Origin of the sequence: Mesorhizobium sp. B2-6-4 (assembly GCF_006441495.1) — a bacterium.
Taxonomy (GTDB): domain Bacteria; phylum Pseudomonadota; class Alphaproteobacteria; order Rhizobiales; family Rhizobiaceae; genus Mesorhizobium.
Window position 1 is genome coordinate 392,613 of record NZ_VFUE01000002.1, and the last position, 51,638, is coordinate 444,250.

The window sequence follows — 51,638 nt, forward strand, 5'->3', positions numbered from 1 at the left end:
GCGATGCCGGGACGAGCTTTTGCCCAGCCGTCGAGGTCGCCGAAGGCGAAGCTGGCATGGTAGTGCGGCGAGCGGATTACCAGCACCGCCAGCGCATCGGCCGGGAACGAATCGCCGCCGAATTTCTCACCGCCGGTCACCTTCGGCACGCCGTCGAGCCGGATCGGGGAGGAGCCAATGGCGTGACCGGACCGAGGCAGACGGAAATCCAGGCTTGCAGCCTGGGCGGAGGCATCCATCACAGCAGCGACGATCTTCCGGTACCCGGTGCAACGGCAGAGGACACCACCAAGCGCGTCCTGCACTTCGATCTCGCTCGGCCTGGCTTTCTTGTCCAGCAGGGCCGTCGCCGCCACCAGCAGGCCCGGCGTGCAGATGCCGCACTGCGCCGCACCATGCGCCAGGAAGGAGGCCTGTAGTGCCGACAGCCGGCCATTGGCGAGCCCTTCGACCGTCGTTACCGACGCTCCGGCGGCCGACGCCGCAGGCATCAGGCAGGCGCAGACCGGATCGCCATCGACCAGCACCGTGCAGGCGCCGCAGTCGCCGGCGTCGCAGCCGACCTTGGTCCCGGTCAGCAGCAATTCATCGCGCAGCACCGCAGACAGCCGGCGCAGCGGCGGCACGTTGACCGAGACGGCGGCGCCGTTGACCGCGAAGGTGATCTCCGCGCGTGCCAGGCCAACTGCATCACTGCCGGATAGGGCCCCGCCGGGTCGAGCCTGGCTGATGTGAGGCTGAGCTTTGTTCATGCCGCCACCCTGTCACCGCTCATCGGCCCCGCCGCCGCAAGCACGGCGCGGACAACGATTTCGCGCGCCGCGTCCTGCCGGTATTCGGCGCTGCCGCGCACGTCGCCGATCGGCGACAGCTCTTCCATCGGCGCGGCGAGGACCGCTGTGGCCAGCCCATGATCCGCCGCCAGTCCGCGCAGGGCCGCCTCGACCCCGCCGAGCCGCTTTGCAACAGCCGAGCAGGAACCGACGGCGACCGCCGCTTGCTCGACGATGCCGTCCTGCACGACCAGGCGTGCCCCCACCATGGCGATCGAGATGACGAGATAGCGCCGCGCGCCGAGCTTGACGAAAGCCGACATACCCGCGCAGGCCGCTTTCGGCACGCGGATGGCGGTTACCATCTCGCCGGGCCGCAGGTCCGTGCGGCGATTGCCGAGGATGAATTCCCGGAGCGGCAGGTGGCGCACCGCTTGCGCCGAGCGCAGTTCTATCTCGGCGTCGAGCACCAGCAGCGCCGGCACGCCATCCGCGGCCGGCGAAGCGTTGCAGAGATTGCCGGCGATCGAGGCGACATTCTGGATCTGAACGGACCCGACCTCCCGCGCGGCCGCTTTCAGCGCATCGAAGGCCGGCGGCAAGGGATGGCGAACGATATCGGTCCAGCTGGTGCGCGCCCCGATCTGCCAGTGCGTTTCCGTTTCCGCAATGCCGCGCAGCGCGGCCAGCCCGTTGATGTCGAGCACATTGTCGCGGAAAGGCTTGTTGCCTTGCGCCGGGTAGAAGTCGGTGCCGCCGGCAAGGATGCGCCACGAAGCTTCGCCAAGCAGGGCGAGCGCCTCGTCGACCGTGGTGGGTTTCGCGTAACGGATCACGCTTTGCCTTCCCAGAAAAAGGGCCTTTCCGAGGGAACTTGCCGGCGTCCGGGCCCGGCTTAAATTCATTCGTATGCAAATGATATCAAGTCGGCGGAAATTGTCAAAGCCGGAGTTTGCGCAGCACCCGCACGGCTGCCGCCGCCACGCATTTGTTCTCCGCAAAATCTAGGTGCTGGGGCGCCCTTTGCGCGTTCGGGGTTGCGCCCGGCGCTCTAATGGTTGACGCGGCCCGCCATCTGGTCAAGTTTCTCCCTCCGGTCGCGCCAGCGGCTTTCTTTCGCCGGGATCCCCTTGGGAGCCCGCGCCCGATACCGACAGGAAGGAACCCCATGGCCGAAGAAGCGCTTGTCGTCATCGACCTGCAGAACGACTTTTGCCCTGGCGGCGCGTTGGCTGTGACCGGCGGCGACGAGATCGTGCCGCTGGTCAACGACCTGATCCGGCGAACCGATCATGTCGTGCTGACGCAGGACTGGCATCCAGCCGGCCATTCGAGCTTTGCCTCAAGCCATCCAGGCGCCCAGCCTTTTGAAACCATCGAGATGCCCTACGGCCAGCAGACATTGTGGCCTGACCATTGTATCCAGGGCAGCCTCGGCTCGGATTTTCACTCGGGTCTTGCCTGGACCAAGGCCGAGCTCGTCATCCGCAAGGGATTTCGGCCTGATATCGACAGCTATTCGGCCTTCTTCGAGAACGACCACACGACGCCGACCGGCCTTGCCGGCTATCTCAGGGAGCGCGGCATCGACAGTCTGACCCTGGTCGGCCTGGCGACCGATTTCTGCGTCGCCTTCTCGGCGCTCGACGCGGTCAAGCAGGGGTTCAGGACCACTGTCAGGCTCGATGCCTGCCGCGGGATCGACCTCAACGGTTCGGTCGAGACGATGCTGGCGAGGATGCGCCAAGCAGGCGTGACGCTCGAAGACCACGCGGCGGACTAATCGCATCGTGGGGGAAAAGAGGGGGTTCATACCGGTAGCGACGGCTTTGATGGCAAGCGCCGTGGTGGCTGTCGCGATGCTGTTGCCGGGAACGGCCTTCGCCGCGGAAGAGCACGGCCTGCCAGGCCGGACGATGTCGCTGTGGTGGGCACTGCCCTTTGCCGGGCTGTTGCTGTCGATCGCCACGGGACCGCTGCTTTTCAACCATGTCTGGGAGCATCATTACGGCAAGATTGCTGCATTTTGGGCGGCTCTCGTGGTGGTGCCGCTCGCATCGGCCTTCGGCACGACGGTGGCGACGGAAGCGGTGCTGCATGCGCTGCTCACCGAATACATGTCGTTCATCATTCTCCTGTTCGCGCTGTTCACCATTTCGGGCGGCATTCTCGTGGCCGGCAACATCCACGGCACGCCATTGGTCAATGCCGGGCTGCTGCTCATCGGCGCCCTGCTCGCTTCCGTCATCGGCACTACCGGCGCCTCGATGATCCTTATCCGGCCGCTCATCCGCGCCAATGACAACCGGCCGTTCAACGCCCATGTCATCATCTTCTTCATCTTCCTGGTGTCCAACATCGGCGGTTCGCTGACGCCGCTCGGCGACCCGCCGCTGTTCGTCGGCTTCCTGCGCGGCGTCGATTTCTTCTGGACCACCGCCAACCTCTGGCGCGAGACCCTGTTCGTCAGCGTCGTCGTGCTCGCCGTCTTCCTGGCGATCGACACCACGCTGCATCGCCGCGAAATGGGCGCGCCAAAGATCAAGGACCCGACGCCGGACACGAAAGTGCGCATCCGCGGCCTGCCCAACCTGCCGCTGCTGGCCGGCGTGATCGGCGCGATCCTGCTTTCGGCCACATGGAAGCCCGGCATCGGTCTTTCCATTCAGGGGGTGGACCTCGAGTTGCAGAACCTTGTGCGCGATGTCGTCATCCTGGCGCTTGCCTTCGTTTCGCTGGCCGTCTCGCGCAAGGAGTATCGGCAGGCGAACGGTTTCAACTGGGGGCCGATCGCGGAAGTGGCGAAACTGTTCGCCGGCATCTTCGTCTGCATCGTGCCCGTCGTCGCCATCCTGAGGGCCGGCCACGAAGGCGCGCTGGCGCCGCTGGTCGCGCTCGTCACGTCAGCGCAAGGCATGCCCAACGATCTCGCCTATTTCTGGCTGACCGGAGCGCTGTCGTCCTTCCTGGATAACGCTCCGACCTACCTGGTGTTCTTCGAGCTGGCCGGCGGCGCTCCCCGGCATCTGATGACGGAGCTCGCTTCGACCTTGGCGGCGATCTCGGCGGGTGCGGTGTTCATGGGCGCCAACACCTATATCGGCAACGCGCCGAACTTCATGGTCTACGCCATTGCCCGGCACCGCGGCGTGAACATGCCGGGTTTTTTCGGCTACATGGCATGGTCGGGCGCGGTGCTGATCCCGACGTTTTTGATCGCCGGGTTTTTGTTCTTTGGATAAGCCCACGATGGCGCCAAGCGGTTGACGCGGAACGGCTACTAGGGAGATAGTGCTCAGCCTACGCCGACATAGCGCCTGACCGCCGACGGGTCGGCGCGCAACGCCTCGACATCGACCGTCTCGCGGTTGCGGCCGTTCTCGATGAAGGCGACGCGGTCGGCTACCGACAGCACGGCGTCGACCCGCTGCTCCACCAGGATGGTGGAAACGCCCAGTTCGCGCAGCTTCGCCACCGTTTCGCGGATTTTTGCGATCATCGACGGCATCAGCCCTTCGGTCGGCTCGTCGAGCAGTAGCACCTGCGGTTCCAGGCAGAGCGCGCGTGCCATGGCCAGCATCTGCTGCTCGCCGCCCGACAAGGTGCCCGAGCGCTGCCTGAGCCGCTGGCGCAGCAGCGGGAACAGGTTGAGCACGTTTTCGCGCACGGCCTTCCCCTTGCCGCGCGCCATCAGCCCGATCTCGATGTTCTCCGCCACCGTCATTTCGGCGAACAGCCGCCTGCCTTGCGGCACATAGGCAATGCCGGCTTTGGGCACCTCGTGGGCGGCCAGGCCGGTCAATTCCTGGCCTGCGAGGCTGATCGAACCGGCACTCGCCCGGACCAGTCCCATGATGGCTTTCAGCGTCGTCGTCTTGCCGGCGCCGTTGCGGCCGAACAGGCACAGCACCTCGCCCTTGTTCAGCACCAGGTCGAGCCCATAGAGCACCTGGATCTCGCCATAGAAGCAGTCCAGTCCCGCGATCCGCAACGCTTGCGTCTTGCTCGTCTCGGTCATGGGGCGGTCCCCAGATAGGCTTCCTGCACCGCCGCATTTTCGCGGATCGCCTCCGGCGTGCCCTCTGCCAGGATCTTGCCGGCGTTGAAAACGGTGATGCGGTCGGCAAGCTGCATGACGACAGGCATGTTGTGCTCGATCAGGAGCACGGTGGCGTCGCTGGCGATCTCGCGCACCAGGGCGATGAAATTGTCGATCTCGCTGTCGGCGAGCCCCTGCGTCGGCTCGTCGAGGATCAGCAGGCGCGGCTTCAGCGCCAGGCCCATCGCCACCTCCAGCAGGCGCTGGTGGCCATAGGACAATTGACCGGCCGGCATATGGGCGCGGTCGGCCAGCCCAGTGCGTGCGAGCGCCGACATGACAGCGGCCTGTATCGCGCTCTTGGAGTGGCCATGCCGTAGCGTCAGTTGCACTGGCAGCGCGGCGTTGGCGTAAACGGACAGGTTGGCATAGATGCTGGTGATCTGGAACGTGTAGGCAATGCCTTGGCGGACCCTGACATAGGCCGGCAGGCCGGTGATGTCGGAGCCGTCGAAAACGATCGATCCGGACGAGGGCGGGATTCGGCCGCTGATCAGGCTGACGAAAGTGGTCTTCCCGGCACCGTTGGGGCCGATGACGGCGCGGATTTCGCCCGGCACCAAGGTGAAATCGACGCTGTCGACGGCGCGCAGGCCGCCGAAATTGCGCGACAGGCCTTTGGTGGTCAGAAGCGGCGTCATGGCAGCCATCCGAGCCAGCGCTGCCGGATGCCGCCCAGAATGCCTTTCGGGAAGAACAGCACCAGCAGGATCAACGCGACGCCGACGATCAACAGGTAGGCGGAGGTGAAGCCGCTGGTGACGTCGATGACATAGTACATGAACAGCGTGCCGATCAGCGGTCCGAGCGTGGTGGCGGCGCCGCCGAGCAGCACCCACAGCAGCGGCAGGATCGAGTACTGTACCGAGGCGAAGCTCGAGCCGACATAGCCGAACAGCAGCGCATAGGCAGCGCCCGACGCCGCGCAGATGGCGCCGGAGACGACCACGGCGGCGAGCTTGTTGGAGAAGGTGTCGTACCCCAGCATTTTCGTCCGTTCCTCGTTCTCGCGGATGGCGACCAGCACGCGGCCGCATCGGGAGCGGACGACGGCCAGCGTGACCAGAAGCACGAGCGAGAACAGCGCCAGCGCGCTCATGTAGCGCACCGTCGGATTGGTGAGATCGAGCGATGTCGCGCCGAAATTCAGGACGCGTGCCGGCTGCGGCACCACCATGCCCTGGTCGCCGCCGGTCCACGCGGCAAAATAGAGGATGAGGAGATAAAAGACCTGCGCGAACATCATGGTGACGATCATGAAGGCGACGCCCGTGGTACGCAGCGCCAAGAGCCCGATCACCAGTGCCAGCACCGCCCCGCACGCGATGCCGCTCAACAAAGCCGCCGGTACGCTCCAACCAAGCTGGATGACGGCGAGGCCGGCGCCGTAGAGGCCGGCGGCAAAGAACATGGCATGCCCGAGACTGAGCAGTCCGACATAGCCGAACAGCATGTTGTAGCCCATGGCGAAGACCGCCAGCACCATGATACGAGCGACGAGGCCGTGATGATAATCCGGCAGCACGAAGCTCAGGACAAAAAGCAGCGCAATGACGCCGAGATGCAAGCCATAGGCTTTTGCCGGCGAGGTCTCGCTCATCGCGTCGTCGTCCCGAACAGGCCCTGCGGCCGGAACACCAGCACCATGGCGACCAGCAGCGTGGCGATGATCTTGGCCAGCGTCGGCGAGAAGAACATCGAGATGATACCGTCGGACAGGCCGATCAGCACGGCGGCGATGACGGTTCCGCGCAGCGAACCGAGGCCGCCGATGATGACGACGATGAAGGAAAGCAGCAGCGGGTCCTGCCCCATCAGATAATGCGCCTGGCTGATCGGCACGATCAGCACCGCCGCAATGGCCGCGAGCATGGCGCCGAGCGCGAAGACGCCGCCATAGACACGATCGACAGGGATGCCGAAGGCCTGTGCCGTCTCGCTGTCATACTGCGTGGCACGCATGACGAGGCCGACCCTGGTGCGCGTCAGCACCAGCCATGTCACGACGAGCAGAAGGACGGATGCCGCGATGATCGACAGCTTGTAGCCCGAATAGCCGAACCACGGCAGAAGGATGCGATAGCTGAAGGGCGGCTCTACCGGGCGCGCTTCCGGACCATAGAAGGTCAGCGCCAGCTGCTGGATAATGTAGAGCATGCCGATGGTGGCGACGATGGTGGCTTCCGGATTGTAGTTCAGCCGGCGCAGCACCAGCCGCTCGGCCACCAGTGCAAGGGCGCCGACGACCAGCGGTGCGATGATAAGTGCCGCCAGGAACCCGAGCGCCGGATGGCCTCCGATCGCAGTCGTGATCGCCCAGGCGAGCACGGCGCCCAGCATGAAGAACTCGCCATGCGCGACGTTGACCACGCGCATCACGCCGAACACCAGCGACAGGCCGAGCGCGGTCAGCGCCAGCACGGCGGATGTGACGAGCCCTTCGAGGGCGGCAAGGAGGAGGTGGGGTCCGAAATGCATGGGTTAGGCACTCACCGATAGCGCAATCGCGCCCCTTGAGAGGGGTGAGAAGCGGTCCGCGCAGCGGACGGAAAGCCAATTGCTTGGCTTTCCGAACGACGAACGCCCGGAGCGACAGCGAAGGGCCGGGTCCGGCAGGACAGAGGGGGGTGGCTTGGCGCTCACGCTTGCTGTTGAGCCGGCCTATAACGCCTGCGTCGTATAATCCCCCTCGGCCTCGTAAAGCCCGTCCTCGATCTTGGTCTTGTGCACCACCTTGAGCTTGCCGCCGTCGACCTTGGAGATGTTCTGGATGCCGAAGCACTGGTGGATCTTGCCGTTGAAGGTTTTTGGCCCCTGCGGATGCTCCGGACCTTCGGCGAATTCGGTCAGCGCCTCGGTCGCCTCGACCAGCTTGGCGCGGTCTTCCGGGCCCTTGTAGCCGGCGTCTTCCATCGCTTTCTTGACGACGTAGAGCGTCTCCCAGCAGCCGAACATGTGCGCGGCGGTGGAGACATCCTTGGGGTCGCCGACGGCCGCGCCATTGTCGTCGATGCCGACGGCGGCGCGATAGGTCTTCTGCGCCTCGGAATCGTCCGCCTGGGCATAACGCGGCGAGCCTTCCCAGAAATGACTGCCGTCCAGGAATTCGAGCCCGGGGCTGTTGATGTCGACGGCTTCGAGCGAATCGATGAAGCCGAACAGCTGCGGCCGGTTGGAGCCGTAGAACTCGCCAAGCTCCTTGACGAAGGTGAGCACCGCCGGGCCGACCATGACGTGGTAGATCACCTCGGTCTCGGCAGGGATCTGCGGGAAGTATTTGGTGAAGGAGCTCTCCGTCGGCGGAATGGCGATTTGCGCGATGACCTCTGCGCCCTGCGCCTTCAACGCCGGCGGGAGGTAGTCGCGGTGGTCGTAGCCGAAAGCAAAATCGGGGAAGATCTGTGTCACCTTCTTGCCGGCATTGGCCGCGATCCACGGCGCCATCGACTGGATCTGGCTCTTTACGTCGGTGATGCCGGGCTGGAAGACATAGCGGTTGAGCTTGGTCGAGGCGACATGGTGGCCTTCGCTGACGACGAAATAGGGCATCTTGGCTTCGCCGGCGGCGGGTGCCGAGCCGATGACGACATGCGAGAACAAGGTGCCGAAGACGATGTCGGTCTTGTGCTGGGTGGCGAACTTGCCGACCACCTCGGCACCGCGGCCGGGATCGGTGCCGTCATCCTCGATGATGACCTCGACCGGCCGGCCATTGATGCCGCCGGCCGCGTTGATCGCCTTGACCGCCGCGGCCGTGGTCTTCTCGTACCAGCGGCCATAGGCGGCGCCGATGCCGGTTCGGTGCGACTGGAAGCCAATCTTGATCGGGGCGGAGCTTTGCGCCTGGGAGTAGCGGACGAAACCGGGCGCGACCGCCAGGCCGGCGCCGGCGGCCAGACCCTTCAGCGCGGTGCGGCGGGTGAGACCGGCCTTGGAGAGATCGAAAAACCCATTCTTGTCAGTCACGGCAGTTCCCCTGTTTTTGAGTTTTGACCAATGGCTGGAACGTAGCAGACCGCGTCCTGCGGACGGCCGAAATTGCATGTGTACAAACTAAATCACCAAAGTCCGGACACGGCAATGCCGTTTCCCCAGGGGGATCCCGGTTTATTTCCACCGCGTCTAGCCAACGGTCGGCGTGGCGAGCAGCCAGAGGCCGAAGACGGTGTAGGCGATCATCAGCAAGGTGAGCGGAAACTGGCTGAGCGCGGCGCGGGCGGGAACCGGATGCAGGCGTGCGGCGAAGCCGTGGGCGACGAGCACGGCAAGCAGATGACCGAGAATGATGGCACCGGCCTGGATGTTCCACAGCCACCATGCCGAGCCCGCGCCGGCGATGATGCCGGCTTCGATCTGCATGTCGGCGGTGCCGAAAAGGTTCCAGCCGAGCGCAAACGGATCGGACAGTGCCGCAAGCGCATACTGGCCGTCGACCAGCAGCGCCGTCAGGTAATGCGCGATGTGGTAGGCGAGCGCGATCGGCACGATCGACCAGACCAGCAGCCCCGTCGCCTCGCCAAGCCTGTGGCCGTCGCCGGCGAGCTTCTGGCCGACGACCACGGCAAGCAGGAAGACCGCCGCAAGCAGCATGAATGTCAGGACGAGGCCAAAACTGCCGCTGCCGATCACCGCCGTGCGGCCGGGGAATTCAAGCGGATTGATGCCGAACAGGCCCAGCCAGAAGAAGGTCTTCGACAGGCCGTCATAGGAAACCGAGGACAGGGCGAGCAGCAGGAAGGCCACGCCGCTTGCCGGCAAAGGCGCGGCGGTCAGCAGCTTGGCGCCCGGCCAGCATAGCGCAAGCCGGCCGCGCTCGTCGCGCACGAGCGGCGCGAAGCGTGCCACCATTGAGAAGAAGACGGTAAGGAACTCGCCGCTGCGGGCCCACGCCCCATAACCGAACGACAGCATCGCCAGCAAGGTGAACAACCAGTAGAGGCCGGCGGCCCGGGCCAGCCGTGTCGGATCGTCGGGCGCCGGATCGATGAGCTCGAACCAGGCAAAAGCGAAGAACAGGATAACAGCCAGCCAGTATCCGAGCCATGATGGAAGGCGCCTTGCCGCTTCATCGCCTCTGCCGACCAGGCGAGACAGGAGACGCACCGGCCCGTACCAGGGATTGAGCCAGGACCAGAGGTCGCCGAGGAAACCTTGCAGCAGCGTGAAGCCGGCCCACAGCAGTGTCCAGATCACCAGAGGCAGCGGGTTGGAGAGCGGATCGCGGCTGCCGAGAAAACCCGCGGCAATGAGACATGCAAAGCCGGCAAAGGATATCAGGCTGGCAGCGGTGCGGGCATCATCACCCAGTGTGAACAGTGGCAGGCGCCGCCGCCAGAAACGATCGAGCCGATGCGCCGGCAGCAGCGCCAGCACGAGGAAGCTTGCGGCCACGGCGAAAGCGCCGCCGATCAGGTAATAGCCGGTCGGCAGGAGCAGGACGTGGCCGCGGTCCGAGGCGTGGGCGAAGGCTGGGGTGGGTGAGAGGAGCAATAGAGCGATAGGCAAAAATGCTAATGACCGACGACGGCACTCTACGGCGCCCCCCTCTGTCCTGCCGGACATCTCCCCCTCAAGGGGGGAGATTGGCGGTTTCTCTGTCGGCGCTTCCCTTGCAACGCCGGAGGTTCGCGAAGACGAAGATGACAGCATGATCTCCCCCCTTGAGGGGGAGATGTCCGGCAGGACAGAGGGGGGCGCCAAGGAACTCAGCCTATCCGACTTTGCCGTCTCGTATGGCGATGCCGGAAGCACCGGTCGTGCCCTCACACCTTGACCAACTGCTCCACCCGGTCCTTTTCACCGAAGATGCGCAGATACCGCTCGATCTCCTTGAGGTCACCCGTCGCCTTGGCTGGATTATCCGAGAGCTTCACGGCCGGCCGGCCGTTGGCCTCGGTGACCTTGCAGACCAGCGATATGGCGTCGAGGCTGTCGGTCGCCGTAGGCGCACAGCCCTCGAAATCATTGGTCAGGTTCGTGCCCCAGCCGAAGGACATGCGCACCTTGCCCTTGAAGTGGCGGTAGGTCTCCTCGATGGTCTCGACCTCGAGCCCGTCGGAGAAGATCAGCAACTTCTGCCTGGGGTCCTTGCCCTTCTCGCGCCACCAGGACAGGATCTTCTCGCCGCCCTCGATCGGCGGCGCGCTGTCGGGGCGAAAGCCGGTCCAGTCGGCCACCCAATCCGGCGCGTCGCGCAGGAAGGAAGCCGTCCCGAAGGCGTCGGGCAGCACGATCAGCAAATTGCCGCCATAGTAGCGCTGCCAATCCTGCAGCACCTTGTAGGGCGCCTGTTTCAATTCCTTTTCCGAATTGGCCAGCGCTCCGAACACCATCGGCAGTTCATGCGCATTGGTGCCCAGCGCCTCGAGGTCGTTGTCCATGGCCAGAAGCACGTTGGAGGTGCCGGTGAAAGCCTCGCCGATGCCTTCCTTCAGCGCTTCCACGCACCAGCGCTGCCACAGGAAGGAATGGCGCCGGCGCGTTCCGAAGTCGGAAATACGGATGCCGGGCAGCGCCTTCAGCCGTTCGGTCTTGGCCCACATCTTGGCCTTGGCGCGGGCGTAGAGCACGTCGAGCGTGAAAGGCCCGAACGACCGCAAGGCGGCGCGCGAGCGCAATTCGTTGATGATGGCGAGCGCGGGAATCTCCCACAGCGTGGTGTACATCCACGGGCCGCTGAAGGAGAGCTCATACTGCCCGCCGCGCCTGGAAAGCTCGTACTCGGGCAACCGGAAATTTTCCAGCCAGGCCAGGAATTCCGGCTCGAAGATCTGCTTGCGGCCATAGAAATTGTTGCCCCCCAGCCAGATCATCTCCTTCTTGGAGAAGCGCAAGGTGCGGGCGTGGTCAAGCTGTTCGCGCAACTCGCCCTCGTCGATCTCCTCGGCCAGCCGCACCGAAGTGGTGCGGTTGATCAGCGAAAAGGTGGCGTCGACCTTGGGGTACATGCCCCAGATCATCTGGAGCATCAGAAGCTTGTAGAAATCCGTGTCCAGCAGGCTGCGCACGATCGGGTCGAGCTTCCAGGTATGGTTGTAGACGCGCCGCGCAATATCGGTCCTGGCCATGTCTCGTTACCGCCTTCGCTGCCTGCCGCCCATGATCGCGACAGGCCTCATAGCATCGAATTGGCAAAAGCGCTGCCCGGTTTCAGGCTGGCCCGACAAAAAGAAAGACCTGCGGCAGCCAACCCGTCCGAACGCAATTGATTTTTCCAAAGCGCTACCGGACACTCCGGAGAGACAGACAGGAGAAAACCGACATGGGTTATGACAGCGGCAAGCTCGACGCGTTGCGCCGCAAATATGGCGAGAGCCATGGCGGCGAGATGTTCGACCCGAAGTTCCGCAAGGTCGCCGACAAGATATTCTCCAAGTCGGGCACGCGGCTGGCGCCCTATTCCGGTATCCCCACCTTCCTCGCCGCGCCCTATCGCGAAATATCGGCCGACAACCCGGATTTCGGCGATTTGCAGGTGGCGATAACAGGCGTGCCGATGGATCTCGGCGTCACCAACCGGCCGGGCTCCCGCTTCGGGCCGCGGGCGCTGCGCGCCATCGAGCGCATCGGCCCCTACAATCACGTGCTGGAATGCGCTCCCACGCATGAGCTCAGGGTCGCCGACATCGGCGACGTGCCGTTCCAGAGCCGCTACCGACTCGAGACCTGCCATGAGGACATCGAGCGCCGCACCAACCAGATCGTCGATGCCGGCGTCATTCCATTGTCGGTCGGCGGCGACCATTCGATCAGCCATCCGATCCTGAAGGCCGTCGGCAAGAAGGCCCCGGTCGGCCTCATCCACATCGACGCCCATTGCGATACAAGCGGCTTGTTCGACATGACCAAGTTTCACCATGGTGGCCCGTTCCGCAACGCGGTGCTCGATGGCGTGCTCGACCCGACGCGCACCATCCAGATCGGCATCCGTGGCTCGGCCGAATATCTGTGGGAGTTCACCTACGAATCCGGCATGACCGTGATCCATGCCGAGGAGGTGACCGGCCTCGGTATCCCCGCCATCATCGAGAAGGCGCGCAGAATAGTCGGCGACGGACCGACCTATGTCTCCTTCGACATCGACAGCGTCGATCCGGCCTTCGCGCCGGGCACCGGCACGCCGGAAGTCGGCGGCCTGACGACTCGGGAAGTGCTCGAACTGCTGCGTGGCCTCAAAGGCCTCAACATCGTCGGCGGCGACGTGGTCGAGGTGGCGCCGCAATATGACGCGACCACCAACACCGCGCATGCCGGCGCCCAGGTGCTGTTCGAAATACTGAGCCTGATGGTGTTCAGCCCGGCGCTCAAAAACAGCTGACGCCGACAATGACGGAAAGGCCACCGGACAACCCGGCGGCCCTCTGCATCAGTGTTCGAACACCAGCGGCGGCGCGAGGCGATCCCGCCGTAGCCAGCGCGCCAGAAGCAGCGCCGCCACCACCGCCAGTCCGCTGGACAGCCCGATCCAGATGCCGACGCCATGGAAGCCGAACGGGAAGGCGAGCAGCACGCCCAGCGGCAGGCCGACGCCCCAGTAGCCGATGGCGGCATAGATCATCGGCACCTTGGTGTCGTGCAGGCCGCGCAGCATGCCGGCGGCAACCGCTTGCGCGCCGTCGAAGACCTGGAACAGGGCCGCGAAGACCAGGAACGATACGGCAAGCGTGATCACCCTGGCATTGGCTGGATTGGTCAGATCGATGAAGGCGCTGATCAAGAGATGCGGCCACAGGATCATTACCAGGCCCATCAGGGCCATGAACGAGACGCCGATGACGAAGGCGGTCCAGCCGGCGCGCGAGACGCCTTCCGGATTGCCGGCGCCATGCGCAAGCCCGACGCGCACCGTCACCGCCTGGTTGAGGCCGAGCGGCACCATGAAGGAGATCGACGCGATCTGGATGGCGATGGCGTGCGCGGCAAGCGAATCCGCGTCGATCAGGCCCATCAGCAGCGCCGCGGCGTTGAAGATCGTCACCTCGAAAGCCAGGATGCCGGCGATCGGCAGGCCGAGCCGCAGCAGGCCCTTGAAGCGCGGCCAGTCGGACCGCCACAAGCGGCCGAACAGATGATAGCGCCTGAATTTCTTCTCCCACATCACCACGGCGGCCATGCCGACGAACATCAGCGTTGAGGACAGCGAGGTGGCAAGGCCCGAGCCTGATATGCCCATGGCCGGGACGCCGAGATTGCCGAACATGAACACCCAGTTGAAGAGCGCGTTGCAGGCGACGGCGACGAAGACGATGATTAGCGCCCAGCCCGGCCGCTCCAGCGCCGAGATGAAGGAACGCAGCACGATATAGCCGTAGAAGGGCAGCACCGCCCATTCCAGCCAGCGCAGATAGATGCCGGCGCTGTGCGCCAGAGCGGGCTCCTGGCCCATGGCGAGCAGCACGTTCTCGCCGTGCCAGAGAAAGATCCAGATCGGAATGCAGATGAGGATCGCCAGCCACAGGCCCTGGCGCACGGTGCGGCGCAGGTCGCGCACCGAATGGCGGCGGCGGCCGAGCTCGGTCGCCATCATCGGCGAGGTCGCCAGCATCAGGCCGAGGCCGAAGATCAGCGGCATGAAATAGAGATTGGCGCCAAGCGCGCCGCTGGCCAGCGTGTCCGCCCCCAGCCTGCCCATCATCATGACGTCGGTGGCCGTCATGGCGGTCTGGCCGAGATTGGTCAGCACCATCGGCCAGGCGAGCGCCAGCGTCGCCCTGATTTCCTGACGCCAAAGATTTTCCGGCGCGCGAGCGCCGGCTTCGATCGCAGACATTGTTCCGCTCTTTCAAGGTCGCGGCGCGTCGGCAAAAAGCCGGAAGCCGCGTGTCAAACGGCAAAACCTTCAGTTTCGCGGCGTTTGCGCCGTCTCTTGAACGAAATGCGACATGAAGGCAAGGGAGGAGGCACTGGAAGAGATTGAGCCAGCGGCATGTCAGGGAGATGCCTGCGTCTCGTTCCCTTGCCGGCCAGGGGCTGCTACGGATCATCAAGAGACATGAGCAGCCGGCGAATTGCCGGGAGGGAAGGATGCAGTTCAGGCGCAGGAAAAATCCGGCCGCGATCCCGCGCACGGCGCCGGCCTTCGAACATATCGTCACCGAGGCGAGCGACAGTTTCCTGTGGCGGCTGGACGACTATCCCTGGGAGCGCAATGTCTGGAATTTCCATCCTGAGTACGAAATCCACCTGTTGCGAAAATCTTCCGGCGTCGTGCTGGTCGGCGACCACATCGGCGAGTTCGGGCCGGGTTATCTGACCATCGTCGGCGGCGGGCTGCCGCATGATTGGGTGACGGCGGTGCAGCCGGGCGAACTGATCGAAGGCCGCGACATCGTCCTCCAGTTCGATGCCGAGAGGCTGCGCGGCTCGGCTGGCCTGTTGCCCGAACTGCGCGAACTGGAGCCGTTTCTGGAGCGGTCGCTGCGCGGCATGGTTTTTCATGGCCGCACGGCACTGGAAGGCGCCGAGTTGATGGAACGGATGGGGGAGGTCAGCGGGCTAACCAGGTTCTGCCTGTTCCTGAATCTCGTCGATCTCCTCGCCAGGACCGACGAATACGAGCTGTTGTCCTCGCCGGATTTCTCCCCGGTTCTGGATGCCGCCTCGCTCGACATCATCCAGCGCACGCTGACCTATCTGTTCCAGCATTTCGCCGAGGATCTGAAGCTGCCTGATGTGGCGGCGCTCGCGGGAATGACCGAGAGCACATTCTCGCGCTTCTTCCAGAAGAACACCGGCAATTCCTTCAGTGACCACCTTGCCAAGCTGAGGCTCTGGCAGGCCTGCAAGCTGCTGGCCGATACCGATATTCCGATCACCGACATCTGTTTCCAGGTCGGCTACATGAACATCTCCAATTTCAACCGCGCCTTCATGCGCAAGCACAAGATGACGCCGTCATCCTATCGCAAGCTGTCGCGGCAGCGGCTGGCGATGCGCGCGTAAGCACGCCCTAAAAACCACCGCCCCCGAGTCCGATCGATACTCATGTGAGATTGGCCGCAACGGGATGCCGGTTTTTGCGCCGCACAATGCATAAAAGTACAGGTCTTCTGCAACGGGGCTTCTAGCGCGAGCCGTTGCAACTCCGCATTTTGGCGATGGGTGGCAAGTCGCTCGGGCGATGGTGAGGATCGCGCAAGCCGAGGACGTCCGCTTCCTGCGACGTGTTCCTGGAGGAGAAAATAATGAAACCAATTCGGCTCGCTGCCAGCCTTGGTGCAGCTTTCATGCTTTCCGCTGCCGTTTCCACCATCGCTTTGGCGCAGGCGCCGGTCTGCTCGGCGCCGGTCAAGGTGCTGGCGCAGCCACGTGACGGCCTGACGCTTCTGGAGGACTCCAAGGCCGAGTTCGAGAAGCTTGCCGGCGCCGGCTTCCAGATCGATTACCTCAACGAGAACGACCGCCGCGCAAAATCGCGCGCCGATGCGTCCACGGTCGGCAACTACAACGTCTACTATGTCGACGAAGCCAATGTCGCGCTGTTCGCGTCCTCGAAATGGATCGTGCCGCTGAGCGATTATTATCCGGCCGACTACGACTATGCCGATTTCGATCCGGGCCGCCAGAAGGTCGCCACCTATGATGGCAAGGTCTGGTTCGCGCCGCTGACCGGCGGCGGCGACCTGATGGTCTATCGCAAGGACGTGCTGGAGGCAGCCGGCATCCAGCCGCCGAAGACGCTCGACGAGCTGATCGCCGACGTGCCGAAGCTGACCAATCCGGACAAGGGCATGTATGGCATCGCGCTGCGCGGCGCGCGCGGTTCGGGCGCCAATGTCTGGCGCTGGATGCCGTTCTTCAAGGCCTATGGCGGCCAGTGGTTCGACGGCGACAAGCCGGTCTTCAATTCCGACGCCGCGGTCAAGGCGACCGAGACCTACCTGAAACTGTTCAAGGATTCGGCGCCCGGCACGCAGACCGGCAGCTGGGATGAATCGACCGGCGCCTTCCTGTCGGGCCAGGTCGCGATCCTGGTCGAATCGACGCCGCTGTCGGGCATGGCGGTCGACCCGAAGACCTCGCAGGTCGTCGGCAACATAGGTTTCCTGCCGCCCCCGTCGCCACTGCCGGGCGGCGGTTACGGCCATGGCCTCGCCATCGCAGCGAAGGCCAATGCCGACGACGCCTCGAAGAAATGCGCCGGCCTGTTCATCGCCTGGGCAACATCGAAGGAAAACGAGAAGCGCCGGCTCGACGCCCACCAGTTCGGCGAGCTGAACCGCACCAGCATTCTGGCCAGCAAGGAATTCGCCGATATTTACGGCGCCGATCTCGGCCAGGCACTGGCCGAAACCGGCAAGGTCACGGCGGTCAATTTCTGGCAGGACCCGCGTTGGCCCGATCTCGGCGACCGCTGGGGTATCATCCTCGAGGAATTGGTCACCGGTACCCGCACCGACATCAAGGGCGGCCTCAACGAACTCGAGGCCTATGCCAACGAGCTGGTGAAGAAATAAGCCATCCTCCCCCTGCGGCGCGCGGTCCACGGCATTCGGTGGAGCGCCGGAACCTGTGCGCCGCAGGTCTTGGTTTCATCATTGCGGTTTGAGCCAGCCTTCGCGCGAAAGGTCAGTCATGCTCAATCGTTCGAGACGCAGCAGAGGTTAGACAGATGCCGCGACGCTCATCCCTGCCGGTCACCTTCGTCGTGCCGACACTCGCCATCCTTCTGGTGCTGTCGATGGTGCCGACGCTCTACGCGGTCGTCATCGCCCTGCAGAACCGTGAACTCAGCTCGACAGCCTATTCCTATGTCTGGTTCTCGAACTTCGCCGACCTGTTCGCCGACCGCCGCTTTCTCAACGCCGTCTGGGTGTCGGTGAAATGGGAATTCGTCACGGTTATCGCGACGATGACGGTCGCCATCGGACTGGGCGTCCTGATGTTCGAGGTCGCCTCGCCGCGCCTTCGCAACGTCTATTGCCTGCTGTTCATCATCCCGGTCCTGCTGCCGCGCGTCTCGGCGGCCTTCGTCTGGAAGTTCGCCTACCATCCGCTCTACGGCATCGCCACTTACCCCTACCGGCTGCTGACCGGTGGGCTGATCTTCGATCCGCTGTCCAAGCCGTCGACGGCGCTGTTCGCCGTCGCTTCGGTCGACGTCTGGCAATGGGGCCTGTTCTTCGCCGTCATCGTGCTGAAGCTCCTGGAAACGCTGCCGCCGCAGCCGATCGAGGCGGCCCGGCTCGACCATGCCAAACGCTGGCAGATCCACGCCTATGTGACCTTGCCGATGCTGAAGGCGCCGCTGGTCAGCCTGACGTTCGTCAAGATGATCGAATCGCTGCGCTCCTTCGACCTGATCTATGTGATGACCCGCGGCGGCCCGGGCGTGGCGACCGAAACGCTCGACATGTACGCCTTCTCGCAAGGCTTCATCGAGTCCGGCAAGGTCTCCTACGCCTCGGCGATGGCGGTGCTGATGATGATCGCCACCGTCATCACCTTCACCATGCTCTGGAAGCGGGCGCAGGCATGAGACCATATCGCATGAGACCCGGCCGCCTGATCGGCAAGACCGTGCTGGCGTTTGCAGGCTTCATGGCCGTGTTTCCTTTGCTGTGGACAGCGCTCAATTCGCTGAAGAACAATGTCGACATCATCACCCGCGTCCCGCGCCTGGTGTTCACGCCGACGCTGGCTAACATCAGCTATATCGTCGGCCGCGACAGCGTCATGACCGGCCTCTACAATTCGGTCGTCGCCTGCGGCTGCGCGGTACTGATCGGCGTGGTGCTCGGCCTGCCGGCGGCTTACGCGGTGGCGCGCTACCCGAACCGCTGGGCCGGCGACATCCAGTTCTTCGTTTTGTCGCTTCGCTTCCTGCCGCCGGTGGCGGTCGCCATCCCGCTGATGGTGATCTGGCTTCAGCTGGGGCTTTACGACACGCTCGCCGCGCTGATCGTCACCTATTGCCTGCTCACCATCTCGGTGATCATGTGGCTCGCCATTCCCGCCTTCCAGGCCGTGCCGAAGGAGGTCGAGGAAGCCGCCTTCGTCGATGGCTACGGCGCCTATTCGGTGTTCTGGAGGGTCGCGCTGCCGGTCGCGGCGCGCTCGCTGATCGGCGCGGTGGCTTTCAGTTTCGTGCTGGTCTGGAACGAGTTCCTGATCGCGCTGATGCTGTCGAGCTCCAATGCCAAGACCTTGCCGATCGTCGCCTCGGAACTCTCCCAGCAAGGCATGAATGTGCCGTGGGGAATCCTGAACGCCTCGGTCGTGCTTTTGTCGCTGCCGCCGCTGTTGTTTCTCGGCGTGCTCAGCGGCTTCCTGAATTCCGTTTTCCGGCAAAAAAAGACTTGAAGCGAGGACGACACGATGCGGGCACTGGTGCTTGAGAAAAAGGGCGAGCTGGCCCTGCGCGAGATCGCGTTGCCGCTCGACGTAGGGCCGGACGACGTCAGGATCGCCATCCATACGGTCGGCGTCTGCGGCAGCGACGTGCACTACTACACCCATGGCGCCATCGGCAGCTATGTCGTGCGCGCGCCGATGGTGCTCGGCCACGAAGCGTCCGGAACGATCGTCGAGATCGGCGCCAATGTCCGGACGCTGAAGGTCGGCGATCGCGTCTGCATGGAACCGGGCGTACCGAACCTGTCGTCGCGGGCGACAAAACTCGGCATCTACAATGTCGACCCGGACGTCACCTTCTGGGCGACGCCGCCGGTGCACGGCATTCTGGCGCCGCAAGCCGTGCATCCGGCGGCGTTCACCTACAGGCTGCCCGACAACGTCTCCTTCGCCGAAGGCGCGATGGTCGAACCTTTCGCCATCGGCATGCAGGCGGCGGCGCGCGCGCGCATCGTTCCGGGTGACGTGGCGGCTGTGGTCGGCTGTGGCCCGATCGGCATCATGATCGCGCTGGCCGCCCTGGCCGGCGGCTGCTCGAAAGTGCTGATTTCCGACTTCTCCGCGCCCAAGCTCGAAATTGCCGGGCGCTATCCCGGCGTCGTTCCGGTCAACATCGGCGAGCAGCCGCTGGTCGATGCGGTGCGCGCGGCCACCGATGGCTGGGGTGCGGACATCGTCTTCGAGGCCAGCGGCAGCCCCAAGGCCTTCGCTGATTTGTTCGACGTCGTGCGCCCCGGCGGCGCGGTGGTGTTCGTCGGGCTGCCGGTGGAGCCGGTGTCGCTCAACGTGCCGGCGGCCATATCGAAGGAAGTGCGCATCGAAACCGTGTTCCGCTATGCCAACATTTTCGACCGCGCTTTGCAGCTCATCGCTTCCGGCAAGGTCGATCTCAAGCCGCTGATCACCGGCACCTATCCCTTCTCCGACAGCATCGAGGCTTTCGAGCGGGCGGCGGCAGCGCATCCGCAGGACGTCAAGCTGCAGATCCTGCTCAGCGGCGAAAAGGGCTGACCATGTCCGCGATCACCTGTTCTCATGTCGACAAGGCCTATGGCACCACGACGGTCATCCGCGACCTCAATCTCTCGATCGAGGAGCACGAGTTCGTCGTGTTCCTTGGCCCGTCCGGCTGTGGCAAGTCGACCTTGCTGCGCATGTTGGCGGGGCTGGAGGACATCAGCGGCGGCGAGGTCTCGATCGGCGGCAAGGTGGTCAACGATCTCGATCCGGGCGACCGCGGCATCGCCATGGTGTTCCAGAACTACGCCCTCTACCCGCACATGACGATCTTCGACAACATCGCCTTCGGGCTGCGGCGCCAGAAAGTGCCGGCGGCCGAGATCCAGAAGCGGGTCGAAGCGGTGTCAAGGACGCTCGGGCTGGAACCCAATCTCGGCCGCAAGCCGGCCGAGCTTTCCGGCGGCCAGCAGCAGCGCGTGGCGATCGCGCGCGCCATGATCAAGACGCCGAAAGTCTTCCTGTTCGACGAGCCGCTGTCCAATCTCGACGCCAAGCTGCGCAACCACATGCGCGTCGAGATCGCGCGGCTGCACCAGTCGCTGAAGACCACCACCGTCTATGTCACCCATGACCAGCTCGAAGCGATGACGCTCGCCGACCGCATCGTGCTGCTAAAGGACGGCGTCATCGAGCAGGTCGGCTCGCCGGCGGAAATCTACGAGCGGCCGGGCAATCTGTTCGTTGCCGGCTTCATCGGCACGCCGAACATGAATTTCATCGATTTGACGGTGGCCCGGAAAGAAAATGGCTGGACGCTGACCAATGGCGGAACTGTCTTCACCCTCGACGGCTCGCGCTTCAAGCTACAACATGGCGAGCAGGCGGTGCTTGGCATCAGGCCTCCGGATCTCAAGCCCGCGACCCCCGGCAGCGCCGGAAATTTCCTGGCGGGAACGGCCGATCTCATCGAGTTTCATGGCAACGATGCACTGGTGACATTCGCTCTTGGCGGCAAGGAGATCAGCGCACTCGTTCCCAGCCGCGTCTGCCCAACTATCCGCAGCGATGTCCGCTATACGTTTGACGAATCGGATATGCACCTGTTCGATGCCAAGTCCGGCCTATCCTTGTTGACACGGTAAGGCGCGTTCTACTGGATCGCGTCGAGCGCCTGGCGTTGCCGGTGCATCTCCAGGAAAATCCGGTAGTCGCGATCGAAGCGGGCGCCGGCGGCCGGGTTGGCGGCGCGCGTCCTGCCGCCCTGCTGCATGGCCAGACAGGCCGCATTGAGGTCGGGGAAAAGCCCGGCGGCCGTCGCCGCCACCATGCCGGTGCCAAGCAACACCGCTTCGTCCGCCAGCGGCTCGACCACCGTGCAGCCGGTGGCGTCGGCATAGAGTTCCATCAAGAGCGGATTTTTGGTGTGGCCGCCGGTGACATGCAGCGTGTCGATGAGATAGCCGTTCTCGTTCAGCGCTTCCAGCACATGGCGCACGCCGAGCGCGATGCCCACGGCGGTGCGCCAGTAAAGTCGGCACAGGCTGTCGAAGGAGGAATCCAGCGTAAGCCCGCTGACCACGCCGACCGCATGCGGGTCGGCGAGCGGCGAGCGGTTGCCGTGAAAGTCGGGCAGCACATGCAGCCGGCCGGCAAGGGCGTCGCCCTCCGCCGCGCGCAGCTCGGCGACGCGGCTTGCAATCCTCGCATGCATGGCCGCGTTCGGCTCGCCGCCCGCGCCGTGCCAGCGGATGATGTGGTCGAGCAGGGCGCCGGTGGCCGACTGGCCGCCTTCCGACAGCCACAGCTTTGGCAGCGCGGCGCCGTAGTATGGCCCCCAGACCCCTGCGAAGGGCTGCGGATCGGGTGACATCGCCATGACGCAGGAGGATGTGCCGGCGATCAGCGCCAAATGATGGCCGATATTCCGCTCGTCGCCGGCAAACCCGCCGAGCACGCCAAGCGCACCGGCATAGGCATCGATCACCCCGGCGCCGACCCGGCATGTCTCCGTCAGGCCGAGCTCCGCCGCTGCTTGCGCGCTCAAAGAGCCGATGTAAGCGCCGACCGGACTGGCCCTTTCGGGCAGATTGCCGTGCTCGAAGAGGTCGCCGAGGCCGACGAGTTCGAAGAAATCGCGCTGCCATGCGGGTTCCCGGTGCGCCAGATAGGTCCATTTGGCGGTCAGCGTGCACTGCGAGCGGGCCAGCGACCCCGTCGCCTGCCAGGTCAGGAAGTCGGTAAGGTCGAATAGATAGCCGGCTTCATTCCAAGTCTTCGGCAGGTTTCGCTTCAGCCACATCAGCTTCGGCGTCGCCATTTCCGGCGACATGACGCCGCCGATATAGTTGAGCACCTCATGGCCGCTCGCCGTGCATTCGTCGGCCTCGGCGATGGCGCGGTGATCGAGCCAGACGATGGTGTCCCAGCGCTCCTCTCCGGTCACCGAAACGCTGAGCTGGCCGCCTTGCCTGTCGCGCACGACCAGCGAGCAGGTGGCATCGAAGGAAATGCCGGCAATGTCCTCGGCGGCAACACCGGATTTTTCGCGGGCCGCACGCACCGCGGCGCACACGGCTGACCAGATATCGCGAGAATCATGCTCGGCATGATCGGCTTTCGGCTGGTGCATGGCGATCGGGTGCTCGGCGCGGCCGAGCAAGGTGCCACTGGTGTCGAGAATGCCCGCGCGGGCGCTCCCGGTGCCGACATCGACCGCGCAAACGAACTGTTTCGTCAAGATGCTCTGTCTCTCGCTCCCAGGCCTGCAATCAGATCGGGCAATTGCAGCATGTCAGCGAATATAAAGTCCGGCTCACTCGACGCAAGCCGCGCTTTCAGGGCAGGGTTGCCGGCATGCGCGCCGCCGGTGAAGGCGAACACGCGCATATCAGCCGCCCGCGCCGCCGCGACGCCGGCGGGGCTGTCCTCGATCACCAGGCATTTGCGCGGATGCGCCCGCATCGAGGCGGCGGCATGAAGGAACAGGTCGGGCGCCGGCTTGCCCCTGGCCACCATGCCGGCACTGAACAGATGCGGCTCCATCAATCCGAGCAATCCGGTGACGTCGAGCGCGTAGCGGATGCGGTCGAGCGTGCCCGAGGAGGCGACGCAGAACGGCAAGCCAAGCCTCGGCAGCACTTCCTTGACGCCGGCGATCGGCTTCAGCTCCTCGCGGAATTTGCGCATTAATTCGACGCGCATCGTGGTCAGGTGCTGATCGGTGATGGGAAGGCCGAAGTCGCGGGCGAGGATCTCGCGCACGCTCTTCATGCTCTTGCCGAGGAAATGCTCGTAGGCCGTGTCTTCGCCAATGCTGCCGCCGGCAAGCGCAATCATGCCGAGCAGCGCCGAGACCGACAGCGCCTCGCTGTCCACCAGCACGCCGTCGCAGTCGAAGATGACCAGTTCCGGCGCCATGATCCCGTTTCAGAGCTTGCCGGCGAGGTAGCGCGTCAGCGTGGCGCGCGTGCCATCCGTCCACAGCAGGTTCAATGCATGCGCGAAAGCCTCGACGAACGCGGTGGCGCGCCCGACATCGCCATAGATGTCTTCCATCGCAAGCCAGGCGGCGGGCGCGTCCTTTGCCGCCTTTGCCGTCGCCTGCAAGCGGTCCCAGTTCGGATCGTTGGGCTCGATGACCGCGCCGCTGTCCGTCGTGCCGAAGCAGTAGCGGCACCACAGCGCCGATTCCAGTGCCAGGCCGGCGACGCTCTTTCCCGCCTTCAAGCGGTCGGCGATGGTCGGGATGATGAATTTCGGCTGGCGATTGGACCCGTCGAGACAAAGCCGGCGCACCGTGTCGCCGATCTTGGGGTTGGAAAAGCGCCTTTCGATGAGCTGGTAATAATCCTCCAGGACCGTGTCCGGCACCGGCGGTACGGTCGGAATGATTTCGTCATGCTCCAGCTTGTCGAGAAAGCCGCGCACCAGCGGCTCCTGCATCGCCTCATGCACGAAATGGATGTCCATCAGCCCGGCCGGATAGGCGATGGTGGCATGGCCGCCATTGAGGATGCGGATCTTCATAAGCTCGTAGGGCGCGACGTCTTTGACGAACTGCACGCCGACCTTTTCAAGCGGCGGCCGGCCGTCGGTGAAATGGTCTTCCAGCACCCATTGCCGGAAGGGTTCGCAAAAGACAGGCCAATTGTCCTCGACGCCGAAATCCTTGGCCAGGATCGCGCGTTCGCGGTCCGACGTGGCCGGCGTGATGCGGTCGACCATCGCGTTCGGGAAAGCGACATTGCCGCCGACCCAGGCCGCCAGATCCTCGTCGATCAGGCGGGCCAACCCGATGACGCCATCCGACGTGACATGGCCGTTGTGGGGAATGTTGTCGCAGGACATCACCGTGAACGGTGCGATGCCATCGCCGCGCCGCCGCACCAGGCCAGCGAGGATGATGCCGAACACGGTCTTCGGCGTTGCGCCCGGCTGCGCATCGGCGACGATATCGGGATGCGTCGGGTTGAACACGCCGGAGGCAGGATCGATGAAATAGCCGCCTTCGGTGATGGTCAACGACACGATCTTGATCGCCGGATCGGCCAGCCGTTCGATGATGGCGGCGGCATCGCCCGGCGTCAGGAAGTCGATCATGGCGCCGGTGACGCGGGCGCTCATATGCCCCTCATCCTGCTCGACCACCGTCGTCAGCCAGTCCTGCTCTTCCAGTTTGCCGCGGCCGATCTTCTCGCCCTCGAACACGCCGGCGCCGACCAGCGCCCAGTCGTGGCCGACGCCCGAATTGAACAGCTCGTCGAGATAGACGGCCTGGTGCGAGCGGTGGAAGTTGCCGACGCCGAAATGCACGATGCCGGCCTTCAGCGCTGCGCGGTCGTATTTCGGACCTGCGACCCTGGCGGGCAGGTTGGCGAGATTGGCGGAAGAGAGTTTCACGGTCATCTGTTTACCCTTTGGCCGGGTTGCGGCCTTCGTTACCCTTCTCTCCCCTTCACCGGGAGAGGGTAGGAAGCGGCACATGCCTTCCGAGGCGATGCGGCCGCCACCTTGATGTTGGCCTCTTCTCCCCGCGGAGGCACGGGGAGAAGAGGCCGCCCCCGCCTCAACTCATCCACTGGCCGCCATCGACATTGTAGGTCTGGGCGACGATGTATTCGGCTTCGTCGCTGGCCAGGAACACGGCCATGCCGGCGAGGTCCTCCGGTCTGCCCATGCGGCCGTAAGGCACGCCTTCGCCGACCAGTCTTTTCTTTTCGCCCTTGGGCCGGTTTTCGTATTTGGCGAACAGCGCGTCGACCTGGTCCCACATGTCGCTGTCGACGACGCCAGGCGCGATGCCGTTGACGTTGATGCCGTGCTTGATCAGGTCGAGCCCGGCCGACTGGGTCAGTGAAATGACCGCCGCCTTGCTGGCGCAGTAGACCGCGACCAGCGCTTCGCCGCGCCGCCCGGCCTGGCTCGCCATGTTGATGATCCTGCCGCCCTTTCCCCGCGTGATCATCGAGCGCGCCGCCGCCTGCAGCATGAACAGCGTGCCGGCGACATTGACCGAGAACAGTTTTTCATAGCTCGCCCGCGAGATCTCGACGATCGGCGCAAGGTCGAAGATCGCGGCGTTGTTGATCAGTATGTCCAGGCCGCCGGTCCTGGTTTCCACCGCCTGCACCGCGGCATCGATGGAGGCCTGGTCCGTGACGTCGATCGTCACCGCGTAGGCCTTGCCGCCGATCCCGGCGGCCGTCTTTTGCGCAGCCTCGAGGTCAATGTCGGCAATCGCCACGATAGCGCCCTCACGGGCATAGGCTTCGGCGAAGGCCTTGCCGATGCCGCGCGCCGACCCGGTGATCAGCGCCGATTTGCCTTTCAGCCTCACGGCGCCAATGCCTTGCCGTCGGGGCCGAAGCGATGCAGCTTGGCCTTGTCGGGGGTGAGATAAATGCTGTCGCCATGGTGGACGCTGAGTTCGCCGTCGGCGCGCACCGTCAGCGGGCCGACACCGTCGGCCTGGACATGCAGGAACGTGTCGGATCCCAGGTGTTCGGCAATGCCGACTGTTGCCTTCCAATCGCCCGCCGTGGTCGAGATCGCCATGTGCTCGGGCCGGATGCCGATGGTCTTGGCGCCGTACTTCGCCGCCGGGGCGCCTTCGATCAGGTTCATTTTCGGCGAGCCGATGAAGCCGGCGACGAACAGGTTCTTCGGCGTCTTGTAGAGCTCCATCGGCGAGCCGACCTGCTCGACATTTCCGGCATTCAGCACGACGATCTTGTCGGCCATGGTCATCGCCTCGACCTGGTCGTGGGTGACGTAGATCATCGTCGTCTTGAGCTGGTGGTGCAGTTCGCTGATCTCCAGCCGCATCGTGCCGCGGAGTGCCGCGTCGAGGTTGGACAAGGGTTCATCGAACAGGAAGGCCGAAGGCTGGCGCACGATGGCGCGGCCGATGGCGACGCGCTGGCGCTGGCCGCCGGAAAGCTGGCCGGGGCGGCGCTCCAGATAATTGGTGAGGTTGAGCACGCGCGCGGCGTCCTTCACCTTCCTGTCGATGGTCGCCTGGTCCTCGCCCGCCATTTTCAGCGGAAAGGCGATGTTCTTGGCCACCGTCATGTGCGGGTAGAGCGCATAGGACTGGAACACCATGGCAAGCTTGCGCTTGGCCGGCGCCTCGCCGGTGACGTCGCGACCGTCAATGTTGATGGTGCCGCCGCTGGTGTCCTCCAGGCCGGCGATCAGGCGCAGCAGCGTGGACTTGCCGCAGCCCGACGGGCCGACGAAGACGACGAACTCGCCGTCCTCGATGACGAGATCGATGTTCGGAATGATCGACGTCGAGCCGAAGGATTTCGAGACGTTCTTGAGCGTGATATTTCCCATGCTTTCCTCCCGGTGGATTTCCGTCCGCCGCCTGGCGCACGCTGCTACTTCACGGCGCCGCCCCTACTTCACCGCACCGAAGGTCAGGCCGCGCACCAGTTGCTTCTGGCTGAACCAGCCCATGATCAGGATCGGCGCGATCGCCAGCGTCGAGGCGGCCGAGAGCTTCGCCCAGAACAGGCCTTGCGGGCTGGAGAAGGAGCTGATGAAGGCGGTCAAGGGTGCTGCTTCCGTCGTGGTCAGCCGGATCGTCCAGAACGCTTCGTTCCAGGCCAGGATGATGTTGAGCAGCATGGTCGAGGCGATGCCCGGCACCGCCATGGGTGTGAGCACATAGATGATCTCGTTCCACAGCGAGGCGCCGTCCATGCGCGCCGCTTCCAGGATCTCGCCGGGGATTTCTCGGAAATAGGTGTAGAGCATCCACACCACGATCGGCAGGTTGATCAGCATCAGCATCACCATCAGGCCGATGCGGCTGTCGAGCAGGCCGGTGTCGCGGAAGATCAGGTAGATCGGAAACAGCACGGCCACGGCCGGCATCATCTTGGTGGACAGCATCCACATCAAAATGTCCTTGGTCCGCTTGGTCGGCGAGAACGCCATCGACCAGGCCGCCGGAATGGCGACCAGCAGGGCCAGGATGGTCGAGCCGACCGAGAGCAGCACCGAGTTCAGGAAGAACTTGAAATAGCCGTTCTGCGCCTGGACCTCGGAATAGCTCTCGAAGGTCCCGGACGGGATCAGGTTGAAGCCCTGGATCGCCTCCTGTTCCGACTTGAACGAGGTGATGATCGTGTAGAGGATCGGGAAGAAGATCAGCAAGGCGACGATCCAGGCGGCAGCCGTCGCGATCGTCTTGTGCCGGGTTGTGACTGCGCGTGCCATCTTTTCCTCCCTTATCTGTCCAGGTTCTTGCCGACGGCGCGCATGGCGAAGAAGGCGACGATGTTGGCGAGAATGACCGCGATGATGCCGCCGGCGGAGGCCTGGCCGATTTTGAATTCGAGCAGCGCCTTCTGGTAGACCAGGAAGGGCAGGTTGGTGGAGGCGTATCCCGGGCCGCCATTGGTGGTGACGAGGATCTCGGCATAGACCGAAAGCAGGAAGATCGTCTGGATCAGGATGACGACGGTGATCGCGCGCGACATGTGCGGCAGCGTCAGGTAGATGAAGCGGCTGATGAAGCCGGCGCCGTCCATCTCGGCGGCTTCCTTCTGCTCGCCGTCCAGCGACTGAAGCGAAGTCAAAAGAATGAGCGTCGCGAAAGGCAGCCACTGCCAGGCGACGATGATGATGATGGCGGTCAGCGGATATTGTCCGAACCAGTCTATGGGCTGGAGGCCAAAGAACCGCGCTATGTCGGCGAAGACGCCGTATTGCGGATGCATGATCATGTTCTTCCAGACCAGTGCCGCCACCGGCGGCATGACGAAGAACGGCGAGATGACGAGGATGCGCACGATGCCCTGGCCCCACATCGGCTGGTCGATCAAAAGCGCCAGCAGGATGCCGCCGACCACGGTGATCACAAGCACGCTGACGACGATCAGCAGCGTATTGAGGATCGATTGCAGGAAGGCCGGGTTGGAATAGAACAACGCGTAATTGGAGAAGCCGACGAAGCCGTCGCGGATCGGATTGAGCGGATTGTACTGCTGGAAGGAGAACCAGAGCGTGAGCGCCAGCGGAACGACCATCCAGACGAGCAGCAGGACGACGGATGGCGCCATCATGAAACGGGCAAGCGAACGGGTCTGCTGAGTAGCCATGACGGTCACCCTTCAAGGATCGGACGGAATTTTCTCGAGCTGTCGGAAGTGGCCGCCCGAACTGGGTTTCGGGCGGCCGTTGCCGGCCATGGTCGGCGACCGGCCTTAGGCACCGGGAGGAGCCTTACTGGATGTAGCCGCCCTCGGTCATCGCCGCGGTTGCGGCGTCCTGGGCCTGCTTCAGCGCGTCGTCGACGCTCGACTGGCCGGCAAGGGCTGCCGAGAACAGCTGGCCGACGGTGGTGCCGAGGCCCTGGAATTCGGGGATGGCGACGAACTGCACGCCGACATAGGGCACCGGCTTGACGGTCGGATGCGTCGGGTCGGCAGCATTGATGGAGTCCAGCGTCATCTTGGCGAACGGAGCCGCCTTCTGGTACTCGGGATTGGCATAGAGCGAGGAGCGCGTTCCCGGAGGAACGTTGGCCCAGCCTTCCTTCGAGGCGACCAGTTCTGCATAATGCTTGCTGGTTGCCCATGACACGAACTTCTCGGCGGCATCGGCCTTCTGCGTGCCGGCGGGAATGGCCAGCGACCACGCCCACAGCCAGTTGCCGCGCTTGCCGAGCCCATTGTCAGGCGCCAATGCGTAACCGACCTTGTCGGCGACCTGCGAGGCCTTGGGATCGGAGACGAAGGAGGCGGCGACGGTGGCGTCGATCCACATGCCGCACTTGCCCTGCTGGAACAGCGCCAAATTCTCGTTGAAGCCGTTGGAGGACGCGCCCTCCGGCCCGTCGGCCTTCATCAGGTCGACATAGAACTGCAAGGTGTTCTTCCATTCGGGCTGGTCGAATTGCGGCTTCCAGTTCTCGTCGAACCAGCGCGCGCCGAAGGAGTTCGACATGGCGGTCAGGAAGGCCATGTTCTCGCCCCAGCCGGCCTTGCCGCGCAGGCACACGCCGTTCACGCCATTGGCGCGGTCGGTCATCTTGTCGGCGGCCTGCTTGATGAAGTCCCAGGTCGGCGCGTCGGGCATCTTCAGCCCCGCCTTCTCCATCAGGTCCTTGCGGTACATGACGAAGGAGCTTTCGCCGTAGAAGGGCGCGGCATAGAGCTTGCCGTCGACCGAGAGGCCGCCGGCGATCGCCGGGATGATGTCCTTGGCGTCGTAGTCGTCGCCGAGCTTGTCGAGCGGCAACAGCCAGCTCTGCTTGGCCCAGATCGGGACCTCGTAGGTGCCGATGGTCATCACGTCATACTGGCCGCCCTTGGTGGCGATGTCGGTGGTCACGCGCTCGCGCAGCACGTTCTCTTCCAGCGTCACCCAGTTGAGCTGGATGTCGGGGTTCGCCTTGGTGAAGTCGTCGGTCAGCTTCTGCATGCGGACCATATCGCCATTGTTGACGGTGGCGATGGTGATGGATTCGGCATGTGCCGCGAACGCGAGCGCGCTGGCCGAGCACAAGCCCAGGATGAGCGTACGAAGTTTCATCAAATTCCTCCCATGGACCAAGATGAGCATTTGCCTTGGCTGTGAGCAATTACTCACTAAGAATGAATTATGTCAAGCCAGATTCGATGGTGCAGCGCACACTCGATGGAGGAGCGCCGACCTGGCGCGTTGCAAATGGCCGTCCCGCAGGTGCGGATCGGGCGACAACGGCGATCTGGATGGAGCGCGGTTTTGATCCTGGAGTTAGCCGGTCAGCAGGCGATCTCGGCCAGGATCCAGTCGCGGAAAGCGCGGATCTTCGGCACGTTGCGGCGCGCCTCCGGATAGACCAGCCAGTAGGCGTGGCCGTCGTCGCCGACCAGGTCGAAGGGCTGGATCAGGCGGCTGTCGGCGAGTTCCGCCTTGAACAGCGCCCTGGTCAGGATCGCCACGCCATGGCCTGCGATGGCCGCATTGGCCTCATAAGCCTGCGCGCCCATGCTGCTGCCGGGGCGCTTGGCAAGGTCATGGCTTTGCACTCCCGCGGCCTCGAACCATTGCGTCCACCAGATGTCGCCGGGATCAAGGATCGGCAGCTTGAGCAGATCGGCCGGTTCCTTGACGCCGCCGATGCTCGCGGCGAGCTTGGGGCTGAGCATCGGCGTGAAATCGGCGTCGAGCAGCTTGTAGGCCTCCAGTCCCGGCCATTTGCCGCCGCCCGAGCGGATGGCAAGGTCGACATCCTCGCGGGCGAAATCGGTCAGGCGGCTGGATGTGTCGAGCCGCACGGCAAGGGCGGGATGCGCGATCTGGAACGAACCCAGATGATGCGCCAGCCAGTTGGAGGCAAAGGTCAGCACCGTGGTGACGCACAGCAGACCGTCCGCCCCGCCGCGGGCCGCCGCATAGGCCTGCCCGAGTAAGGCGAAGGCTTCGCTGACCGCCGGCGCCAGGCGCTGTCCGGCTTCGGTGAGTTCGATCTGCCGCGGCCGGCGCAGGAAAAGCGGCGCGCCGACCCGCTCCTCCAGCACTTTGATCTGATAGCTGACCGCTGCCTGCGTCATCGCCAGTTCCTCGGCCGCTTTGGTGAAGGACAGATGCCGCGCCACCGCTTCGAACACCCGGATCGCCTGCAGCGGCGGAAGCTGCGCAACCTGTCGCGAGCTGAGATCCGGCATAAAGCCTCCTTATGGGTCCTTATCGACGTTCGATTGGCAAAGGCGGCCGGCAAGACCGACATTCATCCTCAGCCCGTCACTCGGGTTGAAGATAGCGAAGGTTGACGATCATGACCATGGCGCAGCAAAAATGCACTCCCGCTCCGGATCATCGCTGGATTTCATGGCTTGCGGACGGATTCGGCTGGTTCGCGACCAGGAAAAAGGCGCATCTCGACATCAGGGACCTGTCGCCGCACCTGCAGCGGGACCTTGGCTTCCTCGACGGCAACGATCCTTTCGGACGGCATGGATAGCAGGCCCGGATTTTATCGCAAATCGATGTTGCTTCGAGGCTTTTGGCTCACCCGCTCGCCAGCAGGGCGGCGGCGGTTCGTTCGTCGGTGATGAGGCCGTTGACCAGCCGGCGGTTCACGGCCGCCAGGATGCCCGGCAGCTTGCGTTCACCCATGGCGAGCGCGATGACCAGCGACTTCTCGCGTGACGGCAGGGCCGCCGACGACACCCGGTCGTTGGTGATGCCCTCGATCATGCGGCCGTCGCGATCGAACACCCAGCCGACGATTTCGGCGACGCCGCCGGCCTTCTGCAAAGCCTTCAGCTCGGCGTCGGAGATGAAGCCGTCCTCATAGAGCGGCGCCTTCGGGCCGAGGTCGCCGATGCCGACGAAGGTGACGTCGGCCTCCGCGGCCAGCGCCAGCGTCGGCTGGATCATCGGCTGGCTGAGCAGCATCTCGCGCTCCTGCGGCGAGGAGGCGATGACCGGCAACGGCATCGGGAACGACCGCGCCTTGACCCTGTCGGCCATGGTGAAGATGACGTTGTAGAAAGCGGCCGAACCGTCCGGCGAGATATTGCCGGTCAGGGACACCACCTTGTGCTGCGGGCACTCCATCGGCGGCAGTTGCTCGATCGCCGCCTTCAGCGTACGGCCGGTGCCGATCGCCAGCACGATCGGCGCCGGCGATCTCAGCCGCCTCTCGATTTCCGCTGCCGCCGCCTCGGCGATGCCGATCGTTGTCGACGACGAGGTCGGGTCGCTCGGCACCACCTCGACCAGGTCGAGCGCGAAGCGCGACTTCAGGCGGGCGGCGAGGTCGAGGCAGTTGGCGATCGGATGGTCGACGCGCACCTTGATCAGGCCTTCCGACACTGCCAGCGACACCAGCCGCTGCGCGGTCTGCCGCGAGATGCCGAGCGTGGCGGCGATCTGGTCCTGCGTGTTGCCGGCAACGTAATAAAGCCAGCCCGCGCGCGCGGCATCGTCCAACCTGTTGCTGCCGCCCTCCTGCCGGTTATTCACGTCCTGCCTCCCGAAACCGCCGGTCATGGAACCGGTCGCGCCTACTTTCGCAGGGAACCGCGCGCTGCGCAATTGTCAATCGCCAGGGCAATTGCTTGCGCCAGCGGGCGTGGGATCGGCCGGATCATCGTCGGCCGGGGGATTCCACGGCCCGCAAAAGGAGGATTTCCGTTCCGACAGGTGGCACGTTCTGCCGTCCGGATGGTTTATCTCGCGGGGTAAACCCTTTAAGGGAACGCCAAAAGGAGCGTTGCATGACACCGAAAGCGGTTTTCTGGGACATGGACGGCACGCTGGTCGACAGCGAACCGCTGCACGAAGCAGCCCTGGTGGCGGCGATGCGCAATGTCGGCCTTCAGCCTCCGCCCGACCTGCATGAGCGCGTTCTCGGGGTCGCTGCCTGGCCGGTCTACCTGATGATGCGCGACCAGTTCGGCCTGGATCTGCCCTTCGACGAGTGGATCGTCCATAAATACGAGCATTATCTGCCGCTTGTCGCGACATTGAAGCCGCGCCCCGGTGCGATCGAGATATTCAACGAATTGCGCGCGCTTGGCGTGCAGCAGGCCGTGGTCTCGAATTCCGACCGCATGATCGTCGACGCCAATCTGCACATGGTCGGCCTGATCTATCCAGGCATGAAGACCATCAGCCGCAACGACGTGCGCGAAGGCAAGCCGCAAGCCGAGCCGTTCCTGCGCGCCGCCTATCTGGCCGATGTCGATCCCGCGAACGCGGTGGCGGTCGACGACAGCTGGCCGGGCGCCATGGCGGGGCTGGCGGCAGGCATGAAGACGATCTTCTGGCCGGAAAAACCGATGGACGGCCCGCCCGGTGCGGTGGTCATCAACAGCGCCGAGGAATTGCGGGCTGAACTGGGGCTTTAAACCTCAGTTCCGATAGACCGGCTCCTGCTCGTCGAGGATCGCCTTCAGTTCGCTGAGATGCCGCTCGGCCTGGCCGGGATAGTCGTCCATTTCGCGTGCCGCCTTCTCGGCGATGGCGTCGGAAAGCGTGCGCAGCGGCCGCCCGGTCCACAGCGCCTTGATGTAGGTCTCGGCGGCGCGTTCGAAATAGAACATGCGATTGAAGGCGTCGGCCACCGTGTCGCCGATGACCAGCACGCCGTGATTGCCCATCACCATTACCTTGACCTTGGGGTCGGTCAGGAGCTGCGAGCAGCGCTCGCCCTCTTCCTCGAAGGCCAGACCGCCATAATGGGCGTCGACCACATGGCGGTTGAAGAACATCGCCGAATTCTGGTCGATCGGCGGCAGCCTCGAATCGGCGAGCGAGGCCAGCACGGTGGCGTGGATGGAATGCACATGCATGACGCAGCGCGCATGACGGACGTTGCGGTGGATGGCGCCGTGCAGGCCCCACGCCGTCGGGTCGGGCGCATTCGGGCCGGACAGCGTCTCGGGATCGTTGGCGTCGATCATCAAAAGGTCGCTCGCCTTGATGCGCGAGAAGTGCACCTGATTGGGGTTCATCAGGAATTTTGTGCCGTCCTCGTTGACCGCCAGCGAGAAATGGTTGGCCACCGCCTCGTGCATGTTGAGCCGCGCCGTCCAGCGGAAGGCGCAGGCAAGATCGACGCGCTCCTCGTAGAAGGGCAGGTTGGTCAGCGGTTCCTTTTGCAGGCGGGCGATGCTCATCGAAAAATCCTCCGGGTTTTAGGAACAATGCCGTGCCCTGCTTGTGCCCGCAACCGGTTTCGGTTGGTGCAGCCGGCTCACGCCGCCGTGCTTGCGGCGGTCCCGAGCCTCAAGCCGCCATGCTCGACGATGAAATCGATCACCTCCCGCAACCCCTTGCCGCGCGACAGGTCGGTGAAGCCGAACGGCCGCTTGCCGCGCATGCGGGTGGCGTCGCTCTCCATCACGTCGAGATTGACGTTCACATAGGGCGCCAGGTCGCTCTTGTTGATGATCAGGAAATCGGAACGGGTGATCGCCGGACCGCCTTTCCGCGGGATCTCCTCGCCCTGGCAGACGGAGATGACATAGAGCGTGAGATCGGCGAGATCCGGCGAGAAGGTGGCGGCAAGGTTGTCGCCGCCGGATTCGATGAAGATGATGTCGAGATCGGGGAATTTGCGGTTGAGCTCCGCGATCGCCTGCAGATTGATCGAGGCGTCCTCGCGGATGGCGGTGTGCGGGCAGCCGCCGGTCTCGACGCCGACGATGCGCTCTTCCGGCAGCGCCTGCAGCCGCGCCAGCATCATGGCGTCTTCCCTTGTGTAGATGTCGTTGGTGACGACGGCGATCGAGAATTCTTCGCGCAGCGCCTTGCAGAGCTTTTCGGTGAGCGTCGTCTTGCCCGAACCGACGGGACCGCCAATGCCGATGCGAAGAGGACCGTTGGGCTGCGTCATGTCGGGAACTCCGTGATGGCGAGAACTGCGAAGCCGAGCCCGATCAGCAGGCACAGCGGCGAATAAAGGCTCCTATCGAGCCGCGCGAAAGGCTGTTCCGGTGCCAGCCGGCGCCACCGGGGCGTGAAGCCGGCAATGCCGCGTCCGAGAAACACCAGCCCGATCAGCAGCGCGGTGGCGGCGAGGCCTTCCCTGGGAAAGGGCGAGGCAAACACACCCTCCAGAGCCATCGGCCAGAGCGTTGCCAGCGCCAGGCAGGCGGCGACGGCAAAGCAGGCGAACGGCGCCGGCATCTCGTCGACGCCGCGAAAGCCGACGACCGCATGCGCGCAGGACGCCGCATCCTTGCCCGGCCATATCCCGCCAATGCCCCAATAAACGTGCAACGCGGTGATCACCAGCAGGACGAATGAGAGGATGAAGGCAAGGACGATCATGAGCGGAACAATCGCGAATACTGGGTTTCGTGCTGCATCGCCACGATATCAGAGACAAAGGCGCAACCGCCGAGATCGTCCATTGTCGAGCGGGATGCGCGGGCGGCCGTCGCAAGGGCCAGTACTTCGAAGCTGGCGAGCAGCATCACGGCGTCGCTCTGGCCGATGACACCCAGCCGGATTGCAGCCTGGACGAGATTGGAGAAGAAGGCCTGCAGGAAGGCGGACAGGGCGTCCGGCAAGGCGATGCCGTTTCCGCCGGCGACCGCGCCTACGGCGACGCAATAGGCACACTCCGCCGGCAGGCGCGCCCGCACCGGGTTGGGCCACGCCGCCGCGGCCTTCAGGAAAGCAGCACCTTGCAGCATCGTCTCGGCATGGCGCTCGCGCGACCCGGCCAACGCCTCGGCCAGTGCGGCGACTTCGGCCAGATCGCCGCCGTCGCGGGCGTTGCGCCAGCTCTCCGCGAACAGCACGGCATCGTTCCAGGCGGAGCCCATCTCGACCAGCGTTTCAAGCCAAGCGGCGAGGCCCGCCGCATCGGTCACCAGCCCATCATGCACGGCGCGTTCGAGGCCATGGCTGTAGGAAAAGCCGCCGACCGGAAAGACCGGCGACAGCCATGCCATCAATCGCAGCAGGGCGATGCCGGATGGCTGATCAGTCGTGGTGATCATGGTGGTCGTGATGATCGTGATGGTCGTGCGAATGCGAATGGCTGTGCGAATGCGCTTCGGCGTGGCTGTGGGCGTGCGCATGGCCGTGGTCATGGCCGCCGGAATAGGCGCCCCGCACCGGTTTGAACGGTTCGGAAACCTCGCTCACCGTGGCCCCGAGCCCCTCCAGCATCGCCTTGATGACATGATCGCGCAGGATGAGGATGCGCTCCGCCTCTATCGCCGCCGCGAGATGGCGGTTGCCGATATGCCAGGCAAGCTCGGCCAGATGCACGGCGTCGCGGGCGCGGATATCATAGACCTCCTCCGGCGCCGCGATGATCTCGACGTGGCGGCCGTCTTCCAGCACCAGCCTGTCGCCGTCGTTGAGGGTGACGGGCTCCGGCAGGTCGACCAGTACCTTGCTGCCATCGGACAATTCGATCGCCCGGCGGCGCAGATGCCGCTCGTCATGGGCAAGAACCGCGCGGCCGGATGGCGCCGTGGTGCCGGCATTGCCGGAGGTCAGCACCGAGATGGCGCGCGGGAACTTCGTGAAGTCGGTGTTGAGGTTGAGCTTCATTTCATGGCTCCGCCATTGGCTTGCGCCCGGGCACGGGCAGGGCGTGAAAGCACGCGGTCGAAATAGGCGTTGACGCGTTCGGATTCTATTGGAAAGCGGCCGGCTCTGGCCCAGCCGCCCATGTCGCCGAGCAGCACGTCGACAGCCGAAAACCGGTCCCCGAGCGCGAACGGCTTGTCGCCCAGCCGGCGGTCCAGCGCCTTGACCTCGGAGGCGAAATCGTAAGCGGCCGCGGGGCCGACATCGACGCGGATTTCCCTGGGCAGCAGGAAGCGGTGGCGCAATTTGTTCCACAGCGGCGCCTCGAACTCGCTCTGGGCGAAATGCATCCAGGAATCCATCTCGGCGCGGCCGGCGAGGCCGGGATTGGCGCCCATGCCCTTGTCCGCGTGCTTATCGGCGAGATAGACGCAGATCGCCGCCGAATCCGTCAGCGTCAGCTCGCCGTCGATCAGGATCGGCACCTTGCCCGAAGGATTGAGCGCATAGGCTTCCGGCGAGCGCAGGGGAATTTCGACGAATTCATAAGCCTGCCCGAGCTCTTCGAGCATCCACAGAACACGGCTGACCCGGGATCCACGCGATCCGACGGCCTTGTACATGATTGAACCCTGCCTTTCCCGGTCAGCCTAGAACATCCGCGGCCGTCATACGATCGTGTCGAACAGCCGCAGGATGAACGATATCTGGTAGATCAGCGCCGCGGCGACGAAGGCGATGTGGAAGCGGCGGTCGCGCACCAGGATCGCGACGATGCACAGCACGACGAAGACCGGCGTGCGGAACAGATACTCGCTGCCGAAGCGGGCGAAATGCTCCGGCCCCTTCAGCAGCGTGTCGATCACGTCGAGCAGGTAGGTCGCGGCCAGCAGGCCGAAGAACCAGGCGCGGCGCGAATAGAAGAAATCCTCATAGCTGGTGTAGTCGAGCATCGAATCCGGAAACAGCAGCGCGCAGAGCAGGAACAGGGTGATGGCGTAGAAGATGATGAACAGGTACTTGCCGAAGGTCCATGTTTCGATGGCGTAGAGGCCGAACTCCCACCACCAGAAATGCACCAGCATCAACAGCACCGAAGCGACCCAGGCCAGATGCACCGTATAGAGCCGGTACTGGCCGGGATGCTGGACGATGCGCGCCACCCCCGACAACAGGCGCGCGACGCCGAGCCCGATCACCATGCCCAGGACGATGCGGATATGCGGGAAGATGTCGTGGGGCGAAGCTATTTCGGTGGCCATGCCGAATGCTCGCCAGGTGATGGAACGTCCGTCAACACACCACTATCAGTCTATTCGCGCATAAGGTTGTCTGAAGACCACGGTGATCCTGGGAAATAATCATCGTCCAAGATTTCCTTGATCCCATAGGGGCAATGGACAGGGAAATCCCGATCTCTCAGGCCTGTTTCGTCCAAGGCCTTTAATCTTGCTATCTTGAACTCTCGATCGAGCACCTGCGCAGGATATTTTTTGAGGCTCGGACTTTCATCAAGCAGGCCCTCAATCCGAAGCCGTTGCTCCCGAATTGTCAGCAACCAGCCCGTTTTGCGCTGCTCAGACTGAAACTCCCATTTCAGCAAGTGAAGGACCAAAGTGCCAAGCCTGCTCGCAATTTCCCTTTTGTCGCTCCGCCCCAAGCTCTCGATCTCCTCGGCAACATTCTCACGATCGAGGTCGGAAAGACGACCTTCGCGCAGCAACGCGCCCTGCTCGGCGCACCACTGAGCATAGTCGGCCTCGTAGGGCGTCAATTGCTGTTTGCGAAATATCTTGTTCATTGAGGAGATATTGCTCCCAAAGTGCACAATTTCCAAGTCCGCGGAGAACGAGTGGGCCCATTCGGGCAGTCGGCACAACCCACTCACCGCCGCATTTAACGAGGGCAATGGCTCGCGGCGATCTTATCAAAACAGAAAATATCGCTGCGCCATCGGCAGCACCGTCGCTGGTTCGCAGGTCAAGAGTTCGCCGTCGGCACGCACCTCGTAAGTCTCGGGATCGACTTCGATATGCGGCGTGGCGTCGTTGAGCACCATCGAATGCTTGCCGATGCCGCCACGGGTGTTTTCCACCGCGACGAACTGCTTGTCGACGCCGAGCCGGCCGTGCAGACCGGACTCCAGTGCCGCCTTGGAGACGAAGGTTACCGACGAGTTGGTCCGCGCCTTGCCATAGGCGCCGAACATCGGCCGGTAGTGCATCGGCTGCGGCGTCGGGATCGAGGCGTTGGGGTCGCCCATCGGCGCCGCCGCGATCATGCCCCCGATCAGCACCATATCAGGCTTGACGCCGAAGAAGGCCGGGTTCCACAGCACCAGGTCGGCGCGTTTGCCGACGGCGATCGAACCAATCTCCTTCGACAGCCCGTGCGCGATGGCCGGGTTGATCGTGTATTTGGCGATATAGCGGCGGACGCGGAAATTGTCGTTGTTGCCGGTCTCCTGCGGCAGCGAACCGCGCTGGCGCTTCATCTTGTCGGCGGTCTGCCAGGTCCGGATCGCCACCTCGCCGACGCGGCCCATCGCTTGTGAGTCCGAGGAGATGATCGAGAAGGCACCGATGTCGTGCAGAATGTCTTCCGCCGCGATGGTCTCCTTGCGGATGCGGCTTTCGGCGAAGGCGATGTCTTCCGGGATCGACGGCGACAGATGGTGGCAGACCATCAGCATGTCGAGATGCTCGGCCAGCGTGTTGACCGTGTAGGGCCGCGTCGGGTTGGTCGAGGACGGGATGACGTTGGGCAGGCCGCAGACCTTGATGATGTCGGGCGCATGCCCGCCGCCCGCGCCTTCGGTGTGGAAGGCATGGATGGTGCGGCCCTTGATCGCCGCCACCGTGTTCTCGACAAAGCCGGATTCATTGAGCGTGTCGGTATGGATCATCACCTGCACGTCATGGTCGTCGGCCACCGACAGGCAGCAGTCGATCGCGGCCGGCGTCGTGCCCCAGTCCTCGTGCAGCTTCAGCGAGCAGGCGCCGCCCAGCACCATCTCCTCGAGCGCCGCGGGCAGGGAAGCGTTGCCCTTGCCCGACAGGCCGATATTCATCGGGAAGGCGTCGAAGGACTGGATCATGCGCGCCATGTGCCATGGCCCGGGCGTGCAGGTGGTGGCGAGCGTGCCGTGCGCCGGGCCGGTGCCGCCGCCCAGCATCGTGGTGATGCCCGACATCAGCGCTTCCTCGATCTGCTGCGGGCAGATGAAATGGATATGCGCGTCGAAGCCGCCCGCGGTAAGGATCTTGCCTTCGCCGGCGATGATCTCGGTGCCGGGGCCGATGATGATGGTGACGCCATCCTGCGTGTCCGGGTTGCCGGCCTTACCGATTGCCGCGATGCGGCCGTCCCTGAGGCCGATATCGGCCTTGAAGATGCCGGCGCTGGCGTCGATCACCAGCGCATTGGTAATGACGGTGTCGACCGCTCCTTCAGCGCGGGAAACCTGGCTCTGGCCCATGCCGTCGCGGATGACCTTGCCGCCGCCGAATTTCACCTCCTCGCCATGAATGGTGAAATCCCTCTCGACCTCGACGAAGAGTTCGGTATCGGCAAGCCGCACCCTGTCGCCGACCGTCGGGCCGTACATCTGCGCATAGGCGGCGCGGGTTATTCTGGCCATCAGTGATTGCTCCCGAATTGCGGTGCTGGTGAAACCGGGCTGCACATTGCTGCCATCCAATGGTCACGCAATGACCCGCTGGTCGACACCTTCTGATCCCATTTGGCGGTTGAGGTTGGAGGGTCACCCCAAAACGACCGTTTGCCAAATCGATGGAAGGAAAATCCATGCGCAAAACGATAGTTCTCGCCGCTGCCGCCACCCTGATGCTGGCGGGTGCCGCCATTGCCCAGCAGCAGCCCGCGCAGCAGCCCGCTCCGGCAGCGCCGGCCGCGCCCGCCCCCGGCGGGCAGCAGGCCGCGCCGACGATCCAGAGCGTCAACATCGTCGACATCACCGAACTGCCGAAGGACACCCAGACGCAGGTCAACCAGGTGATCGCCCAGCGCGGCGATGCCGGCCTGCAGAAGCTGCGCAGCTCGATCGATGCCACGCCTAAGGTCAAATCCGCCCTCGAGGCCAAGGGAATGACCTCGGCGCAGGTGGTCGCGGCCAGCATGGAGCCCAACGGCGCCCTGACCCTGATCACCAAGAAGGCGAGCTGACGGCGCGCCTGCGCGGCGGGCCGTCGTCCGGTCCGCCCGCGCTATCTGGAAGGGAACCTTGGCCGGGCAGGAGCCGTTTCGTTTCATCGGCGCTGAACGGCGCCGCGAAACGAACCCGTCCAGGAGCGAGCGATGGCGACCAACCCCGGCAAGAGACGGCTCTATGCCTTCGCCTCCATGGCATTCCTGGCGGCGGGCAGCCCCGGAGCCTCCCTTCACGCACAAGGGCTCGAAAGCCCCGAGACCGTCAACCGGATCATCGGCTCGGACGTCAAGCAGGAAGAAACCAGGAGCGATGCCGAAGCGGGCAAAGTTGCCAGGGCGATTGATCGGACACGTGAAAACATCGGCACGGTGCGCAAGACATCCAAGCTCGACAAGGTCGATATCGTGTTCCTGACCGATGCCGCGCGCACCGAAGGCGGTCCGCCGCCGGCGATCGAGACCAAGGTTAAGCAGCATCAGGACGACATTGCGGAGCTGCGCAAGGAGATCGAGGCCAACGCGCTGCTGTTCAACGCCATCGACTCGCGACGCGTGCTTGCGCAGGACGTTCTCGCCGTGGAATTCGACGACCCCGGAAAGATCGTCATCTATGCGGCGGCCAAGCCGTCCGATTGAGCCGAGGGCACAACTCGCTTTCGTACTCGCCCGAAAGCCCTTTGCCCTCTTTGCACGCCGCGCATGAGACGCCCTCGGCCTCACAGCCTGCCCATCACCTTCTGCTGAAAGCCATAGACCTCGCGCTTGCCGCCCAGCGGCACCAGCGTGACGTCGCGCTCCTGTCCGGGCTCGAAGCGCATGGCGGTGCCGGCGGCGATGTCGAGGCGCATGCCGCGCGCCTGTTCGCGGTCGAATTTCAAGCCCTCATTGGTCTCGAAGAAATGATAGTGGCTGCCGACCTGGATTGGCCGGTCGCCGCTGTTGGCCACTTTGAGCGTAACCGTCGGCAGGCCTTTGTTCAGGTCGATGTCGCCGCCGGCGGGAATGATTTCACCCGGGATCATCGTTCGTCACACGGCGCCGAGGACGAGGCCGAGCCCGATCGCCGTGCAGGCGGCACCAGCGGCCTGCATGAGCACGCGAAACCGCCTGCCGAGGCCAAGCCCGGCGGCGATGCCGGCGGCGTGCAGCAGCGCCGTGGCGACGGCAAAGCCGGCCATATATTCAAGCCCTGCGGCATTTTCCGGTACTTCGGTGCCATGGGCGTGACCATGAAACAGCGCGAACACGCCGATGATGGCGACGCCGGCCGTGACAGGAAGATCGACGGCCAGCGCCACGAACAATCCGAGCGCCACCACCGACGCCAGTATGCCCGGTTCGACGAAGGGCAGCGGCACATGCAGCATGCCGAGCGCGCCACCGGCCAGCATGACGCCCACGAACGCGGCCGGCCAGGCCGACATGGCCTTGCCGCCTTTCTGTGCCGCCCACAGGCCGACCGCGACCATTACCGTCATGTGGTCGAGGCCGGAGAGCGGATGCATGAAGCCGGCCGCGAAGGAGGAGGTCGTGCCGGCCCCGACATGGGCATAAGCGGGCATGGCGGCTGCCATGAGCAGGGTCGCCGAGAGGGCTGTGCGTTTCATCTGTGCTGAGATCATCGGTGCGTCTTTCCTATCAGGATCGTCTGGCCTATCAGGGTCGTCTGGCGTTCACGCGGCCTCGCGCGGGCCACAACCCTCAGCCTTGAGGATGCGCGTGGTCGAAGCGGGATATTTCTTCAGCATTGCCGCCGGACGGATCGGCCGTGCCGAAAAATTGCCGCCGCAATTGGGGCAGACGCCGCCGAGCACGTCTTCCACGCAATCGGCGCAGAAGGTGCATTCGAAGGTGCAGATTAGCGCATCCGTCGCCTCCGGCGGCAGGTCCTTGTCGCAGCATTCGCAGTTCGGGCGCAGCTCAAGCATATCTGTCTCCTCACCGTATCGGCTCATGCACGGTCACCAGCTTGGTGCCGTCGGGGAATGTCGCCTCCACCTGCACGTCATGGATCATCTCGGCGATGCCTTCCATCACCTGCGCGCGGCTGACGACGTGGGCGCCGGCTTCCATCAGCTCGGCGACGGGACGGCCGTCGCGGGCGCCTTCGACGACGAAGTCGGTGATCAGCGCGATCGCCTCCGGATGATTGAGCCTGACCCCGCGCTCCAGACGCTTGCGCGCCACGACCGCCGCCATGGCTATCAGCAGCTTGTCCTTTTCCCTCGGCGTCAGGTTCATGCGTTTCCCTGAAATGATGCGGACACGATCACAGTGACCATATTTTGGGCAGCCCCGCCTTTCCGTTGAGCAAGCCGACGAGCGGAACCAGATGCTGGCGCAGCCGGTAGCCGTCGCCGGCATACAGCCTCGCAAGAAGCTTGCCAGATTCCTGCACGCTCCAGGTGCTGGCGCCGCCCTGGCCGCCGATGATCTCCCGAACCGGATCGAGAAGCGCTTCCGCCCGCGGCGAGATCAATAGCACCGTCGCCATGGCGACGGCGCCGCCGGCAATCGGTGGGCGCGCCAGGGTCGCGGCGATGTCGGGCCCGATGCGGAAATCCTCGGCATGGATGAGAGCCCCGCCCCGGCGGACGCGCCAGCGGTCGTGAAAGCCGCCCTGGACCGCGCGTTCGCCCATCGCCGTCCGGCCGAAGACGGTGGCTTCCAGCACCAGCGCCTCGGCGCCGGCGGCAAGATCAAGGTCGAGCGTGCGGGCAAAGGCCGATCGGTCGAAAACGATGGTCTCCTGCGGCAGCCAGGCGACGCGGCCGTTTTCGCCGACCGTTAGCCGGACGCTGACTTCGGCCCGGTCGGAAGCGGCGCGATAGATTTTCTCGCAGGCCTGCGTCGTTATCGTGGCGCTGGCATGCGCGCCGACCTCGATCTCCCAGCCGAGGCGGTCGCCTCCGGTCAGCCCGCCCGCGGTGTTGATCAGCACGGCTTCCAGCGGGCCGCCGGAAACGGCCGGCATCCTTATCTTGGCGGAACCGTCCTGATAGAGGCGGCGCAGCCGTGTGCGGCCGTCTTGACTGGCGCAGGCGAGCTGCGCCAGTCCGGCCGCCCGCTGCGCCGGCGGGGCCGAAAATCCGGTATGTTCGATCGTATCCACGCCGTCAGGTTAAGCACCGCGGCGGTTTTGTCGATATATAGCTTGTTGCTTGATGGCGTTTCCGTTTCTATAGAGGGAGCCACCTTGGTACGCTCATGCGACGCCTGGCGGGGGTCCAAGGCGACGGTCGCGGCCTGATATCGAGGACAAAAAGGCGCTGTTCAGTTGGCGTCGGGAAACGACAAAGTGGGGAAGAAACCGAATGGCTGACCAACTGGCGACCGAAATCATCGAAAAGATCAAGGCTCATGCCGAGCCGGGCGGCGAGGAGATCACCACCAGCACCGAATTGACGGCGCTCGGCATCCATTCGCTGGAACTGACCGAGATCATCTTCGATCTCGAGGAGCAGTATGGCATCGAGATCGAGATGAACACGGTCGATGCCTGGAGCAACCTGAAGAATGTTGGCGACATGGTCGAGGCCGTTCGCGCGCTGATCGCGAAAAAAGCCTGACCGGATGCACAAGCGCGTCGTCATTACCGGCATCGGCGGTTTGTGCGGGCTTGGCACCGACGTGCCGGCGATCTGGACCGAGATGCGCGCCGGCCGCTCGGCGATCGGCCCCATCGATAACCCGTTCCTGCACGATTTGAAGGTCAAGATCGGCTGCGAGATCAAGGCGCTGCCCGACCATGGCATAGAGCGCAAGCAGCTGGTGTCGATGGACCGTTTCAGCCTGTTGGCGGTGATTGCCGCCCGCGAAGCCTTACAGCAGTCCGGCTTGGCCGCCCATGCGGACAATACCTACCGCATGGGTGCCGTTATCGGCATCGGCGTCTGCGGCTTCGAGACGGTCGAGGAGAACTACCGCGCCATCCTGATCGAAGGCAAGAATCGCGCCGGCATCTTCACGGTGCCGAAGGTCATGCCGGGCGCCGCCGCCGGCCAGGTCAGCATGCATCTCGGCCTGCGCGGACCGGTGTTCGGCGTCACTTCGGCCTGCTCGTCGGCCAACCACGCCATCGCATCGGCGGTCGACCAGATCAGGCTCGGCCGTGCCGACGTCATGGTCGCCGGCGGCACCGAGGCACCGCTGGTCTGGGGCGTGCTGAAGGGGTGGGAGGCGCTGCGCGTGCTGTCGCCCGATACCTGCCGGCCGTTCTCGGCCGATCGTCAGGGCCTGGTGCTGGGCGAAGGCGCCGGCATGGCGGTTCTGGAAAGCTACAATCATGCGGTGGCGCGCGGCGCAAACATCCTCGCCGAAATCGTCGGCGCCGGCCTCTCGGCCGATGCCTCCGACATCGTTGCGCCGACCATAGAAGGGCCGGAAGCGGCGATGCGTTTCTGCCTGGCGGACGCCGGGTTGAATCCCGAGGACATCGACTACCTCAATGCGCACGGCACCGGCACCAAGGCCAATGACCAGATCGAGACCGCCGCGATCAAGCGCGTCTTCGGCGAGCACGCGCGCTCGCTTTCCGTCTCCTCGACCAAGTCGATGCATGCCCATTGCCTTGGCGCCTCGGGCGGGCTGGAGATGATCGCCTGCGTGATGGCGATCCGAGAGGGCGTGGTGCCGCCCACGGCGAATTTCCGCGAGGCCGACCCCGATTGCGATCTCGACGTGACGCCGAACGTCGCGCGCGAGCGTAAGGTGCGCGCCGCCATCAGCAACGGCTTCGCCTTCGGCGGCACCAATGCGGTGCTGGCCTTCAAGGCGATCTGATCCCGGCGATCGTGCTCTGCCCCGGCAGGTCAATTTGCCGGCTCCTGATTGCCGACATCATTCGATTTGTTGACTGTGCGTGCACGGCCAAACGCCTGACGCCGCATTGATCATCCCTGGGCCTGCGCCTAACTCTTTGCCGATCTCACCCAGACCGCGCCGCTTGGTGCGAAATCCCCGCCCAGGAGTTCTCGATGGCCGACCTGTCCGCCTATCCAATCACCGCCCGCTGGCCGGCCAGGCACCCGGACCGGATCCAGCTCTATTCGGCGACGACCCCGAATGGGGTGAAGATATCGATCGCCCTCGAAGAGATCGGCCTGGCCTACGAGCCGCACTATGTGGACATCGGCAAAAACGAAAGCTGGACGCCGGAATTCCTGTCGCTCAATCCCAACGGCAAGATACCGGCGATCATCGATCCGAACGGTCCCGACGGCAAGCCGATCGGCCTGTTCGAGTCCGGCGCCATCCTGCTCTACCTCGCCGACAAGACCGGCCTGCTCGTCCCGGCGGACGCGGCGCGGCGCTACGAGACGATCCAGTGGGTGTTCTTCCAGATGGCGGCCGTCGGCCCGATCTTCGGCCAGGTCGGCTTTTTCCACAAATTCGCCGGCCGCGAGATCGCCGACAAGCGGCCGCTGGAACGCTACCGCGATGAATCGCGCCGCCTGCTCGGCGTTCTCGACGGCAGGCTGAAGGGCCGCCGATGGATCATGGACAATGACTACACCATCGCCGACATCTCGCTCATCGGCTGGGTGCGCAATCTGATCGGCTTCTATGAAGCGCGCGACCTCGTCGGCTTCGATGATTTCGCGCATGTGGCGGCATGGCTGGAGCGCGGCCTGGCTCGGCCGGCGGTGCAGAAGGGCCTGACAATCCCGGCAAAGGGCTGAAGCGGCCCGACCGCCCTGGGGCGCGGGATATCGTAGCCTTGGCCGGCTCGGCTGGGCTATTTCGCCTTGGCTTTCGGGCCGCCCTTGCCCATCACGGAAGCCGCGAGCGAAGCGGCGCCGCGTGCCGTCGCCACCACCGCGCCGGCCGCGACGCTTGCCACGGTGCGGACGGCGCCGGATTTCTCTGGCGCCGGCTTGCGCGCGCTGGCCGGCTTTGCGGCCGCGGCCGCGACCTTCCGAGGCGCGGCCTTGCCGAAGCTGGGTTTGGCGTCCTTCGAACGTTCGGCGATCGCCGGACCAGCGCCGGCTTTCGCCTGCGTCGTTTTCGTCGTCCTGGTCTTGGCGGTCGCGGGTTTTCTTGCCTTGGTTGCCATTGCAAAATCCCCTTACGCAGGACAATCGGTTCCCGGCCATAACGGTGCGAAACCCCTTAAGGTTCCCGTCGAAAAATACCGACAATTAAGCAGGTTAACCAATCACCAGGTCGGCCGCCCGGCGCCGCGCCAGCACGCGTTCGATGTTGGGCATGTCGTTGGAGGCGATCCAGGCGCGCGCATCCTCCTCGGAGCGGCCATGTTCGTGCCAGCGCTCCATCAGCCGGCGCTCGAGCTCGTTGCGCGGCACCTCGACGAAGATCGAGAAATCGAACAGCGGCGCCAGCCGCGACCACGGCTCCTCGTCGAGCAGCAGGTAATTGCCCTCGACCAGGATGAATTTGGTCTCCGCGCCGATGATCGCCGCCGCCGCGCGCGACAGTTCCATGCCGCGGTCGAACACCGGGATGGCGATGTCGGGCTCGCCGGCCCGGATGCGCTTCAGAAGCGTCTCGAAGCCGCCGAAGTCGAACGTATCCGGCGCGCCCTTTCGCGCGCGCAGCCCGCGCTGGTTGAGAACGACGTCGTCATAGTGGAAGCCGTCCATCGGCACGACCTCCACGGCGCCTTCCGGCAGCAGATCGTGCAGGCTCGCCGACAATGTCGACTTGCCGGCCCCCGGCGGTCCGGCAATGGCGACGATGAAGCGCTTTGCCTTGCCGGCGCGCTTGAAGATGGTGGCGGCGAGATGGGCGATTTCGGACATGGCGGCCTCGCTTGCCCCTGATGGTTGGCGCGACCGTTATTCTGGCGGCACTCGGCGGAAATTTCAAACCGGCATTTTGGGTAAGGTGCGGTGGTCAAGTGTCGAAAAGCCGACGTTCGAAGCCAATCCGCTCAACCAGCCGCAGCCTGCCCGATGCGCAGGAAACCGCTGTCGAACGGCACCTCCCGCGCCGAGCCTCCGCCCGCCAGCCGCATGCGGCCCTCCGCCGTGGTGACCTCCTGCGGCGGCTCGCCGCCCGCCAGCGGCAGTGCGCCGATGACATGGCGGAAGGAGACGCTGGCGCCTTCGCCGAGCGCGAACGCCGTCGCCACGCCTTCGCGCGTCAGCCAGTTGTCGCCGATCGAGGCGGCGTGGCCTATCGCCGTGCGCCCGTCCTCGATGCCGAGCACGCCGAGATGCCGGCCGCTCCAGGGCGCGTAGTCGCGGCCGCCATTGCTGAACCACAGCATGGTGACCGGCAGTTCCGCCGGGTTCTTCAGCACCAGAACCAGATCGTCCTCGGCCCGGCGCGCCAGGGCCGTCCAGCCCGGCCCGCCATGGTCGGCCTCGACCAGCGTGACAAAATCCTCGCGCCGGTCGTCCATGCGGTAATCCGTCAGGTCGAGCGTGCCGCCGCCCGCGGCGGGAAAATGGCCGAGATCGCTGCTGCGCCCGGGATAGGCGAGCAGGAAGCGGCCGCGCACGGGGTCGGGCTCCAGCGGATCGGCGGGCGAGGCCGCGAAGCGTTTTGGCGAAAAGGCCAGCCGGCCGCCATCCGTCATTGCCGTCATCGGATGATGGGCGACCGAGATCGCGCCGTGGCCGCCGGAAAACACATGTTCCTGGTAGAGAAAGGCATGGCCGTCGCGCAGCGTCAGGATCTTGTCGACGGTCGCGCCCATGACCTTGCGGCGCAGCCGGAAAACGGCTCGCCAGCCGCCGTCCACGGCGCTGCTCTGGGTGACGTCCCAGGCGCTGTTGGCCGGCCAGCCATGCAGCGGCGCTTCCTCGACGTCGCTGCGCGAAAACGGCGCGCACAGGAAATCGCCGGACAGTCGCACCGTGCCCTCGGGCAGGTCGGCCGGCAGCGTGTCGCGTGGCGCGCCGACCCAGGGTGCGCGGTGCAGCGGCCGCAATTGGCGCCCGCCGTCCTCGACCACCCCGCCATTCTCGATCACCATGTCGGCGATATGGCCGACCGTGGTATCGAGCGAAACCGAAATGCCGCGTGCCTTGAGGGTGAGCGTATCCATGGTGCTCTCATCGAATCCGAAAGCGCAACAAGAACCGTTCGCCACCGGATGCGCAAGCACCGCGACCGGCATTTTGCATCATCCTTGGAACACAAGCTTGCGAAAGCAGACAAAGCTGGGGCTAGCGCCATTAACCAAATGGACGCGGCTGGCGGGTTACGTTAGCTTCGCCGCATCTCAGCAACAGCCTGACCCGAACAGACTTGCCCTTGTCCCACCAGCGTCGCCTTCCGCTCGTCCAGAGACTTTTCGTCGCCCTTGGCCTGTTGCTGATGGTTGCGGGCTGCTCGACCACGACACCGCCGGACTCTGTGCTCGCCGTGCCGGCGCCGCCGCAGAAATACGCCGCCATCGTCGTCGATATCAGGAGCGGCAAGCAGCTGTTCGAGGTCAATTCGAGGGCCCAGCGCTATCCGGCCTCGCTGACCAAGATGATGACGCTCTACCTCCTGTTCGAGGCGATGGAGAGCGGCCGCGTCTCCAAGGAAACGCAGATCCCGGTCTCCGACCACGCCGCCTCGCAGCCGCCGACCAAGCTGCGATTCCGGCGCGGGGAAACGATCGACGTCGACTCCGCCATCCGCGCCATCGTCGTCAAGTCGGCCAATGACGTGGCGGTGGCGGTGGGCGAATATCTCGGCGGCTCGGAGGACGAGTTCGCCGCCATGATGACGTCGAAGGCGCGCCAGCTCGGCATGACCAGCACCATTTTCCGCAACGCCTCGGGCCTGCCCGACGACGGCCAGGTCACCAGCGCGCGCGACATGGCGGTGCTCGGCATGGCGCTGCACCAGCGCTTCCCCCAGCATTTCCACTATTTCTCCGAAAGCGACTTCATGTTCCGCGGCCGGCTGGTGCGCGGCCACAACGACATGCTCGGCCGCGTGCGCGGCGTGAACGGCATCAAGACCGGCTATATCAGGGCCTCCGGCTTCAACATCGTCACCTCCTACGAAGCCGACGGCCGCCAGCTGATCGTGGTGGTGATGGGCGCCGACAGCGCCCGCCAGCGCAACGACCATGTCGAGGCGCTGATCCAGCGCAGCCTGTCGCCGGCGATAGCTGACGCCCCGACCAGGGTGATGTACGCCGAACAGCAGTGAGCGGGGCGAGCTTCGGGGCTGCCTCGCTTCGGACCAGCTTGCTCAACTATCGAAGTCGGTGCCGCCCCTCATCGCCCTGCCGGGCACTTCTCCCCGTATAGTGACGGGGAGAAGGGGCTGGCCGCAACCTCGGCACCCTTTTTGCAGCGTTGGTGATGGGCGAAACCGGCGATAACAGCCCCTCTCTCCCCCGTTCTACGGGGAGAGATGTCCGGCAGGACAGTGAGGGGCGGCGCAGTCGCTCGAAAGCGGGCGATGGCGTCGACTGACCCGATAGGAATTTTTTCTTGACAGGGTGAAGGCAACTATGCTAGTATTCTCGCTATGGTGCTGATTTGCGCCAGCCACCCGCCGCAAGGCGGGTTTTTATTACCGTCGCCCAGGGCACCAGCCAATCACTTCGTCATCCACGGGCGGAGCAAGGAGCGCAGCGACGCGGCGCGAGGACCCATGCCGCGACTCGGCAGGCGCCGCAACGGTTCGCAATTCTGCTCCACTGCGGCCAATGCCACGGAATGGATCCAGGCTCCGCGACGGAGCTTCGCCCCCGTTATGGTTCCTCAGCGGTTGATGACGATTTCACAGAGCCGCCGCCAACCTCGAATGTCTACCAGGCGAGCCCCGAAAGGCGGCCCGCTGCCCCTTCCTGTCACGCAATCGTCCGCAAGACGTGGCATAGGCATGCCAAATCGCCGCGATGCTGGCTAAGCATCGCCGCATCGGTCTATCGTCTTCCACCACAGCAGGAGCCCGCATCATGAGCACCCTTCCCAAGGCGTCCGAGCAGCAGGCGGCGGACAATGACAGCGGCGGCGAGTATTTCGAGGCGCCGACCACGGGGGAGGACCTGCACGGGGTTTCGGACGAGCATTTCGACACGCCGGAGGTGCCGGACTCCGAGCCCGCCTTGCCCGGAGCCTCGCGGGCCAAGCCCAAGAAAAGACCGTCGGCGATCTCGGGCCGCAAATTCCGCAAGCGCGACCTGGTGCGCATCGACGATTTGCGCCCGAGCCTGGCCGACCGCATCCGCTCCGACCATCCCGACCTGCCGCATGGCGCCCGCATCAGCCGCGAGGAGCTCGGCCGCTACCGCATGCGCTACATGGAGGAGCTGCTCCAGCAGGAGCACGGCGAATTCTCCGAGCTCGACCGCCAGGTGGTGGAATCGATCGCCAGGCAGGACACGATTTCGGAAAACTCGGAAGAGGAGTTCGAGGAGCACCGCTCGTTCGCCGACCGCGTCTCCGACAACATGGCGGCCTTCGGCGGCAGCTGGTGGTTCCTGATCTCGTTCGCCGGCGTGCTCCTGGTGTGGATCGCCATCAACCTGTTCGAGGGCTTGAATCGCGCCTTCGATCCCTACCCCTTCATCCTGCTCAACCTGCTGCTCTCCTGCATCGCCGCCATCCAGGCGCCCATCATCATGATGAGCCAGAAGCGCCAGGAGGTGAAAGACCGCCTGCGCTCCTTCAACGACTACCGCGTCAACCTCAAGGCCGAGCTCGAAGTGCGCCATCTGCACGAAAAACTAGACTACCTCATCTCGCGCCAATGGACCCGCCTGGCCGAGATGCAGCAGATGCAGCTCGACGCCATGCACGAGCTGACCGGCGCGAAGAAGGCGAAGCGCGCGGCAAGAGGGGTGAGGAGGCGGGCGGTGCGGGGTGAGG

55 protein-coding genes (1 of these 55 only partly in view) are annotated in these 51,638 nt (G+C 64.5%); 18 read left to right on the forward strand and 37 right to left on the reverse strand.

Annotated features, from left to right (window positions below; genetic code table 11):
• Both FJ426_RS04345 and FJ426_RS04350 read right to left on the reverse strand, forming a co-directional pair.
• A protein-coding gene (locus tag FJ426_RS04345) for a molybdopterin-dependent oxidoreductase (RefSeq protein ID WP_140559053.1) crosses the window boundary here: on the reverse strand, positions 1–752 show its start. Its footprint begins 2,080 nt before the window's first position; only the first 752 of its 2,832 coding nucleotides appear in the window; it begins with the start codon at positions 750–752; the stop codon falls past the left edge of the window.
• Positions 749–1,609, reverse strand: coding sequence for a xanthine dehydrogenase family protein subunit M (locus tag FJ426_RS04350; protein WP_140824743.1), 861 nt, complete (start codon positions 1,607–1,609; stop codon positions 749–751). The genes FJ426_RS04345 and FJ426_RS04350 overlap by 4 nt, the downstream gene beginning before the upstream one ends.
• Positions 1,610–1,941: 332 nt before the next feature.
• Here FJ426_RS04350 and pncA point away from each other — a divergent pair, with 332 nt between their 5' ends.
• Positions 1,942–2,556: a bifunctional nicotinamidase/pyrazinamidase gene (gene pncA / locus FJ426_RS04355; protein WP_140491392.1), complete on the forward strand. Its 615-nt coding sequence runs from the start codon at positions 1,942–1,944 to the stop codon at positions 2,554–2,556.
• 49 nt (positions 2,557–2,605) lie between these two features.
• Positions 2,606–4,015: a sodium:proton antiporter gene (locus tag FJ426_RS04360; protein ID WP_140559048.1), complete on the forward strand. Its 1,410-nt coding sequence runs from the start codon at positions 2,606–2,608 to the stop codon at positions 4,013–4,015.
• Between the two features lie 53 nt (positions 4,016–4,068).
• Here the strand turns inward: FJ426_RS04360 and FJ426_RS04365 are convergent, their stop codons facing one another.
• The 7 genes from FJ426_RS04365 to pncB all read right to left on the reverse strand — a co-directional run bounded on the left by FJ426_RS04365 (position 4,069) and on the right by pncB (position 11,939).
• Positions 4,069–4,791, reverse strand: coding sequence for an ABC transporter ATP-binding protein (locus FJ426_RS04365; RefSeq protein ID WP_140514341.1), 723 nt, complete (start codon positions 4,789–4,791; stop codon positions 4,069–4,071).
• On the reverse strand, positions 4,788–5,513 hold the full coding sequence (locus FJ426_RS04370; protein ID WP_140559046.1) for an ABC transporter ATP-binding protein: 726 nt from the start codon (positions 5,511–5,513) through the stop codon (positions 4,788–4,790). Before FJ426_RS04370 ends, FJ426_RS04365 begins: the two co-directional genes overlap by 4 nt.
• On the reverse strand, positions 5,510–6,472 hold the full coding sequence (locus FJ426_RS04375; RefSeq protein WP_140559043.1) for a branched-chain amino acid ABC transporter permease: 963 nt from the start codon (positions 6,470–6,472) through the stop codon (positions 5,510–5,512). Before FJ426_RS04375 ends, FJ426_RS04370 begins: the two co-directional genes overlap by 4 nt.
• Positions 6,469–7,350, reverse strand: coding sequence for a branched-chain amino acid ABC transporter permease (locus FJ426_RS04380; protein WP_140554619.1), 882 nt, complete (start codon positions 7,348–7,350; stop codon positions 6,469–6,471). Before FJ426_RS04380 ends, FJ426_RS04375 begins: the two co-directional genes overlap by 4 nt.
• Before the next feature lie 183 nt (positions 7,351–7,533).
• Positions 7,534–8,838: an ABC transporter substrate-binding protein gene (locus FJ426_RS04385; protein ID WP_140514345.1), complete on the reverse strand. Its 1,305-nt coding sequence runs from the start codon at positions 8,836–8,838 to the stop codon at positions 7,534–7,536.
• A gap of 156 nt (positions 8,839–8,994) precedes the next feature.
• Positions 8,995–10,434: a hypothetical protein gene (locus tag FJ426_RS04390; protein WP_140559041.1), complete on the reverse strand. Its 1,440-nt coding sequence runs from the start codon at positions 10,432–10,434 to the stop codon at positions 8,995–8,997.
• Between the two features lie 200 nt (positions 10,435–10,634).
• Positions 10,635–11,939, reverse strand: a complete 1,305-nt coding sequence (pncB, locus tag FJ426_RS04400) for a nicotinate phosphoribosyltransferase (RefSeq protein ID WP_140554616.1) — start codon at positions 11,937–11,939, stop codon at positions 10,635–10,637.
• A 194-nt stretch (positions 11,940–12,133) separates the two neighbouring features.
• Between pncB and speB the strand changes: the two genes are divergently transcribed.
• A complete protein-coding gene (gene speB / locus FJ426_RS04405) occupies positions 12,134–13,189 on the forward strand; it encodes an agmatinase (protein ID WP_140491375.1) in 1,056 nt (351 codons plus the stop codon).
• Positions 13,190–13,237: 48 nt separating this feature from the next.
• Here the strand turns inward: speB and FJ426_RS04410 are convergent, their stop codons facing one another.
• On the reverse strand, positions 13,238–14,641 hold the full coding sequence (locus tag FJ426_RS04410; RefSeq protein WP_140824746.1) for an MATE family efflux transporter: 1,404 nt from the start codon (positions 14,639–14,641) through the stop codon (positions 13,238–13,240).
• 254 nt (positions 14,642–14,895) lie between these two features.
• Here FJ426_RS04410 and FJ426_RS04415 point away from each other — a divergent pair, with 254 nt between their 5' ends.
• From FJ426_RS04415 to ugpC, 6 genes are all read left to right on the forward strand, one after another.
• Positions 14,896–15,813, forward strand: coding sequence for an AraC family transcriptional regulator (locus FJ426_RS04415; RefSeq protein ID WP_140559037.1), 918 nt, complete (start codon positions 14,896–14,898; stop codon positions 15,811–15,813).
• 284 nt (positions 15,814–16,097) lie between these two features.
• Complete coding sequence (locus FJ426_RS04420; protein ID WP_246671695.1) at positions 16,098–17,327, forward strand: extracellular solute-binding protein; 1,230 nt, start codon at positions 16,098–16,100, stop codon at positions 17,325–17,327.
• Between the two features lie 155 nt (positions 17,328–17,482).
• Complete coding sequence (locus FJ426_RS04425) at positions 17,483–18,349, forward strand: sugar ABC transporter permease (RefSeq protein ID WP_140559035.1); 867 nt, start codon at positions 17,483–17,485, stop codon at positions 18,347–18,349.
• Between the two features lie 11 nt (positions 18,350–18,360).
• Positions 18,361–19,173 (forward strand): carbohydrate ABC transporter permease, encoded by an 813-nt coding sequence (locus FJ426_RS04430; RefSeq protein WP_140559032.1) that lies wholly within the window; start codon positions 18,361–18,363, stop codon positions 19,171–19,173.
• Positions 19,174–19,188: 15 nt separating this feature from the next.
• Positions 19,189–20,235 (forward strand): NAD(P)-dependent alcohol dehydrogenase, encoded by a 1,047-nt coding sequence (locus FJ426_RS04435; protein WP_140824749.1) that lies wholly within the window; start codon positions 19,189–19,191, stop codon positions 20,233–20,235.
• Between the two features lie 2 nt (positions 20,236–20,237).
• Complete coding sequence (gene ugpC / locus FJ426_RS04440; protein WP_140824751.1) at positions 20,238–21,326, forward strand: sn-glycerol-3-phosphate ABC transporter ATP-binding protein UgpC; 1,089 nt, start codon at positions 20,238–20,240, stop codon at positions 21,324–21,326.
• A gap of 8 nt (positions 21,327–21,334) precedes the next feature.
• Here the strand turns inward: ugpC and FJ426_RS04445 are convergent, their stop codons facing one another.
• The 9 genes from FJ426_RS04445 to gcvA form a co-directional block, all read right to left on the reverse strand.
• Positions 21,335–22,921 (reverse strand): FGGY-family carbohydrate kinase, encoded by a 1,587-nt coding sequence (locus FJ426_RS04445; RefSeq protein ID WP_140559026.1) that lies wholly within the window; start codon positions 22,919–22,921, stop codon positions 21,335–21,337.
• Positions 22,918–23,601, reverse strand: a complete 684-nt coding sequence (locus FJ426_RS04450; RefSeq protein ID WP_140491356.1) for an HAD family hydrolase — start codon at positions 23,599–23,601, stop codon at positions 22,918–22,920. Before FJ426_RS04450 ends, FJ426_RS04445 begins: the two co-directional genes overlap by 4 nt.
• Before the next feature lie 9 nt (positions 23,602–23,610).
• Positions 23,611–25,089: a mannitol dehydrogenase family protein gene (locus tag FJ426_RS04455; RefSeq protein ID WP_140559024.1), complete on the reverse strand. Its 1,479-nt coding sequence runs from the start codon at positions 25,087–25,089 to the stop codon at positions 23,611–23,613.
• Between the two features lie 160 nt (positions 25,090–25,249).
• The gene (locus tag FJ426_RS04460; RefSeq protein WP_140554605.1) at positions 25,250–26,020 is read right to left on the reverse strand and encodes an L-iditol 2-dehydrogenase; all 771 of its coding nucleotides are present in this window, start codon (positions 26,018–26,020) and stop codon (positions 25,250–25,252) included.
• A complete protein-coding gene (locus FJ426_RS04465) occupies positions 26,017–27,021 on the reverse strand; it encodes an ABC transporter ATP-binding protein (RefSeq protein WP_140824752.1) in 1,005 nt (334 codons plus the stop codon). Before FJ426_RS04465 ends, FJ426_RS04460 begins: the two co-directional genes overlap by 4 nt.
• A gap of 63 nt (positions 27,022–27,084) precedes the next feature.
• The gene (locus tag FJ426_RS04470) at positions 27,085–27,909 is read right to left on the reverse strand and encodes a carbohydrate ABC transporter permease (protein WP_140491348.1); all 825 of its coding nucleotides are present in this window, start codon (positions 27,907–27,909) and stop codon (positions 27,085–27,087) included.
• Between the two features lie 11 nt (positions 27,910–27,920).
• Positions 27,921–28,793: a sugar ABC transporter permease gene (locus FJ426_RS04475; protein ID WP_140491346.1), complete on the reverse strand. Its 873-nt coding sequence runs from the start codon at positions 28,791–28,793 to the stop codon at positions 27,921–27,923.
• Between the two features lie 124 nt (positions 28,794–28,917).
• Positions 28,918–30,228 carry a sugar ABC transporter substrate-binding protein gene (locus FJ426_RS04480; RefSeq protein ID WP_140491344.1) on the reverse strand — a complete coding sequence of 437 codons (1,311 nt, stop codon included), beginning with the start codon at positions 30,226–30,228 and terminating at the stop codon, positions 28,918–28,920.
• Between the two features lie 212 nt (positions 30,229–30,440).
• The gene (gene gcvA / locus FJ426_RS04485; protein WP_140559021.1) at positions 30,441–31,346 is read right to left on the reverse strand and encodes a transcriptional regulator GcvA; all 906 of its coding nucleotides are present in this window, start codon (positions 31,344–31,346) and stop codon (positions 30,441–30,443) included.
• Between the two features lie 110 nt (positions 31,347–31,456).
• Between gcvA and FJ426_RS31690 the strand changes: the two genes are divergently transcribed.
• Positions 31,457–31,642, forward strand: coding sequence for a hypothetical protein (locus tag FJ426_RS31690; RefSeq protein ID WP_140493424.1), 186 nt, complete (start codon positions 31,457–31,459; stop codon positions 31,640–31,642).
• 47 nt (positions 31,643–31,689) lie between these two features.
• On the opposite strand, the gene FJ426_RS04495 is transcribed toward FJ426_RS31690, so the two are convergent.
• Complete coding sequence (locus tag FJ426_RS04495; protein ID WP_140491340.1) at positions 31,690–32,649, reverse strand: sugar-binding transcriptional regulator; 960 nt, start codon at positions 32,647–32,649, stop codon at positions 31,690–31,692.
• 254 nt (positions 32,650–32,903) lie between these two features.
• Between FJ426_RS04495 and FJ426_RS04500 the strand changes: the two genes are divergently transcribed.
• Complete coding sequence (locus FJ426_RS04500) at positions 32,904–33,536, forward strand: HAD family phosphatase (RefSeq protein WP_140559018.1); 633 nt, start codon at positions 32,904–32,906, stop codon at positions 33,534–33,536.
• Between the two features lie 3 nt (positions 33,537–33,539).
• Here the strand turns inward: FJ426_RS04500 and FJ426_RS04505 are convergent, their stop codons facing one another.
• From FJ426_RS04505 to ureC, 9 genes are all read right to left on the reverse strand, one after another.
• Positions 33,540–34,307, reverse strand: a complete 768-nt coding sequence (locus tag FJ426_RS04505; RefSeq protein ID WP_140491336.1) for a class II aldolase and adducin N-terminal domain-containing protein — start codon at positions 34,305–34,307, stop codon at positions 33,540–33,542.
• Positions 34,308–34,384: 77 nt separating this feature from the next.
• Positions 34,385–35,026, reverse strand: coding sequence for an urease accessory protein UreG (gene ureG, locus FJ426_RS04510; RefSeq protein ID WP_140491334.1), 642 nt, complete (start codon positions 35,024–35,026; stop codon positions 34,385–34,387).
• Positions 35,023–35,463, reverse strand: a complete 441-nt coding sequence (locus FJ426_RS04515) for a DUF3995 domain-containing protein (RefSeq protein ID WP_140514380.1) — start codon at positions 35,461–35,463, stop codon at positions 35,023–35,025. Before FJ426_RS04515 ends, ureG begins: the two co-directional genes overlap by 4 nt.
• Positions 35,460–36,140: an urease accessory protein UreF gene (locus FJ426_RS04520; protein WP_140524179.1), complete on the reverse strand. Its 681-nt coding sequence runs from the start codon at positions 36,138–36,140 to the stop codon at positions 35,460–35,462. The genes FJ426_RS04515 and FJ426_RS04520 overlap by 4 nt, the downstream gene beginning before the upstream one ends.
• Positions 36,124–36,702 (reverse strand): urease accessory protein UreE, encoded by a 579-nt coding sequence (gene ureE / locus FJ426_RS04525; RefSeq protein ID WP_140559016.1) that lies wholly within the window; start codon positions 36,700–36,702, stop codon positions 36,124–36,126. Before ureE ends, FJ426_RS04520 begins: the two co-directional genes overlap by 17 nt.
• Entirely contained in the window at positions 36,699–37,304 is a 606-nt protein-coding gene (locus tag FJ426_RS04530; protein WP_140559013.1) for a glutathione S-transferase family protein, read from the reverse strand. The genes ureE and FJ426_RS04530 overlap by 4 nt, the downstream gene beginning before the upstream one ends.
• A gap of 45 nt (positions 37,305–37,349) precedes the next feature.
• Positions 37,350–37,943: a hypothetical protein gene (locus FJ426_RS04535; protein WP_140824754.1), complete on the reverse strand. Its 594-nt coding sequence runs from the start codon at positions 37,941–37,943 to the stop codon at positions 37,350–37,352.
• 50 nt (positions 37,944–37,993) lie between these two features.
• Complete coding sequence (locus tag FJ426_RS04540) at positions 37,994–38,482, reverse strand: DUF29 domain-containing protein (RefSeq protein WP_140491324.1); 489 nt, start codon at positions 38,480–38,482, stop codon at positions 37,994–37,996.
• A gap of 126 nt (positions 38,483–38,608) precedes the next feature.
• A complete protein-coding gene (ureC, locus tag FJ426_RS04545; RefSeq protein ID WP_140559286.1) occupies positions 38,609–40,324 on the reverse strand; it encodes an urease subunit alpha in 1,716 nt (571 codons plus the stop codon).
• Positions 40,325–40,488: 164 nt separating this feature from the next.
• Here ureC and FJ426_RS04550 point away from each other — a divergent pair, with 164 nt between their 5' ends.
• Positions 40,489–40,866: a hypothetical protein gene (locus FJ426_RS04550; RefSeq protein ID WP_140524175.1), complete on the forward strand. Its 378-nt coding sequence runs from the start codon at positions 40,489–40,491 to the stop codon at positions 40,864–40,866.
• Positions 40,867–40,998: 132 nt separating this feature from the next.
• Positions 40,999–41,487: a hypothetical protein gene (locus FJ426_RS04555; RefSeq protein ID WP_140514393.1), complete on the forward strand. Its 489-nt coding sequence runs from the start codon at positions 40,999–41,001 to the stop codon at positions 41,485–41,487.
• Positions 41,488–41,567: 80 nt separating this feature from the next.
• Here FJ426_RS04555 and FJ426_RS04560 read toward each other — a convergent pair whose 3' ends face one another.
• From FJ426_RS04560 to FJ426_RS04580, 5 genes are read right to left on the reverse strand one after another with little or no spacing between them, the layout of a single operon-like run.
• Positions 41,568–41,873, reverse strand: coding sequence for an urease subunit beta (locus FJ426_RS04560; protein ID WP_140514395.1), 306 nt, complete (start codon positions 41,871–41,873; stop codon positions 41,568–41,570).
• A gap of 6 nt (positions 41,874–41,879) precedes the next feature.
• Positions 41,880–42,473, reverse strand: a complete 594-nt coding sequence (locus tag FJ426_RS04565) for a HupE/UreJ family protein (RefSeq protein ID WP_140824755.1) — start codon at positions 42,471–42,473, stop codon at positions 41,880–41,882.
• 51 nt (positions 42,474–42,524) lie between these two features.
• Positions 42,525–42,779 (reverse strand): DUF1272 domain-containing protein, encoded by a 255-nt coding sequence (locus FJ426_RS04570; RefSeq protein WP_140491313.1) that lies wholly within the window; start codon positions 42,777–42,779, stop codon positions 42,525–42,527.
• 10 nt (positions 42,780–42,789) lie between these two features.
• Positions 42,790–43,092 (reverse strand): urease subunit gamma, encoded by a 303-nt coding sequence (locus tag FJ426_RS04575; RefSeq protein WP_140491311.1) that lies wholly within the window; start codon positions 43,090–43,092, stop codon positions 42,790–42,792.
• Between the two features lie 28 nt (positions 43,093–43,120).
• A complete protein-coding gene (locus tag FJ426_RS04580; RefSeq protein ID WP_140559005.1) occupies positions 43,121–43,963 on the reverse strand; it encodes an urease accessory protein UreD in 843 nt (280 codons plus the stop codon).
• A gap of 202 nt (positions 43,964–44,165) precedes the next feature.
• On the opposite strand from FJ426_RS04580, the gene FJ426_RS04585 reads away from it, so the two are divergent.
• The 3 genes from FJ426_RS04585 to FJ426_RS04595 all read left to right on the forward strand — a co-directional run bounded on the left by FJ426_RS04585 (position 44,166) and on the right by FJ426_RS04595 (position 46,532).
• Positions 44,166–44,420: an acyl carrier protein gene (locus FJ426_RS04585; RefSeq protein WP_140491308.1), complete on the forward strand. Its 255-nt coding sequence runs from the start codon at positions 44,166–44,168 to the stop codon at positions 44,418–44,420.
• A gap of 4 nt (positions 44,421–44,424) precedes the next feature.
• Entirely contained in the window at positions 44,425–45,633 is a 1,209-nt protein-coding gene (locus FJ426_RS04590; RefSeq protein ID WP_140559003.1) for a beta-ketoacyl-[acyl-carrier-protein] synthase family protein, read from the forward strand.
• Positions 45,634–45,827: 194 nt separating this feature from the next.
• On the forward strand, positions 45,828–46,532 hold the full coding sequence (locus FJ426_RS04595; RefSeq protein ID WP_140514401.1) for a glutathione binding-like protein: 705 nt from the start codon (positions 45,828–45,830) through the stop codon (positions 46,530–46,532).
• Positions 46,533–46,588: 56 nt separating this feature from the next.
• Here the strand turns inward: FJ426_RS04595 and FJ426_RS04600 are convergent, their stop codons facing one another.
• From FJ426_RS04600 to FJ426_RS04610, 3 genes are all read right to left on the reverse strand, one after another.
• The gene (locus tag FJ426_RS04600) at positions 46,589–46,906 is read right to left on the reverse strand and encodes a hypothetical protein (RefSeq protein WP_140559001.1); all 318 of its coding nucleotides are present in this window, start codon (positions 46,904–46,906) and stop codon (positions 46,589–46,591) included.
• A gap of 94 nt (positions 46,907–47,000) precedes the next feature.
• Positions 47,001–47,612, reverse strand: a complete 612-nt coding sequence (locus tag FJ426_RS04605) for a nucleoside triphosphate hydrolase (RefSeq protein ID WP_140491298.1) — start codon at positions 47,610–47,612, stop codon at positions 47,001–47,003.
• Between the two features lie 131 nt (positions 47,613–47,743).
• A complete protein-coding gene (locus FJ426_RS04610; RefSeq protein WP_140558999.1) occupies positions 47,744–48,865 on the reverse strand; it encodes a hypothetical protein in 1,122 nt (373 codons plus the stop codon).
• Positions 48,866–49,074: 209 nt separating this feature from the next.
• On the opposite strand from FJ426_RS04610, the gene FJ426_RS04615 reads away from it, so the two are divergent.
• Both FJ426_RS04615 and FJ426_RS04625 read left to right on the forward strand, forming a co-directional pair.
• Positions 49,075–49,968, forward strand: a complete 894-nt coding sequence (locus FJ426_RS04615) for a D-alanyl-D-alanine carboxypeptidase family protein (protein ID WP_140558997.1) — start codon at positions 49,075–49,077, stop codon at positions 49,966–49,968.
• A gap of 757 nt (positions 49,969–50,725) precedes the next feature.
• A partial coding sequence (locus FJ426_RS04625) for a DUF1003 domain-containing protein (protein WP_140824756.1) occupies positions 50,726–51,638 on the forward strand: 913 nt, incomplete at its 3' end.

Coding starts and splice junctions, on each gene's coding strand:
- pncA (WP_140491392.1), top strand. CDS start 1,942: ATGGCCGAAGAAGCGCTTGTCGTCATCGACCTGCAGAACGACTTTTGC.
- FJ426_RS04360 (WP_140559048.1), top strand. CDS start 2,606: ATGGCAAGCGCCGTGGTGGCTGTCGCGATGCTGTTGCCGGGAACGGCC.
- FJ426_RS04365 (WP_140514341.1), bottom strand. CDS start 4,791: ATGACCGAGACGAGCAAGACGCAAGCGTTGCGGATCGCGGGACTGGAC.
- FJ426_RS04370 (WP_140559046.1), bottom strand. CDS start 5,513: ATGACGCCGCTTCTGACCACCAAAGGCCTGTCGCGCAATTTCGGCGGC.
- FJ426_RS04375 (WP_140559043.1), bottom strand. CDS start 6,472: ATGAGCGAGACCTCGCCGGCAAAAGCCTATGGCTTGCATCTCGGCGTC.
- FJ426_RS04380 (WP_140554619.1), bottom strand. CDS start 7,350: ATGCATTTCGGACCCCACCTCCTCCTTGCCGCCCTCGAAGGGCTCGTC.
- FJ426_RS04390 (WP_140559041.1), bottom strand. CDS start 10,434: ATGTCCGGCAGGACAGAGGGGGGCGCCGTAGAGTGCCGTCGTCGGTCA.
- pncB (WP_140554616.1), bottom strand. CDS start 11,939: ATGGCCAGGACCGATATTGCGCGGCGCGTCTACAACCATACCTGGAAG.
- speB (WP_140491375.1), top strand. CDS start 12,134: ATGGGTTATGACAGCGGCAAGCTCGACGCGTTGCGCCGCAAATATGGC.
- FJ426_RS04410 (WP_140824746.1), bottom strand. CDS start 14,641: ATGTCTGCGATCGAAGCCGGCGCTCGCGCGCCGGAAAATCTTTGGCGT.
- FJ426_RS04415 (WP_140559037.1), top strand. CDS start 14,896: ATGCAGTTCAGGCGCAGGAAAAATCCGGCCGCGATCCCGCGCACGGCG.
- FJ426_RS04420 (WP_246671695.1), top strand. CDS start 16,098: ATGCTTTCCGCTGCCGTTTCCACCATCGCTTTGGCGCAGGCGCCGGTC.
- FJ426_RS04425 (WP_140559035.1), top strand. CDS start 17,483: ATGCCGCGACGCTCATCCCTGCCGGTCACCTTCGTCGTGCCGACACTC.
- FJ426_RS04430 (WP_140559032.1), top strand. CDS start 18,361: ATGAGACCCGGCCGCCTGATCGGCAAGACCGTGCTGGCGTTTGCAGGC.
- FJ426_RS04435 (WP_140824749.1), top strand. CDS start 19,189: ATGCGGGCACTGGTGCTTGAGAAAAAGGGCGAGCTGGCCCTGCGCGAG.
- ugpC (WP_140824751.1), top strand. CDS start 20,238: ATGTCCGCGATCACCTGTTCTCATGTCGACAAGGCCTATGGCACCACG.
- FJ426_RS04450 (WP_140491356.1), bottom strand. CDS start 23,601: ATGGCGCCGGAACTGGTCATCTTCGACTGCGACGGCGTGCTGGTGGAC.
- FJ426_RS04455 (WP_140559024.1), bottom strand. CDS start 25,089: ATGACCGTGAAACTCTCTTCCGCCAATCTCGCCAACCTGCCCGCCAGG.
- FJ426_RS04465 (WP_140824752.1), bottom strand. CDS start 27,021: ATGGGAAATATCACGCTCAAGAACGTCTCGAAATCCTTCGGCTCGACG.
- FJ426_RS04470 (WP_140491348.1), bottom strand. CDS start 27,909: ATGGCACGCGCAGTCACAACCCGGCACAAGACGATCGCGACGGCTGCC.
- FJ426_RS04475 (WP_140491346.1), bottom strand. CDS start 28,793: ATGGCTACTCAGCAGACCCGTTCGCTTGCCCGTTTCATGATGGCGCCA.
- FJ426_RS04480 (WP_140491344.1), bottom strand. CDS start 30,228: ATGAAACTTCGTACGCTCATCCTGGGCTTGTGCTCGGCCAGCGCGCTC.
- gcvA (WP_140559021.1), bottom strand. CDS start 31,346: ATGCCGGATCTCAGCTCGCGACAGGTTGCGCAGCTTCCGCCGCTGCAG.
- FJ426_RS31690 (WP_140493424.1), top strand. CDS start 31,457: ATGACCATGGCGCAGCAAAAATGCACTCCCGCTCCGGATCATCGCTGG.
- FJ426_RS04500 (WP_140559018.1), top strand. CDS start 32,904: ATGACACCGAAAGCGGTTTTCTGGGACATGGACGGCACGCTGGTCGAC.
- FJ426_RS04505 (WP_140491336.1), bottom strand. CDS start 34,307: ATGAGCATCGCCCGCCTGCAAAAGGAACCGCTGACCAACCTGCCCTTC.
- ureG (WP_140491334.1), bottom strand. CDS start 35,026: ATGACGCAGCCCAACGGTCCTCTTCGCATCGGCATTGGCGGTCCCGTC.
- FJ426_RS04515 (WP_140514380.1), bottom strand. CDS start 35,463: ATGATCGTCCTTGCCTTCATCCTCTCATTCGTCCTGCTGGTGATCACC.
- FJ426_RS04520 (WP_140524179.1), bottom strand. CDS start 36,140: ATGATCACCACGACTGATCAGCCATCCGGCATCGCCCTGCTGCGATTG.
- ureE (WP_140559016.1), bottom strand. CDS start 36,702: ATGAAGCTCAACCTCAACACCGACTTCACGAAGTTCCCGCGCGCCATC.
- FJ426_RS04530 (WP_140559013.1), bottom strand. CDS start 37,304: ATGTACAAGGCCGTCGGATCGCGTGGATCCCGGGTCAGCCGTGTTCTG.
- FJ426_RS04535 (WP_140824754.1), bottom strand. CDS start 37,943: ATGGCCACCGAAATAGCTTCGCCCCACGACATCTTCCCGCATATCCGC.
- FJ426_RS04540 (WP_140491324.1), bottom strand. CDS start 38,482: ATGAACAAGATATTTCGCAAACAGCAATTGACGCCCTACGAGGCCGAC.
- FJ426_RS04550 (WP_140524175.1), top strand. CDS start 40,489: ATGCGCAAAACGATAGTTCTCGCCGCTGCCGCCACCCTGATGCTGGCG.
- FJ426_RS04555 (WP_140514393.1), top strand. CDS start 40,999: ATGGCGACCAACCCCGGCAAGAGACGGCTCTATGCCTTCGCCTCCATG.
- FJ426_RS04560 (WP_140514395.1), bottom strand. CDS start 41,873: ATGATCCCGGGTGAAATCATTCCCGCCGGCGGCGACATCGACCTGAAC.
- FJ426_RS04565 (WP_140824755.1), bottom strand. CDS start 42,473: ATGATCTCAGCACAGATGAAACGCACAGCCCTCTCGGCGACCCTGCTC.
- FJ426_RS04570 (WP_140491313.1), bottom strand. CDS start 42,779: ATGCTTGAGCTGCGCCCGAACTGCGAATGCTGCGACAAGGACCTGCCG.
- FJ426_RS04575 (WP_140491311.1), bottom strand. CDS start 43,092: ATGAACCTGACGCCGAGGGAAAAGGACAAGCTGCTGATAGCCATGGCG.
- FJ426_RS04585 (WP_140491308.1), top strand. CDS start 44,166: ATGGCTGACCAACTGGCGACCGAAATCATCGAAAAGATCAAGGCTCAT.
- FJ426_RS04590 (WP_140559003.1), top strand. CDS start 44,425: ATGCACAAGCGCGTCGTCATTACCGGCATCGGCGGTTTGTGCGGGCTT.
- FJ426_RS04595 (WP_140514401.1), top strand. CDS start 45,828: ATGGCCGACCTGTCCGCCTATCCAATCACCGCCCGCTGGCCGGCCAGG.
- FJ426_RS04600 (WP_140559001.1), bottom strand. CDS start 46,906: ATGGCAACCAAGGCAAGAAAACCCGCGACCGCCAAGACCAGGACGACG.
- FJ426_RS04605 (WP_140491298.1), bottom strand. CDS start 47,612: ATGTCCGAAATCGCCCATCTCGCCGCCACCATCTTCAAGCGCGCCGGC.
- FJ426_RS04610 (WP_140558999.1), bottom strand. CDS start 48,865: ATGGATACGCTCACCCTCAAGGCACGCGGCATTTCGGTTTCGCTCGAT.